Source organism: Pseudoduganella lutea (assembly GCF_004209755.1).
GTDB lineage: Bacteria > Pseudomonadota > Gammaproteobacteria > Burkholderiales > Burkholderiaceae_D > Rugamonas > Rugamonas lutea.
Map to the genome: position 1 here is coordinate 1,954,692 of NZ_CP035913.1, position 55,842 is coordinate 2,010,533.

Genomic DNA, 55,842 nt, shown 5'->3' on the forward strand with positions numbered 1-55,842 from the left:
TCGACGAACCCACGATCACGCAATAGGTCAGCGCGATGAAGCCCCACACGCCCAGCGGGTAGCTGATCGTCTTGAAGAATGGCACGATCAGGTCGGCCTTCGGCGGCAGGTCCATCGAGAAGCCCGACTGTACCCACTGGAAGAACAGCTTGAACACTTCGGCCGGCGTGGGCGCCGACACGGAAAAGGCCAGGTACAGCGCGGCGGCCACGCCCACCAGCGACTGCCAGAAGTATTTTTCGGCCGAGCGCATGCCTTCCGGATCCTGGTTGACCACCTTGCGATAGTCGTCCACCCAGCCCACGGCGCCGAAGCCCAGCGTGACGACGATCACCGGCCAGATCAGCCGGTTCGACCAGTCGCACCACAGCAGGGTGGAAACACCGATCGCGATCAGGATGAGGACACCGCCCATCGTGGGCGTGCCATGCTTTTTCAGGTGCGTTTGCGGGCCGTCGGTACGTACGGCCTGGCCATATTTCATGGCGGTGAGCTTGCGGATGACGGCGGGACCGGCGACGAGGCCGATCACCAGCGCCGTGATCGTGGCGAACACGGCGCGGAATGTGATGAAGGTAAAGACGCGGAATGCGCCGATATCGTCCTGCAGGTACTGTGCGAGCCAAAGCAGCATGATCAGTGGTTTTCCTTGTTAGCTTGTTGCGATCCAATCAAATGCTGCACGACCCGCTCCATCTTCATGAAACGGGAGCCCTTGATCAACACCGTGGTGTCCGGCGTCACTGCCGCGTCGACTGCCGCGAGCAATGCGTCGAACTGTTCGAAATGACGGACGTTTGCAAAACCTGAACCTGCACCTGCATCCTGCATGTGCCGGGCCAGCGTTCCCGTCACGAGCACCTGTTCGATGCCCTTCTGTGCCGCGTAGGCGGCGATCTCTTCGTGGAATTCCTTCCCCTTGGTACCCACTTCGCCCATGTCGCCCAGCACCAGCACGCGCGGCGCCGGGCTGCCGGCCAGCACGTCGATCGCGGCGCGCACGGAATCCGGGTTTGCGTTGTAGGTATCGTCGATGACGACGGCGCCGTTGGCGGCCTGCTTGCGCTGCAGCCGGCCGCTGACCGGTGCGAAGCTTTCCAGCCCCGCCTTGACGTGGTCGAACGAAATACCGGCTGCGGCCGTGCAGGCGATGGCGGCCAGCGCGTTGCGCACGTTGTGCTCGCCGGCTGCCTGCAGGGCGATATAGAACTGGACCAGCTCACCATCGCTGCAGCGGATCGACACGAACATCTGGTTGCCGAAGTCCGCCGGGCGGAACGTGCAGCTCACGTCGGCTTCCTTGGTCAGGCCGAAGGTGATCGTGCGGCGGCTGCCGGCGAGCTCGCGCCAGACTGGCGTGAATTCGTCGTGCGACGGGAACACCGCCGTACCGTCGCCCGGCAGCGCGGCCAGCACGGAACCGTTTTCGCGCGCCACGGCTTCCACCGTGTGCATGAATTCCTGGTGTTCGCGCTGGGCGTTGTTCACCAGTGCGATGGTCGGCGCGGCGATCTTCGCCAGCCGACCGATTTCGCCCGGATGGTTCATGCCCAGTTCGACCACGGCCGAGGAATGGTGCGAGGCGAGCCGGAACAGCGTGAGCGGCACGCCGATCTCGTTATTCAGGTTGCCGCGCGTTGCCAGGCGGTCTTCCTCGCCATGGGCGGCAGCCAGGATGGCGGCGATCATTTCCTTGACGGTCGTCTTGCCGTTGCTGCCCGTGACGCCGATGAGCGGCAGGTCGAACTGGCTGCGCCACCAGTGGGCAATCCGGCCCAGTGCAACCAGGGTATCGGGCACCAGGATGACGGAAAGCGTGGCCGGCGGCGTCCACCCTTCGGGCAGTTTCTCGACGACGACGGCGGCCGCGTTGCGCGCCACCTGCGGCAGGAAATCATGGGCGTCGAAATGCTCGCCGCGCAGCGCCACGAACAGGGCGCCCGGCGCCACGGTGCGGCTGTCCGTCGACACGCCATCGAAAGCGACGGGCGCTCCCGACAGGCGCGCGTCGCCCAGCGCGCCCAGGATCTGGTCCAGCGTTGCGCGCATCAGTTTGGCCTCATCATCGTCAGTCGGGCAGTCAGCGCCAGTTGGGCGTGATCGGCATCGGAGAACGGCAATTTCTTGCCCTTGATTTCCTGGTACGGTTCATGGCCCTTGCCGGCCACCAGGATCACGTCGTTCCTTCCCGCGTGCTTGACGGCGGAGAGGATGGCGGCGGCGCGGTCTTCGATCGCCTGCGCCGGGCGGCTGGCATCCATGCCGGCAAAGATCTGCGCGATGATCGCATGCGGATCTTCACTGCGCGGGTTGTCGCTGGTAACGAGCACGTGATCCGCCGCCTGCGCGATGCGGCCCATCTGCGGGCGCTTGCCCGGATCGCGGTCGCCGCCGCAGCCGAACACGCACCACAGCTGGCCGCCGCGATCGGTGGCCACGGGGCGCAGCGCCTCGAGCGTTTTTTCCAGCGCGTCGGGCGTGTGCGCGTAGTCGATGACGACCATCGGCGCATCGTTGCCGCCCACGAGCTGCATGCGCCCCGGGGCCGGCGTCAATGCCTCGATCGCGTCGACGGCCGCGCGCAGCGGCATGCCTTTCGCCAGCAGCGCACCCAGCACACCCAGCGCATTGCTGACGTTGAACGCGCCGACCAGCTTTGTCTTCACCTGCGCGCTGCCTTGGGGCGACTCGAGGTGGAACTCGGTGCCGGCGCTGCGGCTCCTGACCTGGCTGGCCCGCAGGATCGATACACCCTCCAGCCCGGCCATGTCGAGTTCGTTCTTCAGCGTGTAGCCGATCACCTGGCCACCTTTTACCCGCGCTGCCATGCGCAAGCCGGCCGGATCGTCCAGGTTGATCACGGCCGCCTTCAGGCCCGGCCAGGCGAACAGCTTTTCCTTGGCCGCGGCATAGGCTTCCATCGAACCATGGAAATCCAGGTGGTCGCGCGTGAGGTTCGTGAACAGCGCCACGTCGAAATGCATGCCCGCCACGCGGCCCTGTTCGAGCCCGATCGACGAGACTTCGATGGCCAGCGAGCGCGCGCCGGCGGCGCGGCATTCTTCCAGCGTGCGGGCCAGCAGCACCTGGTCCGGCGTCGTGTAGCCGGTGGCCGTGAACTCGGGTTCGGTGCGGCCGCCATGGAACAGGCCCACGCCCAGCGTGCCGATCACTGCGGCCGTTTCGCCGGCGCGCGACAGGGCGCTGCCAAGCCATACGGCCGACGATGTCTTGCCGTTCGTGCCCGTGATGCCGACCGTGAACATGCCTTCGTCCGGCATCCCATATACGGCGTGGGCGATCGGCCCCGCCACGTTCTTCAGGTCCGGCACCGGCAGGCTCGCCACCTGCCACTCCGGTTTCCACGCGAAGCCTGCCGGGTCGTACACCACGGCCGCGGCGCCCTGCCCGATTGCGCGTTCTATATAGGCGCGGCCATCGCCGGCGTCGCCCGCGCTGTTGTTCGGGTAGGCAAAGAAGGTATCACCGGACTCGATGCGGCGCGAGTCCGATGCCAGCTGCCCATTCGGCGCGGCTTGCTTGATCCAGCCGGCGATCTGGTTGATGTCGTCGTTATTGTTCATGTTCGTCATTACATGGCCTCCCCTTCGTTACCCGTCGGGGCCACGATTTCCGTCACGGTGGAATCGGGAGGCACGTTCATGGCGCGCAGCGCGTTCTCTGCGACTTTTGCAAAAGTGGGAGCGGCCACCTGGCCGCCGAAACGGCCGCCCTGGGTGGGCTCGTCGATCATCACCGCGATCACGAACCGCGGTGCCGACAGGGGCACGATGCCCACGAAGGAACCGATGTACTTGCGCGGGATCGGGTAGCGGCCGTTCTCCACCTTGTAGGCGGTGCCGGTCTTGCCGCCCACGCGGTAGCCCGGAACCTGGGCCTGCTTGGCGGTGCCGTCCTTGCCGGTGACCACCATCTCCAGCATCTCGCGCATCTGGCGCGCGGTCTGCGACTTGATGATCTGCTGGCCCTGCGGCAGGTCATGGCTTTTCTCGAACGTGAGCGGGATCGTATCGCCATCGCGGGCGAACATCAGGTAGGAACGGGCCAGCTGGATCAGCGATACGGAAATGCCGTTACCGTAGCTCATCGTGGCCTGCTCGATCGGCCGCCAGTTTTTATATGGGCGCACGCGGCCCGCGACGGCGCCGGGGAAACCCCATTTCGGCTGCTGGCCGAAACCGACCTTGGTAAACATTTCCCACATGTCCTGCGCCGGCATCGACAGTGCGATCTTCGAGGTGCCGATGTTCGACGACATTTCGACGACCTGCTGCACGTTGATCACGTGGTGCGCCTTGGTGTCGCTGATCGTGCGGTCCTTGATCGTGAGGCGGCCGTTGCCGGTATCGATGTGCGTATACGGCGTGACGATGCCCTTGTCCAGCGCCAGCGCCACGGTGATCGGCTTCAGGGTGGAACCCGGTTCGAACGAGTCGGTCATCACGCGGTTGCGCAGCTGCGCGCCGGTGAGCTTGCGGCGGTCGTTCGGGTCGTAGCTGGGGTAGTTGGCCAGCGCCAGCACTTCGCCCGTGTGCACGTCCAGCACCACGGCGGCGCCGGCCTTGGCGGCGAACTTCTCGACGGCGGCCTTCAGCTGGGTAAAGGCGATGTACTGGATCTTGGAGTCGACCGACAGCACCAGGTCCTTGCCGTCATGCGGCTCGTGCTTGGCGCCGATGTCCTCGACGATGTGGCCAAGGCGGTCCTTGATCACGCGGCGCGAGCCGGTCTGGCCCACCAGCGTTTTCTGGTGCGCCAGCTCCATCGATTCCTGGCCCACGTCTTCCACGTTGGTGAAGCCCACCACGTGCGTCATCACTTCGCCCTGCGGGTAGAAGCGCTTGTATTCCTTGCGCGTGTCGATGCCGTCGATCTTCAGTTGTGCGATCTGGTCCGCCACGTCCTGCTCGACCTGCCGTTTCAGGTACACGAAGTTGCGATCGGAATCGAGTTTCTTGCGCAGCTCGGCCTCGCTCATGTCGAGCAGCCTGGCCAGCGCGCGGATTTTCTCGGGCGGCGCCTGCAGCACGTCATCCGGGATCGCCCAGATGGCTTTCACGGGAATCGACGATGCCAGCACCTGGCCGTTGCGGTCCATGATCTTGCCGCGCGTGGCAGGCAGTTCGATCGTGCGCGCATAACGGATTTCGCCCTGCTTCTGCAGGAACTGCGTGGACAGGCCCTGCAGCCAGACCGCGCGCACGGCCAGCGCCGCGAACGCGGCGAACAGTACGAACAGCACGACGCGCGAACGCCAGGTGGGCAGCCGCACCGCGAGCACGGGGCTTTTCGTGAACGACACGCCCTTCGAGGCGGCAACGCGGGAGCTTGCGGGATTCGGACGGCTCATTCTTCGCCCTCCGTCAGGTATTGGGTACGCGCCGGCGTCAGCTGGGTCATGCCCAGGTCGCCGTGCGCGATTTCTTCGATGCGGGCATGCTTGCCCAGCGTGGACTGGTCCAGTTGCAGCTGCGCCCATTCGATGTCGAGCTGGCGCGCCTTGGCTTGCGCGCGCTCCAGTTCGATGAACAGGTGGCGGGCCTGGTATTGCGCGTTGACGAGCGACAGCGCGCAGCCCACCAGCAGCGCGGCCAGTACGGCGCTGAGCTTGCCGGTCATGCCGGCCTCACGTGCTTGGGCAGCCGCATGGCCACGCGCATCACCGCCGAGCGGGCACGCGGGTTCTCGTCGACCTCCCGGTCGGAGGGCTTGATCTTGGCCAGCAGCTTTACTTCCGGCTGCGGCAGGTCGACGGCGCGGATCGGCAGCCGGCGGTCCGGCTGCGGCACGTTGGCACGTTCGGCGAGGAAGCGCTTGACGATGCGGTCTTCCAGCGAATGGAAGCTGATGACGGCCATGATGCCGCCGGGCGCCAGCGCGTCGTAGGCCTGCTTCAATCCGGCCTGGAGGTCCTCAAGCTCTTGATTGATGTGAATCCGGATAGCCTGAAAGGTCCTTGTGGCCGGATCCTTGCCCTTCTCCCGGGTTTTGACCGCGCCTGCCACGATGCCGGCAAGCTGTCGTGTGCTTGAAATTGATTCGACTGCCCGGCGAGCAACAATCGCCTTTGCAATCTGAAAAGCAAACCGTTCTTCCCCATAATCCCTGATCACCTTTTCAAGAGTCTGTTCCGATTCCGTGGCCAGCCATTCGGCCGCGGAGATGCCGCGTGTGGTGTCCATCCGCATGTCGAGCGGCCCGTCATTGCGGAATGAAAAGCCGCGCGCAGCGTCATCGACCTGCGGCGACGAAATGCCCAGGTCGAGCAGCACGCCGTCGACCTGGCCGATGCCGCGTTCGGCAAAGGCGGTCGCCATCGTGGCGAAACTGTCGTGCACGATCGTGAAGCGCGGGTCGTCGATGGTGTGCGCGGTGGCGATGGCTTGCGGGTCCTTGTCGAACGCGACAAGGCGCCCCTGCGCGCCCAGGCGCGACAGCAGCAGGCGGCTGTGGCCACCGCGGCCGAAGGTACCGTCGACATAGATGCCATCGGCGCGCGCGCCGGCAATGGCGAGGGCGTCGACCGCTTCGTCTAACAGCACCGTACGATGCTGGAAATCTGGCACCGCTGTGTTCTTCATGTGGCGGGCCTTTAGAAAGAGAAATCGGACAATGTGTCCGGCATGCCGGTGTCGATCGTGGCTTGCTCGTTTTCGGCGCGTTTGACCGGGTCCCAGATTTCAAAATGCGTCACCATGCCGGAGAGCACGACTTCGCGGCCCAGCCCGGCGGCGACGCGCAGTTCCGGCGCCACGAGAATGCGCCCTGCGGAATCCATTTCCACATCGCTGGCATTGCCCAGCAAAATGCGCTGCCAGCCGCGGGCCGATATCGGCCACGAAGCGATCTGGTCACGCTTGGCTTCCCATACGGGGCGGGGATACATCAGCAGGCAGCCGTCCGGGTGCTTGGTCAGCGTAAGGCGACCTTCGCACTGGATGGCCAGTGCGTCACGATGCTTGGCGGGAATGGACATCCTGCCTTTCGCATCGAGATTGATCGCGGAAGCGCCCTGGAACACGGCTGTACTTTCTCTTCAGAACCTGGTTTTGATAAATCTGTTGTTGGTTTTGGGTGGCGCCGTTTCCGCCCCGGTATCCCACAAAACGACACTTTTTGACACAGGTGCCCACTTTAGAGGACGGCACGACAGTGGTCAAGCGATTTCCAAGTAGTAAAACTCGATTTTTACTAATGAAATTAAGGACTTAGCGCGTATCGTTCAAGCAGTCTCGCGACAGAAAACGTCGACAAATCAGGTACCTAGGCTATTTAGTGCATGTGCTACCTCATCTGCGACGCAGCATTAAACGCTGCCAAGTGGCAAAGAATAAAATTTGAGGAAAATATAACGTTACCGGAGTGCAACCGGCGCGTGGCGGATCGACAACGGTTATCAAACGGGGTTTGACACGTGGGGGTGTCGCCGTTTCCCGACACTCCATGCGCATTCATGCAGGGTTCGGGGCGTAGTAAGTGCTTCGAAGAATGATGCGTTCTAATATTATTTTTGCAAGTATATTCGATCGGGACAGATGCTATTAAATTTCCAATATATTCTTTCTAGCAACAATTTGTATAGACAACTTACTGGCTTTCCGATGATTCAAGGAACAGCAATTCCATGGGCGAGGTCGCTTTTATCATGATATGAACCTATTCAAGGGGCCACGAGATAATGCGCTCCGCAAGCGAAGTAAGCACTACGCCTCAAACCGCAGGGTGAGGTGAAATTCGTGGCGCTGCGAATGTACCTTTGTACAAGACCCTCGGCTGCGACCCACGGCGTCAGAGCGCGGCGCGATAGCGGTTATGACCTCGAAGCGGCAATGGTGGCGTGCCGCCGCAACGGAACGGTAAAGGAGAGGCCAGGCGGGACTCAGTCCACGTCCCACCCGCGCGACCGCTCCACGGCCCGCCCCCACCGCGCCAGCAGCGCGGCGCGCCGGTCTTCCGGCATGGCCGGCTCGAACCGCCGCTCGCACTGCCACTGCGCGGCGATTTCCTCCTTTGACGCCCAGAAATGCACGGCCAGGCCCGCAAGGTAGGCGGCGCCCAGTGCGGTGGTTTCCGTCACGCGCGGGCGCACGACGGGCACGCCGAGCAGGTCGGCCTGGAATTGCATCAGCAGGTCGTTGCGGGCCGCCCCGCCGTCGGCGCGCACTTCAACGACCGGGTGGGCCGCATCGCGCTGCATTGCCGTGAGCAGCTCGGCACTTTGGTAGGCAATGGCCTCCACCGCCGCGCGGGCGATGTGGGCGGCGGTGCTGCCGCGGGTGAGGCCGACGATCGTACCGCGTGCATACGGGTCCCAGTGCGGGGCGCCGAGGCCGACGAACGCGGGGACCAGCAGCACGCCGCCACTGTCCGGCACGGAGGCGGCCAGCGCTTCCACGTCGCTGGATTTCTCGATGATGCCCAGGCCGTCGCGCAGCCATTGCACGGTCGCGCCGCCCATGAACACGCTGCCTTCGAGCAGGTAGCACGGGCCATCGTGGAGCCGCCAGCCTACCGTCGACAGCAGCCGCTGGTGCGACACCACCGGATGGCTGCCCGCATGCATCAACATGAAGCACCCGGTGCCATACGTGTTCTTGACCATGCCGGGCTGGTGGCACGCCTGGCCGAACGTGGCGGCCTGCTGGTCGCCGGCGATGCCGGCCACGGGAATCGGGCTGCTGAACAGGCTCGCGTGCGTCGCACCGATCTCGCCGCTGGACGACACGATCTCCGGCAGCACCGCTTCGGGAATATCGAACAGCGCCAGCAGGTCCGCATCCCAGCGCATCAGGTGGATGTTGAACAGCATCGTGCGGGACGCGTTGCTCACGTCCGTCACATGGGCGCCGCACAGGTTGAACACGAGCCAGCTGTCGACGGTGCCGAAGCACAGTTCGCCGCGCTCGGCCCGCGCGCGGGCGCCGGGAACGTTCTCGAGCAGCCAGGCCAGCTTGGTGGCGGAAAAATAGGCGTCCAGCTCGAGGCCGGTGCAGTCGCGGATCAGGGTTGCCTTGCCGGCGGCGCGCAGCGCGTCGCACTGGTCGGCCGTGCGGCGGTCCTGCCACACGATGGCCGGCGCCACGGGGCGGCCGGTGGCGCGTTCCCACAGCACGGTGGTTTCGCGCTGGTTGGCGATGCCGATCGCACGCACCTGGGCGGGGCGCACGTTCGCTTCACGCAGCACCTGGCGCGCCACGGCAAGCTGGCTGGTCCAGATGTCGTTGGCGTCGTGCTCGACCCAGCCGGGCCGGGGGAAATGCTGGGGAAACTCCTGTGCGGCACAGCCGCCGATGCGGCCTTCGTGGTCGAACAGGATGGCGCGGGAACTGGTGGTCCCTTGATCGAGAGCCAGGATGTAGTTCTTCATCGCCGAATTAAGTGAAGCAAGCCGATAGGCCGGATTCTGTTACGGCACCGGCAAGCCGGTGCTATGACAGCCATTCCTCTAGGCGACGGATTGCTCCGCCGCTCAAGCTTTCTACCCGCACGCTCCGCGAGCAGCATCATCGCGTGCCTATTTGAAATTGCACCAGGTGGAGGTTACCGCGTTTCACCGTAACTTAATACGCTCGTCTCTGTGGCCCTATTCCTCGCCTTATACCCCGTGAGGGGCTTTCGGCGGACGGCCGTTAACCGTCACCCCGCTCTGTGGAGTCCGGACCTTCCTCCCGCCAACGCATTGCTGCGCCGGCCAGCGGCTGTCTGGCTTGCATCGGGCGCTATTGTAACCGATCCCCCGTCGGGGTTCGAAACCTGCGCCGCAAAACGGAAATCGGTGTCGCCATTTCAAAAGCCCGGCACCAGGCCGCGCTCTAGAATGCCGCATCATCCATATGAGGCCCACATGACCCATCCATCCCGTTCCGGCGGCCAGATCCTGGTCGATGCACTGCAGATCCACGGCGTCGACACCGCGTTCGGCGTGCCCGGCGAAAGCTATCTCGACGTGCTCGACGCCCTGCACGAATCGGGCATCCGCTTCGTCATCAACCGCCAGGAAGGCGGTGCCGCGTTCATGGCCGATGCCTACGGCAAGATGACGGGCAAGCCGGGCATCTGCTTCGTCACCCGTGGACCGGGCGCCACGAACGCGTCGATCGGCGTGCACACGGCTTACCAGGATTCCACGCCGATGATCCTGTTCATCGGCCAGGTCGGCGGCGATTTCATCGACCGCGAGGCCTTCCAGGAGGTGGACTACCGCCGCATGTACGGCCAGATGGCGAAGTGGGTGGCGCAGATCGACCGCGCCGAGCGCATTCCCGAGTATCTTGCCCGCGCATTCCAGGTGGCCACCAGCGGGCGCCAGGGCCCTGTCGTGCTGGCCCTGCCGGAAGACATGCTCGTCAAGCGCGCCACCGTGCCGGACACGCGCCGCTACCAGCCGGTACAGGCCAGCCCGTCGCAAGCGCAGATCGATGCGCTGCGCGCGATGCTGGCCGCGGCCAAGCGCCCCTTGCTGCTGCTGGGCGGCAGCGGCTGGACGGAACAGGCCTGCGCGGACATCGCCCGCTTCGCCGAAGCGAACCGCTTGCCGGTGGCCTGCGCGTTCCGCTACCAGGACCTGCTCGACAACGACCACCCGCACTACATCGGCGACGTGGGCATCGGCATCAATCCGAAACTCGCCGCGCGCGTGAAGGAAGCCGACGTGCTGATCGCCCTCGGCCCGCGCCTCGGTGAGATGACGACCGGCGGCTATACGGTCATCGAGGCACCGCTGCCGCGCCAGCGGCTGGTGCACATCCACGCCAGCATGGAGGAACTGGGCAGCGTCTTCCAGGCCGAGCTGATGATCGCCAGCGGCATGCCGCAGGCGGCGGCGATGCTGGCGGCCATGGCGCCGATCGACGCACCGGCGTGGGCCGGCAGCGTGGCCGAGGCAAAGGAAGAGCTGCACGCATGGCAGAAAAAGCCCGCCATCTTCCAGGATGGCCAGGCGCCGCTGGACCTGTGGCAGGTGGTGCAGGAAATCGATGCGCTGGCGCCGCACGACGTCATCATCACGAACGGTGCCGGCAACTACGCCACGTGGGCACACCGCTTCCACCGCTACGGCGGCATGCGCACGCAACTGGCGCCCACCAGCGGCGCGATGGGCTACAGCGTGCCGGCCGGCGTGGCGGCGAAGATCGTCGACCCGGCCCGCACGGTGATCACGTTCGCCGGCGACGGCGAATTCATGATGAATGGCCAGGAACTGGCCACGGCCGTGCAGTATGGCGCGGGCGTGATCGTCATCGTGTTCAACAACCGCATGTTCGGCACGATCCGCATGCACCAGGAGCGCGAGTACCCGGGGCGGGTCTCGGGCACCGATCTCGAGAATCCGGATTTCGCCGCGCTGGCGCAGGCCTACGGCGGCCATGGCGAAACCGTGGAAACCACCGCGCAGTTCGCGCCGGCCCTGCAGCGCGCCCTCGCCTTCACGCGCGACAAGAACCTGCCGGCCGTGATCGAACTGCGCTACGACGGCAACCTGATCACGCCGGGCGCCACGCTGGAAACGATCCGGGAACAGGCCGCGAAGGCAAAGGCTTCGCAGGCGAACTGAGCACTATCCCTGCGATGGCGGCGCCGGTTCCCACTTCGGCGCCGCGGGTGCTTCGGCCGGCGCCTTCTTGCCGGCCGGGCAGGCGCGGCACGCCTTGGGTTTTTGGGCGAAGTCGCGCACCTTCTGCAACGTCATCGGCACCGACTCGTCGCCGCAATAGCCGCCGTCCAGCGTCAGCGTATCGCCGCCTTTTGAAAACTTGCCGCTGAGCGTGCGCTCCGGCTCGTCCGGCGGCTGCACCGTGAAATACATCTGCCGGCCGCTCGGGTCGATGTTGACGTCGTTCGCCACCACCGGCCACGACAGCCCACCGGCCGTGTATTCATAGATCACCGTATCGACTTCGGCAAAGCGCTGCAGCGTGATGCGCTGGCCGCCGAACTCGCCACCAGGCTGCACGCACAGGTCCGAGTACACCGCCATGCCGTAGCGCGGCAGGCCGCCCTTGTCGGGCGCGGTTTTCTTCGCACCCTGCGGCGCGGCGGCGGCGGCGATGGCGCAGGCGAAAAGCAAGGGGATGGCGACGCTCGATCTTGTTTTCATTGGCAGGCGGCAAAGTGGATCTGGCGTCATTCTAACGCACGATAACGTACGAAAACGCGGACGAAAACGCGCACGAAAACGCGCACGAAAACGAGCACGAAAGCGCGCAAGAAAAGACGCGCGAAAAAAAAACCGGCCACGAAGGCCGGTTTTTGCATGCGCGTAAAGCGAATGGCTTAGAACGAGTGACGCACGCCCACGTTGAACGCGGAGTCGCCCGAACCGACTTCGGTGTTGCCACCGACGGTGAACGCTGCGCCGTTCTTGTTGTCGATCTTGGCGTACGACACATAGCCGGTCGTGCGCTTCGAGATGTCGTGCATGTAGCCGATTGCCCACTGCTTGGCATCGCGGTTCACGGCTTCGCGGTCATCCTTGTAGATGAACGAAGCGATGACCTTGCCTGCGCCAGCCACCGGCACTTGCACGCCCAGCAGGCCGTCGCGGCTGTCGCGCGATGCCGGCACGGCAACGGTCGTGTAGGCGATACCGCCGGTCACGCCGCCCACAGTGCCCTGGTTCGGGTAAGCGATGCTGTTCAGGCCCTTGCTGCGGTTGAACATGAAGTAGGCCTTGGCAACCTGGAAGTCATAGTTCACGGCCAGCAGGCTGTTGTGGCCGATGCCGCGCTCCACTGCGACCGTGGTGGCGGTCGAAGCGGTGTCGTTGTTGCGGTTGTTGTAGGCAACGCGGGCGTTCAGCGGGCCATTGGTGTACGACACGGCTGCGCTCAACTGGCGGCCGGCCGACGATTCGGACTGTTCGCCGAAGCCATAGAACACTTCACCGGAGAAGCCGTTGAAGACCGGGGTCTGGTACACGACAGCATTGCTGTTACGCACGTTGATGCCGCTGGCCGGGAACAGGTTCTTGGCCGAGCCGGACAGGCCGGCGGCGAACGGGTCACCCACTTGCACCAGGGCGTTGTACCACGGGGTGTACTGACGACCGACCGTCAGCGTGCCCGCTTCTTTCGAACGCAGGCCAACGAATGCCTGGCGGTTGAACAGCGTGTTGCTGGTGTTGTCCAGCTGGCCGTCGTCGGTCTTGTAGCCCGTTTCCAGGGTGAAGATCGCGGACAGGCCGCCACCCAGGTCTTCCGTGCCACGGAAGCCGATGCGCGATGCATTGGCGACGCCGGAGGAAACCTTGGTCACGTTGCCGTCTTTACCGCCGCGCTCGGCGACGATACCAGCGTCAACGATACCGTAGATCGTTACATTCGATTGTGCAAAGGCGGCGCTGCTCATTGCGCCCAGAACTGCAACGGAGATTAGAGTTTTTTTCATTACATTTCCTTCAGTTGTGTTGCATCTAAAAAAGTAAGGCAACGGCTAAATTCGGTCTTGCGGTGCCGGAGGCACATCGTGCGCCGGACCGCTTATTGGTGAGGGCAAACCCCGATTTGCCACTGTGCCGCGGTCCCTTGGTAAAGGTGCGGCGTTCACTTATTGTCGCGGCCGATTCAATCGCACCGTCTTGTTATCAGTGCGCCGGGCACTGGAGGCGGCACTATACTGATGGTTTGCTAATCCATCAAGAGTAAAAATACTCACGAGCTGGGCCAGGCTGGCGGCCTGATCCTGCATGCTGTGCGACGCGGCGGTCGCCTCTTCCACCAGTGCCGCGTTCTGTTGCGTGACGGCGTCCATCTGCGCAATGGCTTCGTTCACCTGCACGATGCCGGCGCTTTGCTCCTGGCCGGCCACCGTGATCTCACCCATGATGTCGGTCACGCGGCGCACGCTGACGACCACTTCCCCCATCGTGCTGCCGGCCTGGTTCACCAGCTTGGTACCCACTTCAACCTGGTCGACCGAATCGCCGATCAGTTCCTTGATCTCGCGCGCCGCCGCGGCGGAGCGCTGTGCCAGGTTGCGCACTTCCGACGCGACCACGGCGAAGCCGCGGCCCTGTTCGCCGGCACGGGCAGCTTCCACTGCCGCGTTCAATGCCAGGATATTGGTCTGGAAGGCGATACCGTCGATCACACCGGTGATATCCGAAATCTTCTTCGCCGACTCGTTGATCGCGCCCATCCGCTCGACCACCTGCGACACCACCTGGCCGCCCTGCTCCGCAATCGCCGAAGCATTCACGGCAAGCTCGTTGGCCTGGCGCGCATTATCCGAATTGTGGCGCACGGTCGACGTCAGTTCTTCCATCGATGCCGCCGTTTCTTCCAGCGAGCTGGCCTGGGCTTCGGTACGGCCCGCCAGGTCCATATTGCCCGCCACCACCTGCTGCGACGCGCTGGCGATGGTGTCGGTTGCGTGGCGCACCTGGCCAACGATCTTGGCCAGGCTGTCGCGCATCGACTTCATCGCGAACAGCAGGCTGCGGTCGTCGCCCGCACGGGTGCGCACATCCACGTTCAATTCACCTGCCGCGATCCGGCCGGCCAGCTCCACCGCGTATTGCGGTTCACCGCCCAGCGTCTTCACGAGCCAGCGGGTAATCACCAATGCAGCCAGGGAACCGAGCAGCACGGAGATGACCAGCAGGGCCGCGATCCAGGCGCGGGACGCATTGTATACCTGATCACCAAATTCTGCCGCCGCGCTGCCGCCTTCGCCGTAGTATTTAACCAACTTGTCAACCTGACCGCGCAAGGCAACGATCAATTTGTTGGATTCACCGCGAATCAGCTGCTTCGCCAATGCGGTGTCGCCAGCACGCACGGCCGCGCGCAATTTGGCGTCCTCGGCCATATAACGATCCCACAGCGCCAGGAATTCGCTGTACAGGGCCTGCTCTTCCGGTGTCTTGATCAGCGCGACGTATTCGTCCTGCATCTTCTTCAGGTCGACGAGGTCGTTGGCGATCACCTTGTCATATTTGTCCAGCTCGGATACCTGGTCCGAAATGATGTATTGCAGTTCGCGGGTCCGCACGCGGGCAACCTGCGACTTGATGTCCTGGATCACGCGCATCGCCGGCATCCAGCGCGACGAAAGGCCCCTTGCCGTCTCGTTCACCTTGGCCAGCTGGTGGATCGAAAAAATGCCGACGATAGCCGTCAGAAACAGGACTGCCGCAAAGGCGAGTCCCAGTTTGGTGGAGAGCTTGCGCTCAGTGAGCCATTTCATGTGTTCCCTCGTGAGTAAGACAGGCGAGTTGCCGTGTGGCAAAATTCTAGCGCATCGCAACATCGTTTGCGCGGATCCGTTGTCGATATGTCCAATACATATTTCGTCTGTGTCGTTTTTACGCCAGTCAAAAGTCACAAAGTATGTAACCAGGTCTCTATTGCGGACTGAGCAACTGTGTTGCAACCACGGGTTTTATACATGAAAGTTTCATTTATGAAATAATTTTTCCCTGTGTAACCCCTGGTGCGCTGCATCAAAAGCAGCTTGAACAATGACTTGCCCTACAGCAAAATGCAGCCTCTATTGCCATGTGGCAAGTAACTTCAGGGGCTTCCATGTTTTCTTCCATCGAGCAATCCGGCAGCATCGCTGTCGTGCAGACCAATTTTTCCTGGGGCGACGACCTGCCCCGCATCATCGCCATCGTCGAACGCCATTTCGACGATTTCAACGGTAACGGCTTCTATCCCCACCCCGACGAGGAAGCGCTGCAGCGCGAACTGCTGGGGGTGCCAACGCTGAGCGACTTCGCCGCGCACATGGCCAGCCGCAAGGCGCGCGGCCTTGCGATCACGGGCCTGGGCCTTGCCGGCCTTTCCGAGGCACACCGCAACGCCGTGTTGTATGCGATCGCGCTGACGCAGGGCTTTCCCACGTCGACCGACCAGCGCACGAAGCGCGTGGCCTGGGATGTGCGCGCCCGCCCCGGCAGCCAGTCGAAATTCGTCACGTTTTCCGAACGCACGGGCAATGCGGACATGCACACCGATTCCTCGTTCTACCCGATGCCGGAAGAGCAGTTCCTGCTGTACGTGGTGGCCTCGGCGCGCTGCAACGGCGGCGAATCGCTGCTGATCGACGTGGAAGATATCGTGGCCGAACTGCAGAAAACCGAAGCGGGCCGCGACGCCTATGCGCTGCTGTGCGATACGCAGGTTCCCTTCCGCGTGCCGTCGGTGTATGCCGCCGGCGACGATCAGGTCGAATTATTCTACGCACCGGTATTCCATGCCGATGGCGGAGCGATGCGGTGGCGCTACGATTCGATTGAAAAAGGACTTGCAGCCCGGCCCGATCTGGCCACTCCCGAACTGGTAGCCGCGCTACGCCTGCTCAACGAGATCGTCGAGGAGCGCGCCCCCCGCTTCGTGCGCCAGTTGCCGGACGATACGCTGCTGTGGGCCGACAACCACCGCACGCTGCACGGCCGCGCCATGTACACGGACCCGGGCCGCCACCTGATCCGCATCCGTATCTCGAGCACGCCGAACGCACACCGCGTGGGCCCGTCCGGCATTTCGGCGGACTGACCGGCACGCGCCGATATTGACCAGGCCCCCATTAGAATCGCACCATGCTTGCTTCCATCCTTCCCGTCTTCCTGATCATCCTGCTGGGCGTGGCAATCCGCCGCTTCGGCTGGATGCCGGCCGAGTTCTTCCCGTCGATGGAAAAGTTCTCGTACAACGTGGCGTTTCCCGCGATGCTGTTCGCCGGCACTGCCCGCCTGTCGTTCGAGGGCCGCGAGGTCGGCGAACTGGCGCTCGCCACGCTGCTGCCCACGTTTGTCGTGGTGATCCTGACGCTGGCGGCGCTGCTGCTGCTGCCTGCGCTGCCGGGTGCCAGCCGTTCTTCGGTCATGCAGGGCGCGATGCGCCCGAACACGTATTTCGGCCTGGCCGTGGCTGCGCTGTTCTTCCCGCCTGAAACGGCCTCGCTGGTGATGCTGGCGCTGGCGCTGTGCCTGCCCGTGGTCAACGCCCTGTCCGTGGTCGCCCTGGCCTATTGGAGCGGCAGCAAGCCGAACCTGGGCAGCGTCGGCAGGACGCTGGCGAAAAATCCGATCATCCAGGCCACGCTGGCAGGCGTGCTCGTCAGCATGTTGGGCATCGAGTTGCCGAAAGCGCTGATGAACACGCTGGACATCCTCGGCAAGGCGGCCACCGCACTGGGGCTGCTGTGCGTGGGCGGTGGCCTGGTCTTCACACTGGAGGGGGCGCGCCCCGCAGCGCTGACGGTGGCGTCGGTGCTGAAACTGCTGGTCATGCCGCTGCTGGCGGCCCAGGTATGCCTGCTGCTGGACGTGTCGCCAGAAGCGGCGCTGGCGGCGTGCTTCTATTGCGCGCTACCGACGGCGCCAAACGCCTATATCATGGCAAAACAGCTGGGGGGCGATGCCCGCCTGATGGCGTCCCTGATCACACTGCAGACGCTGCTGGCGGTGATCACCGTGCCGCTGAGCCGGCAATTCATGCCCTGGCTGGGCGCGTAACGGCCCGGCGAAACAAATTTTTTGCATGCGTTTGTCCATGACATGATTCGTGGAAGATCGTAAATAAAATGCATCCCAGCATCCTTCCTGCGCATGTCATGGACAAGCCGGGCGGGATGCAGGACAACGCTTGCCGTCCGGGGCCAGGCCTTAATTTTTCCCCAAGAAAAGGCATTAGAATGCTGCACGCCCAAAAGCAGGAATTTCCCGCGCAGATGAACAACCCGATGCCTTTTTCGCCCATGCCGTGCACGATCAGCGATGTCGAGCGCGATACCGGCGTGGCCAAGGAAACGCTGCGTGTGTGGGAACGGCGCTACGCCTTCCCGCGGCCGGAACGCGACCCGTTCGGCGAACGGCTCTATCCGGTCGAGCAGGTGCACAAGCTGCGCCTCGTCAAGCGCCTGATCGATCTGGGTTTCCGCCCGGGCAAGGTCATCGGCTATTCGGCCCAGGAACTGCAGGCCCTGGCCGAGAAAACGGCCACCGGCAGCCGGCCGCGCTCCCATGCCGCGACGGAGCTGGCGCCTTACCTGGACCTGTGCCGCACGCACGACAGCGACGCGCTGCGACGCAAGTTGTCGCAGGCGCTGCTGGTGATGGGCTTGCGCAACTTCGTCATCGACCTGATGGCCCCGCTGACCGGCGCGATCGGCGATGCGTGGGCATGCGGCGACCTCGGCGTGTGGCAGGAGCACCTGATCACGGAAACGCTGCAGATGGTGCTGCGCAGCGCGATCTTCTCGATGCCGCCGACCAACCCGCTGAGCGGCGCGCCACGCCCGCGCATCCTGCTGACGACCACGCCGCAGGAAAAGCACGGCCTGGGCCTGCTGATGTCCGAAGCGCTGATGGTGGTCGAAGGTGCGGGCTGCTATTCGCTGGGGCCGCAGACGCCGCTGCCCGACATCGTCGAGGCGGCCCGCGCGCTGCAGGTGGACGTGGTCACGCTGTCGTTCTCCACGTCGATGAATACGCGCCACGTGCTCGATGCGTTAAAGGAATTGCGGGCCCGGCTGCCGGATTCGGTCGAGCTCTGGGCTGGCGGCGGCAATGCCGCGCTGCGCCGCCGTGCCCCCTCGTTCGTGCAAGTGCTGACGCTGCCGGACGTGGCCCAGGCGCTGGCCGACTGGCGCAACGGGCAGCGTGTTTCCACGGTTGCCTGAAACGCGCCTGGCAGGGACCAGGCGCATTGGGCGTGCAAAACCCGTGCAATCCCCGTGAAATACGGGAAATACCCTTTCAACAAGGTTTCGGGGGCGCTCTGGTAGAATAGCCGGCGCAAGAAACCATTCTCAGCGTGTTACCGGTCCAATACCGGCTGCCCCCACGACACATGTTCAGCTTCTTCAAGAAAAAAACCGTCACGCCCGACGTGCCGCCGGCCGCACCTGCGGACCAGGCGCCCGCACCGGCCCCCACACCGGCTCCCGCTTCGCCTGCCGCTCCCGCGCCGCTTGCTTTCGACGTCGAAACGGCGCCGCGCCCCGAACCGAAACAATCCTGGATGAACCGGCTGAAGGCCGGGCTGTCGAAAACATCCGCCAACCTGTCGCTGCTGTTCGTTGGCGCGCGCATCGACGACGACCTGTACGAAGAACTGGAAGCGGCGCTGCTGATGGCCGACGCCGGCATCGATGCCACCGACTACCTGCTCGAGGCACTGAAGCGCAAGGTCAAGGAGGACAAGCTGACCGATGCCGCGGCCGTCAAGGTGGCGCTGAAGGCATTGATGATCGACCTGCTGCGCCCGCTCGAGAAACCTTTCATGCTGGGCCGGCACCAGCCGACGGTGATGATGATTTCCGGTGTTAACGGTGCCGGCAAGACCACCACGATCGGCAAGCTCGCCAAGCACATGCAGGCGCATGGCCAGTCCGTGCTGCTGGCCGCCGGCGACACGTTCCGCGCCGCCGCCCGCGAGCAGCTGATGGTCTGGGGCCAGCGCAACAACGTGACCGTGGTGTCGCAGGAATCGGGCGATCCGGCCGCCGTGTCGTATGACGCGGTACAGTCCGGCAAGGCGAAAGGCACCAATGTCGTCATGATCGACACGGCCGGCCGCCTGCCGACCCAGCTGCACCTGATGAACGAACTGCAGAAGATCAAGCGTGTGATCGCCAAGGGCATGGACGATGCACCGCACGAAACGCTGCTCGTCATCGATGGCAACACGGGCCAGAACGCCCTGACCCAGGTCAAGGCATTCGACGATGCGCTGCAGCTCACGGGCCTGATCATCACCAAGCTGGACGGTACAGCCAAGGGTGGCGTGCTGGCCGCGATCGCGCGCGTGCGCCCGGTGCCCGTGTACTTCATCGGCATCGGCGAAAAGATCGAGGACCTGCAACCGTTCGACGCCGAGGAATTCGTCGAAGCCCTGCTCGGCTGAGGGCGCAAGAAAAAAGCGGCCATGATCGAATTCGTCAACGTCACCAAGCAATACACTTCCGAAACCACCGCGCTGCGCGGCGTCACGCTGACGGTCGCCAAGGGCGAGCTCGTCTACCTGGCGGGCCCGTCCGGCGCCGGCAAGTCCACGCTGCTCAAGCTGATCGCGGCGATGGAGCGCCCCACGTCCGGCCAGGTAACCGTGAACGGCACCGACATCGGCCGCCTGAAAAGTGCCGGCGTGCCCTTCCTGCGCCGCAACCTGGGCCTGATCTTCCAGCAGCAGCGGCTGCTGACCGACCGCACCGTGCTGGCCAACGTGATGATGCCGATGCTGGTCACGGGCCTGCCCCGCAGCCAGGCGGAAGAGCGCGCCCGCGCGGCGCTGGACAAGGTGGGCTTGCTGAGCCGTGCGTCGGCCAGTCCGCTTGCGCTGTCCGGCGGCGAGCAGCAGCGCGTGTCGATCGCCCGGGCGATCGTCAACCGGCCGCAGATCATCCTGGCCGACGAACCGACGGCAAACCTGGACCGTGCCAGTGCGAACAAGGTGTTCGATGCGCTGCGCGCGTTCAACAAGGCCGGTGTCACCTGCCTGATCTCCACCCACGACGAGCTGGTGCTGGACAGCGCCAGCCGCGTGATCCAGCTGCAGCACGGCGAACTGCTGGCGGAGGCCGCATGAGCGTGTGGCTGCGTCAACATGGCTATGCGCTGGGCTCGGCGCTGGTGCACCTGCGCCGCGCGCCGGGTTCCTTCTTCTTCAATATCCTGGTCGTGGCGATCGCGCTGGCACTGCCCTTTGCCGGCGTGACGGTGCTCGACAATATCCGGCCGATGTCCGAACAGATGGCCGTCGATCCGGAACTGTCCGTGTTCCTGAAGCAGGACTTGCCGCGCGAGCACACGCAGGGCATGGCCGGCGCGCTGCGCGCGGCTGCGAAGGATGCCCGGATCGTGTTCGTGCCGCGTGAAAAAGCGCTCGAGGAATTGCAGGAAAAGAATGGCGTGGCCGGCGTGATCGATACGCTGGGCGAAAATCCGCTGCCGGACAGTTATATCGTTCGGCTCAACGCATTCCAGAGTGCGGCCGAGAGCGCCCACGTCGACCAGATCGCCGACCGGCTTCGCGCCATTCCCGGCGTGGAATCGGTGCAGGTCGATTCGGCATGGGTCAAGCGGCTGGCTGCGCTGCTGGGCGTGCTGCGCGTGGGCCTGCTGTTGCTGGCGGCCACGCTCGGCACCGTTGTCGTGGCCGTCGTGTTCAACACGATCCGGCTGCAGGTGCTCACGCAGCGCGAGGAAATCCTCGTGACGCGGCTGATCGGCGCCACCGACACGTATATCCAGCGCCCGTTCTATTACACGGGTGCGTTGCTGGGGCTGTGCTCGGGTGTCGTCGCGCTGGGCGCGGTTGCCCTGTCGCTGCAACCGCTGAACAAGGCGATCGCCGAGTTCGCCCGGCTGTACGCGTCGGAATTCCAGCTGGCACCGCTCGAACCGCTGGCCATGGCGCTGTTGCTGGCGCTGTCCGCCGGCCTGGGGCTCGTCGGCGCGGCATTGTCGGTACGCCGGCAATTGAAGCGGCTGGCCTGACGCCCCTTTATCGGGGCTTGTTTCGATAAGGTTCGCCCCTTGCAATGGGGCGGACCGCCCTTATCTGTTTGTTCACACCTTCCTGCCGGCGTACAACTGCGTTGGCTGCGGTCCTACACGCCCGCGCCGGGCATCGTGCGTTCACGCACAGAGTGCGTTGCGCGCGACCGATAATCTTGATCCCAATCCTTTGATCCAGCTCAAATTCTGGCGAGTAATGTTGCTGGCAAGAGCCGTATTCCTGGCCTAACGACTAGTATCGAGCCATAGTATTTTGGCTATCGGAGCCATTGAATTGTCTAGATTGGCACTCGCCTATGGAGAGTGCTAATATATGTTCAAACGCAACGTTGAACACGGCAAAACTTGAGGCCAAAGCTTGACACATAGCCCTTGCCGGTGGTTAAGACCGAATTAAGTTCAACACTGCATGCTGTATGCAAATGCCGTGCTGCAATCCCGCAGCGCAGCCACGCAAGACCTTCAAGCGAGGAATGAAAATGACTATGTCCACACCTTCCGCCCTCGTTCCAGCCGGAACCAGTGCACTGGGACTTGGGTTCAGCGGCAACCTGGGTAACCTGGACGCCTACATTTCCGCTGTGAACCGCCTGCCAATGCTGACGCATGAAGAAGAAGTCTCGCTGGGTCGCCGCCTGAAGGAAAACAATGACCTGAAGGCGGCGGAAAAGCTCGTGCTGTCGCACCTGCGCCTGGTGGTTTCGATCGCCCGCGGCTACCTGGGTTATGGCCTGCCGCACGCCGACCTGATCCAGGAAGGCAACATCGGCCTGATGAAGGCGGTGAAGCGCTTCGACCCGGACCAGAACGTGCGCCTCGTGTCGTACGCGATGCACTGGATCAAGGCCGAGATGCACGAGTACATCCTCAAAAACTGGCGCCTGGTGAAAGTGGCGACGACGAAGGCGCAGCGCAAGCTGTTCTTCAACCTGCGCAGCCACAAGACCGGCCTCGATGCGATGACGCCGGACCAGATCGACGCGCTGGCGAAAACGCTCGACGTGAAGCGCGAGGAAGTGATCGAGATGGAAACGCGCCTGTCGGGCCGCGACATCGCACTGGAAGCGCCGACCGACGATGAAGACGACAAGTTCTCGCCGATCGCTTACCTGTCGTCCGACCTGTCGGAGCCGACCAAGGTGCTGGAAGCGGAACAGGTCACGCGCCTGCAGTCTGAGGGCCTGGAAACGGCACTGGGCAAGCTGGACGCCCGTTCGCGCCGCATCGTGGAAGCCCGCTGGCTGGCCAACGACGACGGCTCCGGCGCCACGCTGCACACGCTGGCCGACGAGTTCGGCGTATCCGCCGAGCGCATCCGCCAGATCGAATCGGCCGCGCTGAAAAAGATGAAAACCGCCTTGGCCGCTTACGTATGACGCGCCCCGCGCCACCAAGAAACCCGGCTTTTACGCCGGGTTTTTTATTGCCCAAAACCGGGGTCAGACCCCGGTTACAGGAAATATTTCCAGACAATGGGGTCTGACCCCGGTTTTTGGAAACAAATTGAAGAACCGACTCTTCCGATTATTTCCTTGAAAATAGGGTCCGTCCCCATTTTTTGAGCAACTTTTTTTCTCGAACACTCCATTTCCGGGCAGATAATGCTCAGCTGTGCGCTGCATATCATAACAATTTGATAACCTCGCTTGTCCAGTCATTTGCACGGAGGACTTATGCAAGCCAGGTTGATCGGCATCATTGCCGGTGCGCTGATGTTCGGCGTGGTGGCCGCCTGTTCGGTCGATCCAAAGCAGGCGGAAGCGGAGACGGCGCAGGCAAAACCGCGCAAGACCAGCGCCAGCTATGCGCTGCGCCAGGGGGAAAGTGTGATGCTGGCGCCCGGCACCACGCTCAAGCTCGACCGCATCAACGACAGCCGTTGCAAGACGGGTGCCGTCTGCGTGTGGGCTGGCTACATCAGCTACACGTTCACGTTGACGAGCCGCCTCGGCACGCGCAATTTCGTGCTTGCGGAAAACATGCCGAACGCGCAGCCCAGCACCACGCTGGATGGCCTGGCGTTTGCACTGGAGAAGCTGGAGCCGCCGGCCCCGCCGGCCGTGGATGAGGCGCCGCCGGATTATCGGGTAAGCTTGCGCGTATCCATCGTTCAACCGGCCCAGCCCGCTAAAACATGACACAGCGCCTCGTTGCCACCATCCTCCTGACCGCCCTTGGCACGGTCGCCATCGCCAAGACGCCGGTCGCCACCGGCACCGGCGGCGCGGTGGCAACGATCAGCGAGCAGGCTTCGCAGTCGGCGATCACGATCCTGGACCGGGGCGGCAACGCGATCGACGCGGCCGTGGCCGCGGCGGCCACGCTGGGCGTGACCGACCCCTTCAGCTGCGGTATCGGCGGCGGGGGCTTCATGGTGGTGTACCTGGCGAAGGAAAAACGCGTGATCACGATCGATCACCGCGAAACGGCACCGGCGGCGTTCACGCCCGCGGTTTTCCTCGACAATGGCAAGGAGATGGATTTCGACACGGTCGTCGCCAGCGGCCAGTCCGTCGGCGTGCCGGGCACCGTTCGCGGGTGGGACGAAGCGCTGCGCCGCTACGGCACGATGTCGTTCCGGCAGGTGCTTTCGCCGGCAATCGACGTGGCCGGCAAGGGCTTCACGGTCAACACCAATTTCTCCCGCCTGGTCGACGAGAACACCGATAAATTCCGCCGTTTTCCGGCCACCGCCGCGCTATACCTGAAGGATGGCAAGGCCTTGCCGCCCGGTGCGCAGCTGAAGAATCCCGGCCTGGCGCAGGCCTACCGCACGCTGGCCAAGGGCGGCGTGAAGGCCTTCTACGAAGGGCCGATGGCGCGCGCGATCGTCGATGCCGTCAACCGCCCCGCCACCGCGCCGGGCGTCACCGTGCGCGGCGGCGCCATGACGCTGGCCGATCTGGCCAACTACGAAGCCCGCATCCGCCCACCGGTGCGCAGCACCTACCGCGGCCTTGAACTGTATGGCATGCCGCTGCCCAGCAGCGGCGGCGTGACCGTGTTCGAGGCCTTGAACATCCTCGAAGGCTGGGACCTGACAGCGCTGCCGCGCCCGCAGGCCGAGCACCTGTACCTGGAAGCGAGCCGCCTCGCGTTTGCCGACCGCAATGCGTATCTCGCCGATCCCGAATACATCGATGCGCCCGTCGCGGGCTTGCTCAGCAAGGAATATGCGGCGCAACGGCGCAAGCTCGTGGACATGAACCAGGCGGCCAGCGGCCCCGTGGCGGCCGGCGATCCCTATCCGTTCCAGCGCGATGCCAGCGTGCCGCTGCGTCCTGCTTCCCCTGCAGCACTGCGGCAGGAAAGTGCGCATACCACGCACCTCACCGTCTCGGACAAGGAGGGCAACATCGTCTCCTACACGTTCACGATCGAATCGTGGGGCGGCAGCGGCATCGTGGTGCCCGGCTACGGCTTCCTGCTCAATAACGAGATGACCGATTTCGATTTCGCCGGCCCCGCGCCGAACGTGCCCGAGGCGGGCAAGCGCCCGCGCAGCAGCATGGCGCCGACGATCGCGCTGAAGGATGGCAAGCCGGCGTTCACGATCGGCAGTCCGGGTGGCGCCACGATCATCACGACCGTGCTGCAGACGATCGTCAACCACGTCGATCTCGGCATGCGCATGGACCAGGCCATCGACGCGCCCCGCCTTTCCGAGCGCAATGGCACGGCCACAGATGTGGAACCGGGCTTCGCCGGCAGCCCGCAGGCGGCGGCACTGGCGCCGTTCCGGCAACGCTGGGCCGCCAAACCGGAAGAAATCGGCGCCGCCAATGCGCTCGTGTTCAATCCGGACGGCACCGTGACCGCTGTCAGCGAAGGCCACCGCCACGGCATCGGCAGCGCGCTGGTGCAGAAACGCGCGCACTGACGGCGCACCGGAGTACAGGCTCAATTTTGCCGGGCATTTTCTTCACGGCGTTTTACCCTTTTTTACCGGGTTTTGCCCGTTGTGAGCGGATTGCCGCCTAGCCAACACTCGGCATTCCAGTTATGATGAGAATCGTTCTCATTCTCATTACTGGAAATCCATGCTGCTCCCGACCTTCTCCCTGCGCCCCACTCCCCTCGCCCTGGCCGCCGCGCTGTTGTGCGGCACCGCCCAGGCCGCCCCGGACACCCCGGTGGCGGAAGAACCCGAGCAGCAGATGCAGACGGTCGTCGTGCAAGGCACCGCGGAGGCGCTAAGCTATACGGCGAGAAGCAGCACGGGTTCGGCACGGCTCGACCTGGCGCTGCGCGAAACGCCGCAATCGGTGTCCGTTGTCACGCGCGCGAAGCTGGACGACTTCCAGCTCGATTCCGTCAACGACATGCTGGAAACCGTGACCGGCGTCACCGTGGAGCGCGTGGAAAACGACCGCACCTACTACACGGCGCGCGGCTTCGACATCACGAATTTCCAGTACGACGGCGTGGGCACGCCGTTCGTATTCGGCCTCGTGATGGGCGACCTGGACACGGTGATGTACGACCGCGTCGACGTCGTGCGCGGCGCCAACGGATTGATGTCCGCTACCGGCAACCCGTCGGCCACCGTCAACTTCCTGCGCAAGCGTCCGACGGTCCCGTTCCAGGCATCGGCGAACGTCACGGTCGGCTCGTGGGACAGGAAGCGCGTGGAAGCCGACATCTCCGGTGCCCTGAACGAGGCGGGCACGGTCTCGGCCCGCATCGTCGGCGCCTACGAGGATGGCGACTCGTACCTCGACCGCTATTCGGCGAAGAAGAAGGTGTTCTACGGCGTGGTGGAGGCAAAGCTGGACAAGGACACCACGCTGACCGTGGGCCACGCCAGCCAGGTCAACGATACGAAGGGCGGCATGTGGGGCGCGCTGCCGCTGATCTATTCGGACGGCACGCCGACCGACCTGCCGACCGGCTATTCGACGGCCGCCGACTGGACGCGCAACCACGTCAACAACCAGCGCACGTTCGCGGAACTCGTCCACCAGTTCGGCAACGGCTGGCGTGCCCAGGTCACCGCCACCCGCAACACGACGAAAACAGACGGCAAGCTGTTCTACACCTATGGCGAGGTCGATGCGGCCACCGGCCTTGGCCTGGTATCGTACCCGTCGCTGTACGCGTCGAACCTGAAGCAGAACCTGCTCGACGCTTCCGCGACGGGCCAGTTCACGCTGGGCGGGCGCCAGCATGACCTGGCGTTTGGCGCCAACTGGTCGCGCTCCACGCTGGACGACGTGTCGCACTACGGCCAGGGCATCGGCACGCCGCTCGTACCGCTGGACCAGTGGACCGGCAGCTACCCGGAACCGGCCTTCGATTTCGCGACCGATGGCAGCGCCTACGTGGACAAGCGCAAGTCCGCCTACGTGGCCGCAAGGTTCAACATCACCGAGCCCTTGAAACTGATCACCGGCTTCACGCACACGAAGGCGGACAGCACCGGCACCGCGTATGGCGCGACCAAGTTCAAGTCGAATGCCAAGACCACGCCCTACGTGGGCCTGACCTACGAGCTGACGCCGGCGCTGACCGCGTACACGAGCTACACGGAGATCTTCAACCCGCAAAGCGAGACCGATGGAAGCGGCGCCACGCTCGACCCGATGGAAGGCCGCACGGCGGAGGCGGGCATCAAGGGCGAGTGGTTCGGCGGCAAGCTCAATGCCGCCGCCTCGGTCTACAGGACGAAGCAGTTGAACACCGCCGAGCAGGCGGGCTTCACCAGCGCCGGCAAGGCCTGGTACCGCGGCATCGATGCCGAATCGAAGGGGGTCGAATTCGACGTCTCGGGCGAGCTGGCGAAGGGGCTGCAGGTCAGCACCGGCTTCTCGGTGATGAACCTGGAAGACCCGGATGGCAATACCGTCAAGACCTACATGCCGCGCCGCCTGCTGCGCGCATCGGCCACGTACCAGGTGCCGTCGCTGCCGCAGCTGCGCCTGGGCGCGAACGTCAACTGGCAGGACGACATCTACCGCAACGAAGCGAACGGCGTGATCCGCCAGCCGTCGTATGCCACGCTGGGCCTGATGGGGCGCTACGACATCGACCGGCACCTGTCGGTGGCCGTCAACGTCAACAACGTGACGGACAAGCGCTACCTCACGAGCCTGTACTGGAGCCAGAGCTATTACGCGGCGCCGCGCAACGCAAGCGTGACGCTGAACTGGAAGTACTGACGCGGCGGCGCTTCTGCCCTTCGTTTCAACCCTCGGTTTCAACCCTCAGTTTCAACCATGATGGGCGCGGGAATCGGCCGGCGCCTCTTCCCGCTCGCGCATGCCGTAGTCGCGAATGACGCCGGCGATGCGCAGCCGGTAATCGGCGAACAGCACTTCGCGTCCCGCCTGCTGCGCGGCGCGGTGCGCCTCGAGGGTGCGCCACTGCGCCAGCGCCGCCTCGTCGCGGAAGAACGACAGCGACAGCAGCTTGCCAGGGTCGGCCAGGCTCTGGAAACGCTCGATGGAGAGGAAGCCGTCGATGTCTTCCAACAGCGGCCGCAGCGCGGCGGCGTGGTCCAGGTATGCCTGCCTGCCGCCAGGGTGCGGCATCACTTCGAAGATCACGGCGATCATTGTTCACTCTCTTCGATGAAGACGGGCATGCGGGCATTCACGGATGGCCGGTAGCGCCAGGCCACGCGGGGCAAGGGCCCGGCTGCATCCAGTGCCCGCAAGGCTTCCATCACGATGGTGCGTGCCAGCCGCTGGCCCGGGCAGGCGTGGCGGCCTTCGCCGAAGCCGGTCGTTCCCGCCAGCACCAGCAGCAGCGCGTGGCCGGCCGGCACGTGCGCACCGGCAATGCGGATGTCGCTGGCCGTGAACCGCCGCGTGTTGTGGATGGCCGGATCGCGTGCCATCACGGCCGGCACCAGCGCGGCGGGTTCGTTCGCGTCGCCACGCAAACGGGCAACGATGCAATTGCCGAGCAGCCCGGCCGTGGCCTCGAAAGTCTGCGTCATCAGGCCTGCCAGGTTGGCCAGCAATGCATGCTCGTCCGGCCACTGGGCGCCGGTCACGCCGGCCAGCAAGGCTGTCCGTGGCGCCTCCCGCTCGCGGCGGCGCAGCGCATCCAACAGTGCCGTCGCCGCTTCGTGCGCCGCCGCGATCCCGGCCGCGGAAACCAGCGGCGACAGGCATGCCACGTAGCGGGACACCAGGTCCGCGATGCGCGGCAAGTCTTCGTCTGCAAAGCCCAGCAGGCTGGCGACCGTGCGCACCGGCGCGCCGCGGACAAACGCATCGAGCGTCGTCGCATCGCGCACATCGGCCGCCATGCGCGCGGCAACGCATGCCGTGCGGTCCGTCAAAGCCGCCTCCGGCAGCGCCGCCAGCGCCCCTTGCAGCGCCGCCTTGGGCGCGGCATGGCGTGCGCCATCGTTCATGCGCACCAGCGCGCCGAACAGGTCGCCCGCGGGGCCGGCCAGCGCGGCCGGCACCGGTTCATGCATCGGCCGCACGCGGCAATCGGGATGCGCCAGCAGTTCCCGCACGGTACCCGGGTGCGCGGCAACCCACAGCCGCAGCCGCTCGTCGTAACGCGGTACCGGGTCCGCGGCCAGCACCGCGTACCAGGGATAAGGGTCCGTGCGGGTAACCGCCGCCACCGCGTCCGCGGGCCACTGATCGTTGTCCATGCTTGTTCCTTTGCTTGACGGGAGGGATGCAGTATCCTGAAAAAACCACGCCGATACTTCGCCCGGGACCGAATCATGGATGCAGCACGCGCCGGCGCACCGGCCACCGCTACCAACATCACCGCCGACGATCGCCTGGCCCGCATTGCCGCGGCCATCGCCGAACCGGCCCGCGCGCGCATGCTGTGCAGCCTGCTCGATGGCCATGCGCGCACTAGCACCGAACTGTCGGTGGTGGCCGGCATCGGCCCGTCCACCGCCAGCGCGCACCTGGCGCGCCTGCACGACGAAGGCCTGCTGCGCCAGCTCGCGCAGGGCCGGCACCGCTACTACAGCCTGGCAGGCGGCGACGTGGCCGCCGCGCTGGAAGCGCTGCTCGTCGTCGCCGGCGTGCAGCGCACACCGTTCGTTGCAACGGCGCCGGACCGGTTGCGTGAAGCGCGCACCTGCTACGACCACATGGCCGGCGCACTGGCCGTGCTGCTCAACGATCACTTCCTGGCGGCGGGCTGGCTCGTCGAGGACGAAGGCGCCTACCTGCTGTCGGCCGCCGGAGAAGAGCGTTTCGCCGCGCTGGGGCTCGACATCGCCGCCCTGCGCGGCCAGCGCCGCCGCTTCGCCTGCCCTTGCCTGGACTGGAGCGAACGCCGGCAGCACCTGGGTGGCGCACTCGGCGCGGCGCTGCTGCGCCTTGCATTGCACAAGGGCTGGGTCGAGCAGGACCTGGACAGCCGCGCCCTGGGCGTTCCGGCACAGGGCCGGCGGCGCATGCTGGCCGCGCTCGGCATGGCCGGAAAATCCACGCCGAAAGTCCGCGCCGTAAGTCCGACTTAAGAACCACATTTGAAGATGGGATTCCACAACCATCCGGGGGATCACATGAAAGAAGCCTTCCGCGCCAACAAGGGATTCATCGCCTTCCTGCTGCTGTTCGGGATCTTCCGCACCGCCGTGGCGGACTGGAATCCGATTCCTTCCGCATCGATGCGCCCCAACCTGCTCGAGGGCGACGTGGTGTTCGTCAACCGCCTCGCCTACGACGTGAAGATTCCCCTCACCGACATTTCGCTGGCGCGCACCGGCGAGCCCCGCCGCGGCGACGTCGTCACGTTCTCGTCGCCCAAGGATGGCACGCGGCTCATCAAGTGCATCGCCGCGCTGCCCGGCGACACCGTGGAGATGCGTGGCGAGCGACTGCTGATCAACGGCCGCCAGGCCGACTACACGGTGCTCGGCAACGGCACCGAGCATATCGCCGCGCTGGGCGATCTCGCGGCATTGCACCTGCGCGAACGCAGCGGCGACGCCGACTACCGGATCCAGGTGCTGCCCCAGGTGCGCGCGATGCGCGACTTCGGCCCCGTGACGGTGCCGCGCGACAGTTACCTGATGCTGGGCGATAACCGCGACAACAGCGGCGATTCGCGCGTGTTCGGCACCGTGCCGCGCGCGTTGCTGATCGGCCGCGCCGAACGCGTGCTTGTTTCCGCCGACATCCTCGGCAACTGGGCGCCGCGCACCGACCGCATCGGCATGAGCCTGCGCCAGTAATGACTCAATGTTAAGATCGGCGCTCCCCACCTGAACCGGGAGCGACATGATCGAATTCGATGGCCTGGCCAAGCGCTACGGCGACTACGAAGCGGTGCGCCCGCTGACGCTCGCCGTGCGGCGTGGCGAAGTATTCGGCTTTCTCGGCCCGAACGGCGCCGGTAAGACCACCACGATCCGCATGATGATGGGCATCCTCGTGCCCAGCGCCGGCCGCGTGCTGGTCGACGGCCTCGACTGCCATGGCGAGGCGGCGGACGTGAAGCGCCACGTCGGCTACCTGCCGGACAACCCGATCTTCTACGATTACCTGCGCGGGCGGGAGATCCTGCAGTTCGTCGGCGAGATGCACGGCCTGCCGCGGCGCGCCGCCGCCGAGCGCGCCGATGCCCTGCTGGCCGAATTCGGCCTCGATGAAGTGTCCGAGGAATTCGCCGTCAACTACTCGATGGGCATGAAGAAGAAGCTGGGCCTGGCCTGCGCGCTGGTGCACGACCCGGCGGTACTGATCCTCGACGAACCGATCAACGGCCTCGATCCCCGCGCCGCGCGCGACGTGCAGGAACTGCTCGTGGGCCGCGCGGCCGCCGGCAAGACGATCTTTGTCTCCACCCACCTGCTCGACATGGCGCAGCGCATGTGCGATCGCGTGGGCATCATCCACCGCGGCGCGCTGGTGGCAACCGGCGCACTGGACGAATTGCGCGATGACAGCGACACGTCGCTCGAGGAAGTGTTCCTGCGCCTGACGGACGAATCCGGCGAGCCGGCGGCCACGGGCGAGGTGGCGCGGGGATGAACGGGCCGCTCCCCGTCGGCAATGCACGCGCGGCCTGGTTGCTGGCGCGGCTGCGGCTGCGCCGCCTGCTGAACATGGCCACGCTGTCGATGCGGCGCAAGCGCAGCGGCGGCAGTGGCGGCGGCCGCGTTGCCACCGCCGGCAAGCGCCGTGGCAGGTGGATCCTGCCGATCGTGATGGCGCTCGCGATGGTGTTTGCCTTTTCGTTCCAGGCCCGCCAGATCCTGATCAACCTGCATTGCGAGCTGGCGCCGGAAAGCGCCTGCGGGGGCCACGCCACCGCGCATGAGCGGGACCGGGCGGCGCTGGCCGACCTGGGCGAGGCGCCATTCAGCCCGGCGCTGCAGCGTGCCCTGGCGATGGAGCTTTGGCTCCTTTGGCTCGTGGCCCTGCTGGTGCCGCTCGGCAGCCGCGAAATGGCGCAGCCGGACTGGGACCTCGAATGGCTCGTCACGCTGCCCGTGCGGCGCAAGGGGTTGCTGTGGGCACGCGTGGCGGAACGCACCGTCACCAATGCCACCGGCTGGCTGGTCCTGTTCCCGGCCACGGTGATGATCGGCTGGACCGCCGGCTTGCGCTGGACTTTGCCGGCCGCCGCGCTGGCCATATCGCTGGCATTGCTGGCGCTGGCCGCCACGGTGCGCACGCTGGCCGACACGGGCTTGCGGCTGTCGCTGCCGCCGTCGCAACTGCGCAACCTGCAGGCGGCGATTTCCGTCGCGTCGATGCCGCTGATCTACGTCGTCATCGCACTGTCGACCGGCGGCGGCATGGTGATGGACTGGGCACGCGCGTGGCCGGCATGGACGCTGTGGACCCCGCCCGGCCTCGCTGGCCAGCTGCTCGATGCGCGGTCGCTGCCGGCCGCGCTCGGCCCTGGCGTGCTGCTCGCGCTGCAGACGGCGCTGCTGCTGTGGGCAGGCATCGCGCTGTTGTCCCGCCAGTTGTCCGCCGGCGTGGTGGCCGCCAGTTCGCGCGAAACGGCTCGCACGCAACGGCCGCCGGCGGCGGCATGGGCAATGCCCGGCACGCCGCTGCAGCGGCGCGAACTGCGGCTGCTGGCCCGCGACCGCACGTTCCTCGTGCAGAGCCTCGTGGTGCCGCTGGTGATCATCGGCAGCCAGCTGTTCTTCACCGGGCGGATGGATGCGATGGCCCGGGTAGGCACCGATGGCGCCGCGCTGGCCTCGATCGCGTTCGGGCTGGGCAGCTACGTGCTGTTGCTGTCGGCCTTCCAGACCATCAACACGGAAGGCCAGGCGCTCTGGATGCTCTACACCTTCCCCGGCACGCTGGAGCGGATGCTGCTGGAGAAGGCGCGGCTGTGGGCGCTGCTGGCGCTGGTCTACCCGGCTGCCGTGTTCGCGGTCGGTATCGCCTGGGCGCCCGCCCTCGATGCCGGCCTGCTGGCGCGGATCGCCCTGGTGGCACTTGGCATCCCCATCTTCGCGCTGATCGCCGTGGCACTGGGCGTGTGGGCTTCGGACCCGCTGGCGCACGAAGCCGGCGCGCGCATCCGCCCGACCTACGTGTACCTTTATTCGATCTTCGCCGGCATGTATGGCTTCGCGCTGTACACCGACACGTGGACGCATCGGCTGGCCGTGGTGGTGCTGCTGGCCGCGCTGGCGCTGGCGCTGTGGCAGAAGGCCCGCGACCACCTGCCCTACCTGCTCGATCCGTCCGCCGCGCCGCCGCCGCGCGTTTCCGCGGCCGACGGCATGGTTGCCGCGCTGCTGTTCTTTGCCGTGCAGGCGATTGCCGTCACCGTCCTCCACCGTGGCGAGGGCGCGCCGGCGCTGACGGACCTGGCGCTGGCGCTGGCCATCGGCGGTGCCGCCACCTGGGCGCTGGTGCGCTTCGTCTACTGGCGCGTGGGAACGGCCGGCGTGCCGCGGTTCCTGCATGGGCCGGTGGTGCCGGCCGTGCTGTCCGGCGCGGCATGGGCGCTGCCGGCGATTGCCGCCGCCGCGCTGTACATGCTGGCGATGCGCCACTTCGGCATCGCGCTGCCGCAGCCGGACGGCGCCATCGCCTTGCCCGTGCTGCTGGCCATCGCCTGCGTGGCGGCGCCCCTGTCCGAAGAGTTCATCTTCCGCGGCCTGCTGTTCGGCGGCCTGCGCCGATCGCTGTCCGCTGCCCCGGCCGTGCTGGCCAGCGCGGCGCTGTTCGCCGTCGTGCACCCGCCGGTATCGATGGTGCCGGTCTTCGTGCTGGGCGTGTGCGCCGCGCTGGCCTACGGGCGCAAGGGTGGCCTGCTGGCGCCGGTGGTCACGCACGCGGTGTACAACGCCGCGATCATCACCTTGCAAAGCTGAGCTTACGCATCGGGTCTGGCTGCGATAAAATGAGAATCATTCTCATTCATAGACCCGCGTCATGCTTCCATCCCTTCCTCGCCGCCGCCTGCTGGCCGCCGGCGGCACCCTGCTGGGTTCGGCCCTGCTCCCCGGTCCGGCACACGCCGGCGATGCCTGGCAGACCGTCGCGCTGCCGCACGCACGCCAGCGCGACCTCGCCTCCTCGATCACGGGCGGGCGTTACCGTATCTTCCTCAGCGTGCCGCAGGATCGGGACACGCCGGCGCCGGCCGCGGGCTACCCGGTGCTGTATGCGCTCGATGGCAACGCCTCGTTCCCCCTGCTGGCCCAGATGGCCCGCATGGCGGGCTGGCGCAGCAAGGTTACCGGGCAGCCGGCGCCCGTCATCGTCGGCATCGGTTATGCCACGGACGACGATTACCATCCCGACCGCGGGCGCGACTACACGCCAGCCAGCGCCGGTGCGCCGGCGACGGAGGGTGGCGCGGACCGTTTCCTGGACTTCATCGAGAAGGAATTGAAACCGCTGGTGCGGTCGCTGGTACCCGTCGATCCCCGGCGCCAGGCGCTGTATGGGCATTCGTACGGCGGCCTGTGCGCGCTGCACGCGCTGTTCACGCGACCGGCGATGTTCCAGACGTATATCGCCGCGAGCCCGTCGATCTGGTACCGCGAGCGCGCCGTGCTGGCGGGGTTGGAGGGGTTCGGCAAGCATGCCGCCGCGCTGGCCGTGAAGCCATCGGTGCTGCTGACGGCAGGCGAGCTGGAACAACCTGCCGGTGCCGGGGCAAATGGTGCCACGCCCGGCTCGCGCGACGCGATCGCCGCCCAGCGGCGCATGATCGATGAAGCGCGGGCGTTATCGGCCAAGCTGGGCGCCATGCAGGGCACCGTATCACGGGCACAATTCCTGCTGTTCGCGCAGGAAAACCATGGTTCCGCCGCATTCCCCGCCATGGCGCGGGGAATGGACTTCTTCCTCGCCTAGCGCTTCAGAGCAGGCGCGCCGGGCACAGTGCGCGCATGAGCCACAAGATGGCCGCGCCCAGCGCGCTGGTGACGATGGTGGTCACCACGATCAGCGTCGGCAACGCGTGCTGGCCATATTCATCGGCCAGCACGATCGTGCCCAACGCCACGACCAGTTGCGCCGGCACGATCACGCGCAGCCAGCGCCGCGCCCCGGGAAACCCCCGTCGCGCCAGCTTGCGCGACGCCAGCACCACGGGCCCGCACAGCACGGCGAGGAAAACGGCGACAAACAAGATCATCTGCAGGATGCGCATTCGGTTCCCTCGTCAAAGGCGGCCAGCATAGCGCAGACCGCCATGCCGTTGTGCCCTCACCACAAAAAGTGTTGTTCTTTTCTTGGGGACTGTCCCCCCTGCAGGGACTGTCCCCCCTGGAGGGACTGTCCCTCTTGGAGGGACTGTCCCCAAAGAAGAAACAACAAAAAAGCGGTGGCCGGGTTGCCGGGCCACCGCGATGGGAGCGCGCCATGGGCTGGCGCGGGTGAAACAGGTTACAGGTGCTGGGCGACTTGCGGCATCAGTTCCTCGAACGTGCGGCCGATGCCGCTTTCGCCGATCGCGTGCATTTTCCATTCGCCGTTGTGGCGGTACAGCTTGGCCATGATCTGGGCGCTGTGCGAGCCCTGCACGGAGAGGTCGAAACGCGCCACTTCCTTGCCGTTGTTCGCATTCACCAGCCGGCAGTAAGCGTTCTGCACCTGCGCGAAGCTCTGGCCGGTGAAGCTGTTGACCGTGAAGACGATGCTCTTCACGTTGGCCGGCACCTGGTCGAGACTCACGCTGATCTGCTCGTCGTCGCCATCGCCGGCGCCCGTGCGGTTGTCGCCCGAGTGCATCACGCTGCCGTCGCGGCTTTTCAGCTGGCGGAACCACACCACGTCGACCGGCTTGTTCGCTTCGTCGAACAGCAGGCAGGAAGCATCGAGGTCGATGTCGGCGCTCTTGCTGCCGAAACCGAGGAAGCCCTTGCTTTTCACGGCATCCCAGCCCAGGCCCATCGACACGTGCGACAGCGCGCCGCCGCCTTCCTTGTCCAGCGAGATTTTCTGGCCCTTCGTCAAATTGACAGACATGTCATCCTCCTCGATGTGTTGCGGTTCACTGCGCCTTCGCTTTGCCCTTTACTACGCTTACTGCGGCTTGGTGCTCGACAGCCACGACAGGAACGCCGCCCGGCTGCGCGAGCACACCACCACCTTGCCGGTGCCCGAGAAGCGCAGCACCATCCCTTCGCCGCTCGTCACGCTGTTGACCAGGTTGCCGAGGAAGCCGCTGCTGCGGCTCGTCGACACCGACATCTCGTAGCGCAGCTGGCTGTCCCAGCACACCACGTGCGAGTTGTCGATCACGATATCCTTGCCGGCTTCCACGTCCAGCGTGGCCACCGAGCCGAAGCCCGACACCACCAGCTGGCCGCTGCCCGAGGTTTCCGTGATGAAGAACCCGCCGGTCTGGCCGAACAGTGCGGTGCCCACGTTCTGGGTGCGCACGTTCAGGTTCACGCTCGACGATGCCGCGACGAACGCGCCGTCGCTGATCATGTACTGGCGCGCGCCCACGTCCAGCACCTGCATCGCGCCCGGCAACGTGGGCGCCAGCAGGCAGTCGCCATCGCCCTTGACGGCCTCGATGTGCTGCTGGAAGAACGACTCGCCGTTGGCGAAGGTGCGCATCAGCGCCGCGCCCAGCCCGCCGTTCATCTTGCCTTTCAGCTCGAGGTTCGACTCCATCATGACCATGGCGTTTGCTTCGCAGTAGATCTTTTCGCCATGGCGCAGGGTCACGTGCAGGAACGGGTCCTCTTCTCCGGTAATGCTGAAGACGGGCATGGCTTACACCGCGACGCCGTAGCTCTTGGCCAGCGCGCCAAGGCCGCCGGCATAGCCCTGGCCCACGGCGCGGAATTTCCAATCGCTGCCGTTGCGATACAGTTCGCCGAACACCATCGCCGTTTCCGTCGAGCTGTCCTCGGACAGGTCATAGCGTGCCACTTCGGCACCGGTGGCCGCGTTCACGCAGCGCACGAAGGCTTTCTGCACCTGGCCGAAGTTCTGGCGGCGGGCATCGGCATCGTGGATCGTCACGCAGACGGCGATCTTGTCGACGTCGGCCGGCACCTTGCCCAGGTCGACGTTCACGGTCTCGTCGTCGCCTGCGCCTTCGCCGGTGCGGTTGTCACCCGAGTGCACGATGGAACCGTCGGCCGATTTCAGGTTGTTGTAGAAGATGAAGTCGGAGTCGCTGCGCACCTTGCCATCCGCCTTCAGGAGGAAGGCCGAGCTGTCGATGTCGAATGCGGCGCCATCGGTGTTGCGCACGTCCCAGCCCAGGCCGATCGTCAGTTGCGACAGACCGGGAGCTTCCTTGGACAGGTTGACGTTGCCGCCTTTTTGCAGACTGATTGCCATGATCGATTCTCCTTTGGTTGTTTGAGACACCTTGCTTCCGGCACGGCGCGACCGGTGTCAATTGGCGCGCCGCGTATTGTCGGACGGGCTGGCTGCCCGTCCATTCTTGTTATTTGACCAGCTTGCAGCCCTTACGCCATGGCGAGGGATTCCTGCCGCTTGCGGTACCGTACCGACGACCATACCGACGCCGCGATGAAGGCCACGCCAATCAGGCCGGTGAAGATTTCCGGCACATGGAACTTCATGCTTGCCAGCATGATCGCTGCCAGGATGCCGATCGCATAGTGTGCGCCATGTTCCAGGTACACGTAAGCATCCAGCGTGCCTTTTTCCACCAGGTACACCGTCATCGAACGCACGAACATCGCGCCGATCGCCAGGCCCACCATGATGATGACCACATCCTTGGTGATCGCGAACGCGCCGATCACGCCGTCGAAACTGAACGACGCATCCAGCACTTCCAGGTACAGGAAGCCGCCGATACCGCCGCGCTTGACCATCTCGCCCACGCCCGATTCGCTTTCTTCACCCGCCTCGAGGTAGTTCGACAGCGCATCGACGCCCACGTAGATCAGCAGGCCCCACAGGCCGGACAGCAGCACCGCCAGTTTCTGGCCTTCCTGCACCAGCGTCATGCAGCCCAGCAGCGTGGCCAGCGCCACCATGATCGAAATCGACGAGACCTTGCCCAGCGAACCCAGTTTTTCCTCGAAGTTGCCCAGCCAGTGCGTTTCCTTTTCCGGGTCCAGGATGAAATTCAGGAACACCATCAACAGGAAGATACCGCCGAACGCCGCCACTTCGGCATGGTGCTCGGTCAGGTGGCGCGAATATTCATCCGGGTTGTTCAGCGCCAGCGTCCATACTTCCGTCAGCCCGATATCCGCAGCCACGGCCACGATTACCAGCGGGAACAGCAGCCGCATGCCGAACACGGCGATGATGATGCCCACGCCGAGGAACAGCTTGCGCCAGAAGTCGTCCCACGTTTTCAGCACGGAGGCGTTGACCACCGCGTTGTCGAACGACAGCGAGACTTCCATCACGCCGAGAATCATGGCAATGCCGAGGGCCGACAGTGCGCCCGTGATGCCGGCCGCCCGGTAACCCCACCAGCCCGCGATAGCCAGGCAGACCGCCGTGACTATGAATGAAATCCTGAAATGCTTCATTAATCTTCCCCTTATTTGCTTAGTATCTACTTAATATTTGATCGACATCATGCAGTGTAGAGCCTGGCAAGCAATTGGAAAACCAGAGTTCATGTGAAGCTCACTTCGCAAAAACCGAACCATCGATGCCACTGTCGCTTGCCGATCGCCAGCTGGCCCCGGTTTCCGGCTCATCCGCGGGGGCTGCGACCGCATGCGTGCCGAACCGGCTGGCACGGGCAATGACGGCATTGGCCCAGTTGCGGTGCGTGGCCACTTCGCACATCGAATCGTCGAGCTTGAACACGGCGGGGGCGTCCCGGTCCAGGATGCGCAGGGCCATCGCTACCTCCTTGGGCTGCACCCGGAAGTGCTGCTCGATCGGTTCGATCTGCGACGGATGGATCGCGGTCTTGCCCACCATGCCGTAGGCGATGTCCTGCTGCACTTCCTGCGCCATCAACGCCGGGCAATCCAGGTGCTCGAACACGGGCGACGTGAGGCGCAGGCCGTGGGGGCGGAACGTGGTCACGAGGCTGGCGATCACGGGGCCCAGCGGCGACTGGTAGATCGTCATGTCGCGCGAGCGGCGCAGTCCCAGCAGCGCCAGCAGGTCGTTGCCGCCGATCCGCAGCGCCAGGATGCGGTGGGCGATGTCGGGCGCGCACAGGCGCACACGGAGTGCGCGCATTTCCGCCGGGTCGAACACCTCGGCCGTTTCCAGCGTGGGCATCAGCAGGTGCTTCGTGCCCCCAGCAGGCGCATGTACTCGTCGAGGTTGTCGCGCGTGGCCTTCGGGATCACGAAGCCGGCCAGCTTGTCCGCGCCGGGCATCGCCAGCACGCGCGCCAGTACTGCCGTATTGCGCACGCGGACGAAGCGGTCGAGCCGCGCATGGGCGCGCATGGCCGCCAGCGTTCTGGCCAGGCTGGCCAGCGCCGTTTCCAGCTCGCGCTCGGCCACCGCATCCTCGGTGCAGAAGATGACCGAGCGCAGGGCCGGCATCCGGTCGCCATCGGCGATCGCGGTCAGGTCCTTGTGCGTGGCCGGCACGTACAGCGACGCGCCGATGGGTTTTTCATGCATCGCCTTCCCTCCTGATCAGTGAAACGCCCTGGTAGGGCAATGTGCGGTCGACAACGACGGGAACGCCTTTTTCCTGCGCCAGCAGGTTCAGGTGCGCGACGTCGGCGGCATCGGGATCGCGCAGGATCAGCAGCCGCGGCACCCGCCGCAGCAGCACCCGCGTCGCTTCGCCGATACCGGGTTTGATGAGGTTGACGTCGGCGATATCGTAGCGCTGCGCGATCTCGCGCAGGCAGGCGCGCGACGTGGCGGCCGCGCGCGCCCGGTCCAGCGGCACCGGGGCCAGCTCGCCGGCCGCGGCGATCTCCAGCGCGGCGGCGACGATATCGTCGGCAAAGCCGCGCGACCGGTCGTGCGCGGCGAACTCCTGGTAATACAGGCAGCCATGGAAATCGTCGTGATCGCCGTTGCTGTTCACGACGGTGCGGCTGACCAGCCCGGACACGGTGGCATTCAGGATGCTCGACGGGATCAGGTAATCGGCGTCCGAACTGGCGCAGGCGGCGGCACCGGCCAGGTCGGACAGCACATAGAGGCCGGTATCGAGCCGCACGCGGTGGCGCACGTTGAATTCCCCGACCGACCGTTCGAGTTCGCGGGCAATCACGCCCTTGCCGGTCCAGCCGTCGACGAACACGATCGATGCCGGCACGTGGCGCGCCAGGATGGTGCGCAGCGCCGCCGCGTCGATGCCCCGGTCGCGCACGATCGATACCGAATAATGGACCACGTCGCGGTGCAGCACCTGCTCGAGCAGGTGCTTGAGGATCACGCCGACCGGCGTGCCGGCGCGGGCCAGCGACACCAGTGTGACCTGGCCGGCGCGCCGCGCCGCGATCAGGTGCGCCAGCCGCAGGCAATCGGCCGCCATCCGGCCGCGGTTGGCCAGGCATGCCGCGTCGAACAGCGCCATGTGTCGGCTCGACGGCAGCGATTCCGCCGACAGCATTTCGCTGTAGTGCCGGCGGCCGGACTGGATCAGCGCTTCCTTCTCCTCGACCGATGTGAAGGAATGGCCGGGCAGGCGGCGGAGCAGGAAGCGCACGTCGCCCTGCCGGTAGCTTCCGGAGAAATCGTTCATAGCACCCCCAGCGTCAATGCCGACAGTTGCGTGCCGCGCGGGATGATCGCGTAGTCGCAGGCGGCCATGAAGCGCGCGTCGGTGCTGCTGTCGCCCATGCCGAAGGTCATGATCTCGCCGTGCTCGTCGCGCAGGCGGGCCTGCAGGTATTCAACCGCGCGCGCCTTGTTCAGCCGCTTCGGCAGCACGGCCAGGTTGTTGCCGTTGCGGTGCAGGCAGAACTCGCGCCCTTGCGCGGCGAGCCATGGCACCACCACCTCGCGCTCGATCGCGTCGAGCCGGTCAAGGTTCTTTTCCGCGTCCTTGACATTCACGTAGAACGGCAGGCCAAGGTCTTCCACCAGGCGCACCCGCGCCGGCATACCGGCCTGTCGCGCGTAGTGGTCGATGGCGGCCAGCACTTCGCGCAATCCCGGCAAGGCCGTGGCCATGTCGTCGCCCATGCGCGCCAGCCAGACCGGGTCGGGCGTGCCGTCCGGCGCCAGGATGATGCCGCCGAAATCGATGATCCGGCAATGCGTGAACGGGTAGTCGACACGCGCCAGGCCATCGCGGTCGCGCGCCGTGGTGGGAATCAGCGTCATGCCCTGCCCGACCATGTCGAGAAAGGCGCGCTGGCGGCCGTTCGTGTACGAGTTCGCCGAACCGTCCTTCAGGAAGGCGATCGGTTGCAGCGCATCGCGCGGATCGCATTTCGCCAGCGAGTGGAACAGCGTGTCGTCCAGGTCGACGAACAGGAATTTATGCAATGTCGCTCTCCGATCGGAAATGCACGAGGCGGCCGCCGACCTGGCCGGCCAGGTCGCGCAATGCCTCCCCAGCCGGCGTTTCGTGGCAGATGAACACGTGCGCATACTGGCCCGGCCGAACGTTGTAGACATAGTTGGCGATGCCCTCGCCATAATTGTCGGCGAATGCGAGCCGGCTGCCGATCGCTCCCCATTCGAGGATCGGCGAGCGGGTGGTCGACTGCACGGCGACCTCGATGCCGCGCGCTTCCAGGGCGCCGGCCAGCAGGAATGGCGCATGCATGAATTCACCCGTTCCCAGCACCAGCACGCGCTCGCCGGCTCCGATGCCTGAGGCCAGCGCATCGACCGTGGCGGCGGGGATGGACAGGGGCCGCAGCAGCCCGGTGCGGCCGAAGGCGCCCCCCACCGCGACACCGTCGGCCGCGCCGACCACCTGTGCCAGCGCGGTCTCGGGGAAGCTGGCACCGGCGGCGAAGGTGTAACTGCCGCGCAGCGCGGCGCCCTGCGTGACGGGCAAGCCGATGGCTTCGGCCAGTGCGTCGCCCGCGCCCGCGCCCATGAAATCGGTCAGCGTGGCCAGGTGGACATGGGCCAGCGCCGGATTGAGCGCGCGGCAGGCAGCCGCCAGGTTGCGGAACGTGGTGCCGGTGCTGGCTTCGTCGTCGACGAGCACGAGCGAGCGCGCCCGCATGAACAGCTCGTGCAGTGCCGGATCGGTAGGCAGGTGCAGGAACTGTCGCGGCGCGTGGCTGTGCGGCTCGGCAAATTCGACCAGCGGCGCGCCATCGATGCGATAGCGTGTGGTGTGCAGGAACAGCGCTGTGCCTTCGGGATGGCGGCGCAGGTGGGCCTCGAACACGCCCTGCCCCAGGCCGATCGCCGTTTCGGCCATGGCGATGAAGACCACGGGCCCCGGCAGCGCGGCAGGCAGGCGGGCGGCGAGCGCGTCGTGCAGCTCGCGCATGGCACCGGGCCGCGATGGCCAGTGCTTGCCCAGTACCTTGCTGACGAACAGGAAGCCGCGTTTCGCATTGGCGCGCGCGCCGAAACCGAGCAGCGCATCCAGCGGATACGGGCCCGGCTCCGTGCGCACGGCCAGCACGCCGGTCGGCATCGCGACCTCGCGGCTGTCCGATGCGTGCCAGTCGCCCATCGTGCGGTCGTTCATTGGGCGCCTTCTATTTCGATGGCGTGCTGCCACTCGCCGACACGGATGCCGGCGCGCACGGGCGGAATATCCAGGTGCTCATAGCCCCGGTCGAAGCCGGCAAGCGCCAGCCAGGGCAACGCCGGCCCCGCCATGCACGCCATGCCGACACCGCCGGACATGCGCGGATTGATTTCCAGCAGCCGCATGCGGCCGCCGCTCTCGCGGAACTGCACGTTGAACACGCCGTTCAGGCCATAGTCGGACGCCAGTTTCGCCACCGCGTCGAGGATCACCGGCTGTGGGTCGACCACCTGGCCGGCCCCCGGCTTGGTCAGCTTGCGGCGTGGCACGGCGCAAACGAGGCGCCCATCGTCGGCAACGCAGTCCACGCTGTATTCCAGGCCTTCGAGGAATTCCATCAGCAGCATCGTGCGGAACTCTCCCAGGCCGGCGAGCCCGGAACGGAAATCGTCCAGGCCGATCTGGTACTGGTCGCCGGCCATCAGGATCTGCGCGCTGTTGCGCCCTTCATCGAGCTCGGCGAAACCCAGGCCGTAGACGGACTTCGATGGCTTCACGCACAGTTTCGGATATCTGGCCCGCAACGCGGCATAACCGGCATCGAATTGTGCCGCCGTGGTGAACGGCACGGTTTCCGGCGGCGCGGCAACGGGCAGGTCGACGGTCGCGTAGAAACGTTCCTTGTCGTGCAGCAGCGCGAGCACGTCGGGGCTGGCCACCGCCAGCACACGCGTGCCGATGGCGGCAAAGCGCTCCCGCGCGCCGCTGACCAGTGCCGCTTCCCGATGGGGAACGAAAATGCCGATGTCCCATCGCTGGCAGAATTCGAGGCACCATTCCAGGTAGTCATCGCCCTTCAGCGGCGGTTCCACTTCGAACTGGTGGGCCGCGTTCGCGGCAACGGTCCTGCTGCCGGCCGAGTACAGCAGGTGATACCGCCCGGCGCGGTCGTGCTGCCGGATCAGCGTCATCGCGTTGTAGATCGATGAAAACGTTCGGTTGTACCAGACTCGCATATGTCCTCACTTCGAATGATCGGCCGCGGGCCGCGTGGCGCGGGGGCGTGGAGACCTCGAGAATAAATCAAAAAAGCAAAAAAAGCGGTGGCCGGTTGACCGGACCACCGCAAAGGGAAGCGCGCCATGGGGCAGGCGCAGGTGAAACACGGTACATACTGCATTCGGGTACTGCGGCATTCGGGTTACTGCATATTCTCGCGCGGCGGCGCCGGGCCGCCGCGACTTGCTTGCTGCTGTTGCCGTCAGATGTCGACGTGTGTCGACTGGTGCTTACAGGTGCTGGGCGACTTGCGGCAGCAATTCGTCGAAGGTGCGGCCGGTGCCGTTTTCACCGATCGCATGCATCTTCCATTCGCCGTTGTGGCGGTACAGCTTGGCCATGATCTGGGCACTGTGCGAGCCCTGCACGGACAGGTCGAAGCGCGCCACTTCCTTGCCGTCCTTCGCGTTCAGCAGGCGGCAGTAGGCGTTCTGCACCTGGGCGAAGCTCTGGCCGGTGAAGCTGTTCACCGTGAAGACGATGCTCTTCACGTTGGCCGGTACCTGCTGCAGGTTGACGGTGACCTGCTCGTCGTCGCCATCGCCGGCGCCGGTGCGGTTGTCACCGGAGTGCACCACGCTGCCGTCGCGGCTTTTCAGCTGGCGGAACCACACCGTGTCGACCGGCTTGTTGGCCTCGTCGAACAGCAGGCACGAGGCATCCAGGTCGATGTCGGCGCTCTTGCTGCCAAAGCCGAGGAAGCCCTTGCTCTTGACGGAATCCCAGCCCAGGCCCATCGTCACTTGCGACAACGCGCCGCCGGCTTCCTTGTCCAGAGAGATCTTCTGGCCCTTACTCAAATTCACTGACATGATTTGCTCCTTTTTTCACTGCTTGTTTGCTGCATGGTCACTGCTTCATTTTGCGGGCGGCCGGCGGCCGCCCGCTGGCAATCCTTAGACCGCCACGCCGTAGCTCGTTGCCAGGGCGCCGAGGCCACCGGCGAAGCCCTGGCCGACAGCGCGGAATTTCCAGTCGCTGCCGTTGCGATACAGTTCGCCGAACACCATTGCCGTTTCCGTCGAGCTGTCTTCGGACAGGTCATAGCGTGCCACTTCGGCGCCGCTGGCGGCGTTCACGCAGCGCACGAACGCTTTCTGTACCTGGCCGAAATTCTGGCGGCGGGCATCGGCATCGTGGATCGTCACGCAGACGGCGATGCGGTCCACTTCGGCCGGCACCTTGGCCAGGTCGACGCTCACGGTCTCGTCGTCACCCGAGCCTTCGCCGGTGCGGTTGTCGCCCGAGTGCACCACGGCGCCGTCGGCGGTCTTCAGGTTGTTGTAGAAGATGAAGTCCTGGTCGTTGCGCACCTTGCCGTCGGCCTTCAGCACGAATGCCGAGCTGTCGATGTCGAATGCGGCACCATCGGTGGTGCGTACGTCCCAGCCCAGGCCGATCGTCAGTTGCGACAGACCCGGAGCTTCCTTGGACAGGTTGACGTTGCCGCCTTTTTGCAGACTGATTGCCATGATCGTTACTCCTTCGTTTAGTAGGACACCTTTTGCATATCCGGCGCGACTGGTGTCATGTAGCGCGCCGCGATTCGTCGTGGGCGGGCTCCCGCCCCTTTCGTCACGGGCCATTCGGTGGTTTGCCCACGGCCCGCTTGTTCTTCCTCAACCGCCTTGTTGCTTTGTCTTGTTGCTCAATCAATGCATGCAGTGTAGAGAGTTTCCGCCAATTGAAAAATAGAAGATAATGTGAACTTCACTTCGTAAAAGCCGAAATCATGAAAACCAGCGGAATCAACTTTCGCCACTTGTACTTCTTCCGCGTGGTGGCCGCGGAGGGCAGCGTCACGCGGGCGGCCGAGCGGCTGGGCCTGGCCATCCAGACCGTCAGCGCGCAGCTGTCGGCGCTCGAACAATCGGTGGGCAAGCAGTTGCTGACGCAGCAGGGCCGCCGCCTGGTTCCGACCGAGGCAGGCCGCGTGGCGCTCACGTATGCCGAGCAGATCTTCGAGCTGGGCGACCGCATGCAGGAAGCGCTGAACGAGGCCGACGCGGGGCGCACGCGGCTGACCGTGGGCATCTCGGACTCGTTGCCGAAGCTGATCGCCTACCGCCTGCTGCGCGCGGCGTTCGACATGAAGGTGCCGGTCAAGCTGATCTGCGTGGAGCGCGAATTCGAATCGCTGCTGGCCGACCTGGCGCTGCACAAGCTCGACGTGGTGCTGACGGACCGCTCGGTGCGCGCCTCGGCCAGCCTGCGCGTGTACAACCACCTGCTGGGCGAGAGCGAGATGATGCTGTTCGGCCGGCCCGACCTGGTGGACAGGCATGGCGGTGATTTCCCCCGCAACCTGCACCACGCGCCGATGCTGCTGCCGACGCGGAACAACGCGCTGCGCGGCCGCATCGACGAATGGCTGCTGAAGCACGACGTCCGCCCCGACGTGGTGGGTGAATTCGAGGACAACGCGATGCTGACCACCTTTGCGCGCGACGGCCTGGGCCTGTTCTTCGCCCCCGCCGGCCTGGCGGCAGACATCGAGGCGCAGTTTGGCGCCGTGCCCGCCGGCGCCGCCACCGAACTGCGCGAACAGTTCTATGCGATCTCGAGCGAACGGCGCATCAAGCACCCGGCAGTGGAAGCGATCATGGCCGCGAACACGGGGCTGTTCACGGTGTAGCCTCGCTGCCGGGCGGCTATACGCTGCTGGCGACCTGCAAGGCAACCGGAGCGATGCCGGAAGCGTGAGGCACCGTGGGCCATTGCAGGAGTGAAATTTGCGCTGGGGTATGTGCCCGTCGGATAATATGTATGTTTTAACTACCCGCCCCGGAGAATTCCGCACCACGCGCGACCATGCTGCGCCGTGACGGAAGCAGTCCTGGGTGTGCCTTATGCACAACCTTTTGCTGGTCCTGTTTGCCCTCCTTCTCGTTGCACTGAACGGTTTTTTCGTTGCCGCCGAGTTCGGTATCGTGACACTGCGTCGCACCCGCGTGCGCGCCATCGCGAAGACACAGGGCTTGCGGGGCCGCATCCTTGAAAAAGTACATGGCGAGCTCGATGCCTACCTTTCGGCCTGCCAGCTGGGCATCACGCTGGCTTCGCTGGGGCTGGGCTGGATCGGCGAACCGGCGTTCGCCGGCCTGCTCGAGCCGCTGCTGACCGCGGTCGGCGTCACGTCTCCCGAAATCCTGCACGGCATCTCGTTCGTGTTCGCCTTTGTCACGATTTCGTTCCTGCACATCGTGGTCGGCGAACTGGCGCCGAAATCGCTCGCCATCCGCGTGCCTGAAGCGGTGGCCGTCTGGTGCGCGGTGCCGCTGTATGGCTTCTACTGGATGATGTACCCGGCGATCTGGGTGCTGAACAAGAGCGCCAACATGGTGCTCCACCTGGCCGGCCTGCGCGGACCGGGTGGTCACGATTCGCACTATTCGACCGAAGAACTGAAGCTGATCCTTCGCACCAGCAAGCCGGGCGAGCAGTTCGACAAGGACGAGCGCAACATCCTGGCCAACACGCTCGATTTCTCGCAGTTGCGCGTCTCGGACCTGATGCGGCCCATCAACGAGGTGATCGCGCTGCATGCGTCGCGCACGCTCGAAGCGAACCTGGAAACCGTGGTGCGCAACCGCTTTTCGCGCTATCCCTATTTCGACAGCGATGAATCGGTGCTCGGCATCGTGCACCTGAAAGACCTGTTCTTCGCCCAGCAGAGCGGCAAGCCGATCAAGTCGTTCACGCCATTCCTGCGCCCCGTGGAGACGATTTCCGCGCGCACGCCGGCGATCGAACTGTTCCGCCGCTTCCGCGAAGGCGCCCCGCACTTCGCGCTGATCGGCGAAAAAGGCAAGCGCCCGGTGGGCTTCCTGACGCTGGACAACCTGCTGGGCGCGATGGTGGGCGAGATCCACGATGAATTCCGCCTGAACGAGAACGACTGGCTGAAAGGCGATGACGGCTCGCTGATCGGCAAGGCCAGCCTGCCGATCTTCTCGCTGGAACGCGTGCTGGGCATCGACATCGAGAACGAGGAGCTGGGCCTGGACGAGGTGGAATCGGTGGGCGGCCTGATCATGCTGAAGCTGGGCGATATCCCGAAGCAGGGCCAGCGCGTGAGCTTCAACGCGTTCGACATCGTGGTGCGCAAGATGAACGGCCCGCGCATCCTGCTGGTGAAAGTCATCCCGCGCATGCCGCGCACCGCCGAGGATGAACAGGACTGAACTGAAAGGAATCCGCATGCCGCATTGCCGAATTACCCTGCTGGGCGCCACGCTGCTGGCCGCCTCCGTGCTGGCCCACGCCGCCCCGCAGTACGTGGAAGTGGGCACACAGTTGCCCCGCTTCCACCTGCTCAAGGAAGGCAGCCACCGCTACCTGCGCTACCTGCGCTCGGCCGACGGCAACCTGGCGCTCGACATCTGGCAGCGCGACATCCATTTCGACGGCAAGCAGATGCAGTTGCGCCAGCGCTGGGATGCGGTGGGCAAGGCGCCTTCCGTCAAGCGGCTCGAATCCACGTTCGAGACGGGCACCTTCCGCCCGCTGACGCATGTGCGCATCACGGAAAAGAATGGCCGCAAGACCGTGGAAGGCTTTGCCTTCGCGCCGGACAAAATCAGCGGCATGGCGGACCTGCGGGACAACTCGCAGAAGAACCTGACGGTCGACACGAAGGAGCCGGCCTTCAACTTCGAGGCCGACATGGAATTCATCCAGGCGCTGCCGCTGGCCGACGGCTACGAGGCGCAGGTCGTGTTCTACCACGCCGGCGGGGCCACGGCGCCGGCCCGCTACACGTTCCGCGTGACCGGCAGCGAAGCCATCGCCGGCCCCGCGGGCCCCGTCGACTGCTGGATCGTCACCACCGACTACAACCAGCCGGGCAGCGTGTCGAAATTCTGGTACGCCAAGGGCACGCAGCTGATGGTCAGGCAGGAAAGCGCCCTGCCCGACGGCCGCACGCTGGTCAAGACCCTGCTGGACTGAACATGCTGGAGAAATCGGAAGCACCTGGTGTCCGACACTATTTTCCGGGTGATCTTTCCGGAAAATAGTGTCGGACACCGGTTTTCGCATGATGTTGCTGAGGCCTGAGAGGAAAACCGGTGTCGCACACTTTTTCCGGATGAAGCGCCCGGAAAAAATGTTCGACACCAAGCAAACGTTATCGATAACGCCGAATGCTGCTTATCTGAACGGCATCAGTCTCTGGCACCGGTTTCGTTCACGGCGCCGCTTCGCCCTGCTCGCGCCCCGGCCGGTGGGGCGTGACGGGATTGACGTTGGTCCAGTTGCGCAGCAAGCCGAGAGCGACGGCAAGCAGCGTGGGGCCGATGAACAGGCCGACGAAGCCGAACGCGATCACGCCGCCCAGCACGCCCAGCAGCACGAGCAGGAACGGCAGGCTGGAACCGCGGCTGATCAGCACGGGCTTGACGACATTGTCGACGCCACTGATCAGGAACACGCCCCACACCACCATGAAGATCGCCCAGCCGGTGCTGCCCTGGTAGAACAGCCAGATTGCCGCGCCGCCCCAGATCAGTGGCGGGCCCACGGGAATCAGCGAAAACAGGAACGTGGCCACGGCCAGCAGCGCCACGGCCGGCACGCCGGCGATCATGAAGCCGGCGGCGGCGACGAAGGCCTGCGCCAGCGCGGTGCCGAGCAGGCCGTACATCACGCCGCGCACGGTGCGGCTGACGGTGTCGGCCACTTCCAGCGCATGCTCGCCCATGATCTTGTCCATGCCGATCGACAGCGCCTTCAGCAGCGTATGGCCATCGCGGTACAGGAAGAAGCTCACGAATGCCGCCAGGCTCACCTGCGCCACGCCGCTGCCCAGCACGAGGCCACCGCCCAGCAGGAAATGGCGCGCAGGTTCCATGAAGCGCTTGGCCGTGTCGATCAGTTGCTCGCGGCTGCTGATCAGGTTCTGCACGTATTGGAAGACGGTGTCGCCGACGACGGGGATGCCGCGCAGCCAGTCCGGCGCCGCCATCGTGCCGGAAGCCAGCGCATCGCGCAGCGCGCGGTAGACGTTGCCGGCATTGTCCGCCACGTTCCACGTGACGAGGGCCAGCGGCAGGATGATCACGAGGACCAGCGATACCGTCATCACGGTGGCCGCCAGCGTGCGGTGGCCTTTCAGCCTGTCCAGCAGGCGCACATACAGCTGCCAGCTGGAAATCGTGATCGCGCAGGCGAACAGCACGGCGGGCAGGAATGGCCGCAGCACCCACAGGCAGCCGACGACGAGGAATACGATCGCCGCGAGGCGGGTATAGGGTTGAAAGCGCTTTTCCATGCGGCGGCATCCTCCAGGTTTGCCTGGCAGATGGGGGCGGCCTGCAAAGGATGCAAGGTTATCGGAAAGGCAGCGGCCCGCCGTGGCGGGCCGCAACATGGGGAATTACAGGAGGAAGATCAGGACAGCAGCTGCTTCAGATCGTGCACCACCGGCTTGGTGCCCTGCGCATGGCGCAGGAACAGGCGCACCTTGCCCTGCTTGTCGAACACGTAGCTGCCCGCCGTGTGGTCGATCGAGTAGTTGGCCGGGTCCTGGCCCGGCACCTTCTTGTAGAACACCTTGAATTCCTTGGCGGTCTGCGCGATTTCGGCCGGCGTGCCGTACAGGCCAGTGAAGCGCGGGTCGAAGGCCGGCACGTACTGCTTCAGCAGTTCCGGTGTGTCGCGCTCCGGGTCGAGCGTCACGAACAGCACCTGCACGTCGCTTGCCTGCGGGCCCAGCTCCTTCATCACCGCGGCCATTTCCGCCATCGTCGTCGGGCACACGTCCGGGCATTGCGTGAAGCCGAAGAACATCACCACCACCTTGCCCTTGTAGGTCTCCAGCGTGACCGGCTTGCCATTGTGGTCCTTCAGCGAAAAGCCCTTGGCATAATCGAGACCGGTGATGTCGGTGTTGACGAAGCTGGCCTTCTTTTCGGCACAGCCCACGAGGATACTCAGGAAGAACAGCGCGGCAAGCAGTTTTTTCATGTCAGATCCGGATGTAGTGATCGAGCAGCAGCGCGCCGAACAGCAACGCCAGGTACAGGATCGAGAAGGCAAAGGCCTTGCGGGCCAGCAGGTCGCTGTAGTTGCGCCAGATGCGCCAGCCATACCACAGGAAGACGGCGTCGAGCACGATGGCGCTGACCAGGTAGATCAGGCCGCTCATGCCCACGGCGAACGGCAGCAGCGTGGTGGCCGCCAGCGCGATCGAATACAGGAACACGTGGAATTGCGTGAACGCCATGCCATGCGTGACGGGCAGCATCGGCAGGCCGGACTTCGCGTAATCGTCGCGGCGATACAGCGCCAGCGCCCAGAAATGCGGCGGCGTCCACAGGAAGATGATCAGCACCAGCAGCCAGGCCTGCATCGGCACCTCGTTGGCGATGGCAGCCCAGCCCAGCGCCGGCGGCATCGCGCCCGACAGGCCGCCGATGACGATGTTCTGCGGCGTGGCCGGCTTCAGGATCATCGTGTAGATGACGGCATAGCCGACGAAGGTGACGAAGGTGAGCCACATCGTCAGCGGGTTCACCAGCGCATACAGGATCCACATGCCGGCGCCGCCGATGATGCTCGAAAAGATCATCGTCTGTGTCGGCGTGATTTCGCCACGCGCCATGGGCCGGCGCGCAGTGCGCGCCATGCGCGCGTCGATCTCGCGCTCGGCCAGGCAGTTGACGGCGAACGCGGCTCCGGCCAGCAGCCAGATGCCGATCGTGCCGGCCACCACCACGCGCCAGTCCGGCAACTCGTCGGTGGCGAGGAACATCCCGATCACGGCGCAGAACACGGCCAGTTGGGTGACGCGCGGCTTCGTCAGCGCCCAGTATTGGGCGATGCGGCTGGTCTGGCGGTGGGCGGCGGCTTGGGCGGTCATGGAGTGGGGGTCGAAAAACTGGCCCGATAGTTTACCATGGTCAGCAACAGCACGAGGGCCGCCGCGCCGGCGTTATGCAGCACGGCGATCGTCAGCGGGAAATTCAGGTAGATCGTGGCCACGCCGGTGAGCAGCTGCAGCACCATGACGATGGCGATGCCCTTCACCGGTTTGCGCAGCAACGGCACCCGCCACGCCTTCCAGCACGTGTAGCCCAGCACGAGCACGACGACGAGCGCGAAGTTGCGGTGCACCCAGTGGATCGCCGTGAGCGCCGAGAATGGCAGGTAATGGCCGGCCTTGGTCTTGCCCAGTTCGCGCCACAGGTGGAAGCCATGTTCGAAATCCATGTCCGGGACCACCTTGCCGCCGCACAGCGGGAATTCCATGCAGGCCAGCGTGGCGTAATTGGTGCTGACCCAGCCACCGAGGAACAGCTGCACCAGCACGACAAGGCCCGACAGTGCCGCGAGCCGCCGGATGGTGCGTAGTGTGGGGGCCGGCACGCCAGCCCGGCCGAAAGGTGTCATCGCGTTGTCCTGCCGGCCGCCGAACCATGCGAGCAGCGCCAGCAGCCCCATGCCCAGCAGCAGGTGGATGGTGACGATCACCGGCTGCAGCTTCAGCGTGACGGTCCACGCGCCGAAGGCGCCCTGGATGCAGACGAAGACGAACAGCAGCGTGGGATAGCCGGGATGGTAGCCGGCCTTGCGCTCGCGGCGCCAGCGGTACCACGCCACGGCCATCATGGCCATGATCAGCACGCCGATGGCCATGGCGAAGTAGCGGTGGATCATCTCGACCCAGGCCTTGAACATCGTCACCGGGCCGCTCGGCATCAGCGCCTCGGCGGCGCGGATCTCCTCGTGCGCGAGGAACGGGTTGGCCAGGCCGTAGCAGCCGGGCCAGTCGGGGCAGCCCAGGCCCGAGTCGGTCAAGCGGGTGAATGCGCCGAACACGATCAGGTCGAACGTGATGAAGACACTGATCCACACCAGCTTGCGGTACTTGTTGACATCCTTCGAAATGAAGACGATCGACAGCGGCAGCAGCGCGACGATCAGGGCGGTGATGGCCATCTGGGCCAGCGTGGTGTGAAGCATCGTGTTTCCTTTGTCCGGCCGCGCCGTTACCCGATCGCCGACGCCTTGAGCAGCTTGCCGATATCCTTCTTCATCTTCGTCGGATCGGGATTCTTCGGGAAGCGCATCATCAGGTTGCCACGCGGGTCGATGATGTAGATGTGATCCTGCGCGTTGCCGCCCGCTTCCACCGGCAGCCATTTGTAGACGGCGTCGCCGGGTGCGCGCAGCATCCGCGTGCCATCGTTCACGCGCAGCAGCACCGTTTCCAGCGGCTGCTCGTCGGTAATGAGCCACACGCGCTCGATACGGTCGCGCTCCTTGCCCTGCATCGTGCGCAGCTGGCGCATCGTGAACAGCTGGTCCTGGCAAGGCTTGCCGCACTCGGAGCCGCCGACCTTCAGCATGATCCACTTGCCGGCCAGGGATTCGAGCGTGACGGGGTCGCCGCCCAGCGTGCGCGTGGCCATCGCCGGCATCGGCACGGTGCGCGGGTCGATCAGTGCGCCGTAATTGGTACGGCCGGTCGGCTTGACCACGTAGTACATGAAGTAGGAAGCGATGAGCGGCGATGCGCACACGGCCAGCACGGCGAACAGCTTCCAGCGCCCGCCTTTTTTACTGATTGGTTTTTGTTCCACTGCTTTTTCCACTTCTTAATCCGCTGATGATAAAGAACATCAAGGCCGTCAGCGCCAGCGCATACCACTGGAACGCGTAGCCACGGTGTTTGTCGACGCCAAGGTCGGGGGCCGGCCAGTCGCGCAGCAGCACGCCTTCGCTGCCGTCTGCCGAGGTTTGCTCGAGCACGAAAGGGTGCAGTTGCAGGCCGCTGGCGGCGGCGACCTGGGCTACGGCGGCATTCTGCACGATCGCGCCGGCCACGAGCGGCGGCGCTTCGCCAAGCTCCATCACATGCCCGGCATTCGGCTTGGCCACGCCTTCGATCGTGACGGTGCCGGCCGGCGTGGGATACGGTGCGATGCGCAGGCGGTCGGCCGCATCGCGCGGCAGCCAGCCGCGTGCCACCAGCACGTGCATCGCCGTGCCCTCGATGCGAAATGGCATCAGCACGTAGAAGCCGGCGCGGCCCGCATGCGGGCGGTTGTCCAGGTACACCGGCCAGCCGGTGATGAACGTGCCGGTGGCCGACACGCGGCGAAACTGGGCTTCGGCGGGCGCGATGGGCGCAGCGCCGGCCACCAGGGGCGCGGCGGCGCTGCCGCCGGCCAGTTCCGCCGCGACCGCCATCTTTTCGTCGGCGCGGCCATCCTGCCAGCGCCCCAGCGCAATACCCAGTATCACCAGCAGCAGCGTGGCAATGAACGGCACGGCCTTAAAACGGAATCCGATACGCATTACAATGAAGCTCTTCCTTTCGGTGCCGCCACCATGAAAATTTTCGTCGCCATCGCCTTCATCCTCATTATCGGCAGCCTCGCCTCGGCGCTGTTCTACCTGATGCGCGGCAAGGGTGGCAATCCCCGCACCGTGCGCGCCCTGGCGCTGCGCGTGGGCTTCTCGATCGCGCTGTTCATCATCATCCTCGTGCTGAACCGGATGGGGTATATCCAGCCGACCGGCATTCGCTGAGCCCGGACGGGCAAAACCGCACAAGGTCACACAGGAGAAGGTCAAACAAAAAGCCGCAACGGCTGCCCGCTGCGGCTTTCATCCCACCAGGCGAAGCGATTATAGCCTTGCCTTACAACCAGTACACTACGACATAAAGTCCCAGCCACACGACGTCGACGAAGTGCCAGTACCAGGCGGCGCCTTCGAACGCGAAGTGGTTTTCCGGCGTGAAGTGCCCTTTCATCACGCGGAACAGCACGACGGCCAGCATGATCGCGCCCATCGTCACGTGGAAACCGTGGAAGCCGGTCAGCATGAAGAACGTGGAACCGTAGATGCCGGACGTGAGCTTCAGGTTCAGGTCCTGGTAGGCATGTATGTATTCATACACCTGGAAGCCCATGAACACGGCGCCCAGCAGGATCGTGGCGGCCAGCCAGATTGCGCACTTGCTGCGCTTGCCGGCCTGGATCGCATGGTGCGAGATCGTCAGCGTGACACCCGACAGCAGCAGCAGCGCCGTGTTGATCGTCGGGATCGGGAACGGGCCCATGACGTTGAAGTTGTCGACCACGCCGGCCGGGCCGGTATTGCCCCACTGCGCCGAGAAGTCGGGCCACAGCACCTTGTGGTCCAGGTCGGCCAGCCATGGCATCGAGATCACGCGGGCGTAGAACAGCGCGCCGAAGAAGGCGCCGAAGAACATCACCTCGGAGAAAATGAACCAGGCCATCGACCAGCGGTAGGAGTGGTCGATGCGCTTGCTGTACAGCCCTCCTTCGGATTCGTGGATCGCGTCGCCGAACCAGCCATACAGCACGGCCAGCATCGCGGCGATGCCAACGAGGCACACCAGCTTGCCCCACGCGCTGTCATTGACCCAGGCCGACGCGCCGACCATCGTCACCAGCATCGAGATCCCGGCCAGCATCGGCCAGCGGGACGGCCCGGGCACGAAGTAATACGGTGCTTGCTTCGAAATCATCATCATCTCCTCGCGAACTTGTCGAATTTACGAACTTCTATTTATTGGGATACCACCAGCCCGACGACGGCGACCAGGATGCCGATGAAGACGGCCGCGGCGATCAGCCCGGCCACGATCACATGGATCGGGTTCAGCTTGCCCCATCCTGGTCGAAATCACTCTTGCGACGCAGCCCTACGAACGACCACAGCACCGCCTTCAAGGAATACAGGAAGGACGGCTTGCGGTCGTTCACAACTGCCCCGCCCCGCCATGTGCCGCTGGCTGCGGTGCCTGGGCCAGACCGCCGATCTCGATGAAGGTGTACGACAGCGTGATCGTCTTCACTTCCTTCGGCAGCTTTGGATCCAGGTAGAACATCACCGGCATCTGCTTTGCCTCGTGCGCCTGCAGCGTTTGCTGCTTGAAGCAGAAGCACTCCACTTTCTTGAAATGCGGGGTGGCGCTTTGCGGTGCGTAGCTCGGCACCGCCTGCGCGTTCACCACGCGGCCCTGCGAGTTCACCACCTCGTACACCACCGTCACCATCTCGCCCGGATGCACGGTGACGCTGTTCGTCGTGGGGCGGAACCGCAGCGTGCCCTGCACGTTGCTGTCCAGCTCCACGGTGATGCTGCGCGAACGGTCGACCTGGGTATTCTCCGGCGGCGCCACGGTGCCATCCTTCTGGGTCAGCACGTTAATGCCGAGCACCTCGCAGATATGCTTGTAGACCGGGATCAGCGCGTAGCCGAACCCGAACATCGCCACCGCGATCACGACCAGCTTGCCGAGCAGCTTGCGGTTCTCGTCTTTCATCATGATGCGCTGCCCGGCTC

The 55,842-nt window shown here is 65.1% G+C and carries 53 protein-coding genes, 1 other RNA gene and 2 pseudogenes (2 of these 56 running past the window's edge); 20 read left to right on the forward strand and 36 right to left on the reverse strand.

The window, feature by feature from the left end:
• From mraY to rnpB, 9 genes are all read right to left on the reverse strand, one after another.
• Nucleotides 1-634, reverse strand: partial view of a phospho-N-acetylmuramoyl-pentapeptide-transferase gene (gene mraY, locus EWM63_RS08130; protein ID WP_130186074.1) — the 5' portion only. 536 nt of this gene lie to the left of the window's left edge; the window shows 634 of its 1,170 coding nt (coding positions 1-634); its start codon is at nt 632-634; the stop codon falls past the left edge of the window.
• A gap of 2 nt (nt 635-636) precedes the next feature.
• On the reverse strand, nt 637-2,049 hold the full coding sequence (locus EWM63_RS08135; protein WP_130186075.1) for a UDP-N-acetylmuramoyl-tripeptide--D-alanyl-D-alanine ligase: 1,413 nt from the start codon (nt 2,047-2,049) through the stop codon (nt 637-639).
• Nucleotides 2,049-3,593: a UDP-N-acetylmuramoyl-L-alanyl-D-glutamate--2,6-diaminopimelate ligase gene (locus EWM63_RS08140; RefSeq protein ID WP_130186076.1), complete on the reverse strand. Its 1,545-nt coding sequence runs from the start codon at nt 3,591-3,593 to the stop codon at nt 2,049-2,051. Before EWM63_RS08140 ends, EWM63_RS08135 begins: the two co-directional genes overlap by 1 nt.
• Nucleotides 3,593-5,371, reverse strand: a complete 1,779-nt coding sequence (locus tag EWM63_RS08145) for a peptidoglycan D,D-transpeptidase FtsI family protein (protein WP_130186077.1) — start codon at nt 5,369-5,371, stop codon at nt 3,593-3,595. The genes EWM63_RS08140 and EWM63_RS08145 overlap by 1 nt, the downstream gene beginning before the upstream one ends.
• Complete coding sequence (ftsL, locus tag EWM63_RS08150) at nt 5,368-5,640, reverse strand: cell division protein FtsL (protein ID WP_130186078.1); 273 nt, start codon at nt 5,638-5,640, stop codon at nt 5,368-5,370. The genes EWM63_RS08145 and ftsL overlap by 4 nt, the downstream gene beginning before the upstream one ends.
• Complete coding sequence (gene rsmH / locus EWM63_RS08155; RefSeq protein WP_130186079.1) at nt 5,637-6,602, reverse strand: 16S rRNA (cytosine(1402)-N(4))-methyltransferase RsmH; 966 nt, start codon at nt 6,600-6,602, stop codon at nt 5,637-5,639. The genes ftsL and rsmH overlap by 4 nt, the downstream gene beginning before the upstream one ends.
• Nucleotides 6,603-6,613: 11 nt before the next feature.
• Nucleotides 6,614-7,042 carry a division/cell wall cluster transcriptional repressor MraZ gene (gene mraZ, locus EWM63_RS08160; protein ID WP_130186080.1) on the reverse strand — a complete coding sequence of 143 codons (429 nt, stop codon included), beginning with the start codon at nt 7,040-7,042 and terminating at the stop codon, nt 6,614-6,616.
• Between the two features lie 858 nt (nt 7,043-7,900).
• Complete coding sequence (gene glpK, locus EWM63_RS08165) at nt 7,901-9,388, reverse strand: glycerol kinase GlpK (protein WP_130186081.1); 1,488 nt, start codon at nt 9,386-9,388, stop codon at nt 7,901-7,903.
• A gap of 9 nt (nt 9,389-9,397) precedes the next feature.
• Nucleotides 9,398-9,735, reverse strand: an RNA gene (rnpB, locus tag EWM63_RS08170) — RNase P RNA component class A.
• A gap of 130 nt (nt 9,736-9,865) precedes the next feature.
• On the opposite strand from rnpB, the gene EWM63_RS08175 reads away from it, so the two are divergent.
• Nucleotides 9,866-11,575, forward strand: coding sequence for a thiamine pyrophosphate-binding protein (locus EWM63_RS08175; protein WP_130186082.1), 1,710 nt, complete (start codon nt 9,866-9,868; stop codon nt 11,573-11,575).
• A gap of 3 nt (nt 11,576-11,578) precedes the next feature.
• Here EWM63_RS08175 and EWM63_RS08180 read toward each other — a convergent pair whose 3' ends face one another.
• From EWM63_RS08180 to EWM63_RS32925, 3 genes are all read right to left on the reverse strand, one after another.
• A complete protein-coding gene (locus EWM63_RS08180) occupies nt 11,579-12,118 on the reverse strand; it encodes a hypothetical protein (RefSeq protein ID WP_130186083.1) in 540 nt (179 codons plus the stop codon).
• 176 nt (nt 12,119-12,294) lie between these two features.
• On the reverse strand, nt 12,295-13,407 hold the full coding sequence (locus EWM63_RS08185) for a porin (protein ID WP_130186084.1): 1,113 nt from the start codon (nt 13,405-13,407) through the stop codon (nt 12,295-12,297).
• Between the two features lie 159 nt (nt 13,408-13,566).
• Nucleotides 13,567-15,345 carry a methyl-accepting chemotaxis protein gene (locus EWM63_RS32925; protein WP_307720842.1) on the reverse strand — a complete coding sequence of 593 codons (1,779 nt, stop codon included), beginning with the start codon at nt 15,343-15,345 and terminating at the stop codon, nt 13,567-13,569.
• A 200-nt stretch (nt 15,346-15,545) separates the two neighbouring features.
• On the opposite strand from EWM63_RS32925, the gene EWM63_RS08195 reads away from it, so the two are divergent.
• The 10 genes from EWM63_RS08195 to EWM63_RS08240 all read left to right on the forward strand — a co-directional run bounded on the left by EWM63_RS08195 (nt 15,546) and on the right by EWM63_RS08240 (nt 27,645).
• Nucleotides 15,546-16,520, forward strand: a complete 975-nt coding sequence (locus EWM63_RS08195; protein ID WP_165390782.1) for a TauD/TfdA family dioxygenase — start codon at nt 15,546-15,548, stop codon at nt 16,518-16,520.
• 44 nt (nt 16,521-16,564) lie between these two features.
• Complete coding sequence (locus tag EWM63_RS08200; RefSeq protein ID WP_130186086.1) at nt 16,565-17,482, forward strand: AEC family transporter; 918 nt, start codon at nt 16,565-16,567, stop codon at nt 17,480-17,482.
• 179 nt (nt 17,483-17,661) lie between these two features.
• On the forward strand, nt 17,662-18,648 hold the full coding sequence (locus EWM63_RS08205) for a MerR family transcriptional regulator (RefSeq protein ID WP_229487804.1): 987 nt from the start codon (nt 17,662-17,664) through the stop codon (nt 18,646-18,648).
• Nucleotides 18,649-18,818: 170 nt separating this feature from the next.
• Nucleotides 18,819-19,874 carry a signal recognition particle-docking protein FtsY gene (ftsY, locus tag EWM63_RS08210; protein ID WP_130186087.1) on the forward strand — a complete coding sequence of 352 codons (1,056 nt, stop codon included), beginning with the start codon at nt 18,819-18,821 and terminating at the stop codon, nt 19,872-19,874.
• Between the two features lie 21 nt (nt 19,875-19,895).
• Nucleotides 19,896-20,555, forward strand: coding sequence for a cell division ATP-binding protein FtsE (locus EWM63_RS08215; protein WP_130186088.1), 660 nt, complete (start codon nt 19,896-19,898; stop codon nt 20,553-20,555).
• Entirely contained in the window at nt 20,552-21,466 is a 915-nt protein-coding gene (gene ftsX / locus EWM63_RS08220; RefSeq protein ID WP_130186089.1) for a permease-like cell division protein FtsX, read from the forward strand. The genes EWM63_RS08215 and ftsX overlap by 4 nt, the downstream gene beginning before the upstream one ends.
• 506 nt (nt 21,467-21,972) lie before the next feature.
• The gene (gene rpoH / locus EWM63_RS08225; RefSeq protein ID WP_371861238.1) at nt 21,973-22,863 is read left to right on the forward strand and encodes an RNA polymerase sigma factor RpoH; all 891 of its coding nucleotides are present in this window, start codon (nt 21,973-21,975) and stop codon (nt 22,861-22,863) included.
• A 297-nt stretch (nt 22,864-23,160) separates the two neighbouring features.
• Nucleotides 23,161-23,625: a hypothetical protein gene (locus EWM63_RS08230; RefSeq protein WP_130186091.1), complete on the forward strand. Its 465-nt coding sequence runs from the start codon at nt 23,161-23,163 to the stop codon at nt 23,623-23,625.
• Nucleotides 23,622-25,367, forward strand: coding sequence for a gamma-glutamyltransferase (ggt, locus tag EWM63_RS08235; RefSeq protein ID WP_130186092.1), 1,746 nt, complete (start codon nt 23,622-23,624; stop codon nt 25,365-25,367). Before EWM63_RS08230 ends, ggt begins: the two co-directional genes overlap by 4 nt.
• Before the next feature lie 160 nt (nt 25,368-25,527).
• Complete coding sequence (locus tag EWM63_RS08240; RefSeq protein WP_130186093.1) at nt 25,528-27,645, forward strand: TonB-dependent siderophore receptor; 2,118 nt, start codon at nt 25,528-25,530, stop codon at nt 27,643-27,645.
• Nucleotides 27,646-27,696: 51 nt separating this feature from the next.
• Here the strand turns inward: EWM63_RS08240 and EWM63_RS08245 are convergent, their stop codons facing one another.
• Together EWM63_RS08245 and EWM63_RS08250 are read right to left on the reverse strand one after the other, a co-directional pair.
• Complete coding sequence (locus EWM63_RS08245) at nt 27,697-28,041, reverse strand: antibiotic biosynthesis monooxygenase family protein (RefSeq protein ID WP_130186094.1); 345 nt, start codon at nt 28,039-28,041, stop codon at nt 27,697-27,699.
• On the reverse strand, nt 28,038-29,102 hold the full coding sequence (locus EWM63_RS08250; RefSeq protein ID WP_130186095.1) for a cytochrome P450 family protein: 1,065 nt from the start codon (nt 29,100-29,102) through the stop codon (nt 28,038-28,040). Before EWM63_RS08250 ends, EWM63_RS08245 begins: the two co-directional genes overlap by 4 nt.
• Nucleotides 29,103-29,177: 75 nt before the next feature.
• On the opposite strand from EWM63_RS08250, the gene EWM63_RS08255 reads away from it, so the two are divergent.
• From EWM63_RS08255 to EWM63_RS08275, 5 genes are all read left to right on the forward strand, one after another.
• Nucleotides 29,178-29,936 carry a helix-turn-helix domain-containing protein gene (locus EWM63_RS08255; RefSeq protein ID WP_130186096.1) on the forward strand — a complete coding sequence of 253 codons (759 nt, stop codon included), beginning with the start codon at nt 29,178-29,180 and terminating at the stop codon, nt 29,934-29,936.
• A 45-nt stretch (nt 29,937-29,981) separates the two neighbouring features.
• Complete coding sequence (lepB, locus tag EWM63_RS08260; protein ID WP_130186097.1) at nt 29,982-30,653, forward strand: signal peptidase I; 672 nt, start codon at nt 29,982-29,984, stop codon at nt 30,651-30,653.
• 46 nt (nt 30,654-30,699) lie between these two features.
• Complete coding sequence (locus tag EWM63_RS08265; protein WP_130186098.1) at nt 30,700-31,452, forward strand: ABC transporter ATP-binding protein; 753 nt, start codon at nt 30,700-30,702, stop codon at nt 31,450-31,452.
• Nucleotides 31,449-33,770 carry a CPBP family intramembrane glutamic endopeptidase gene (locus EWM63_RS08270; RefSeq protein WP_130186099.1) on the forward strand — a complete coding sequence of 774 codons (2,322 nt, stop codon included), beginning with the start codon at nt 31,449-31,451 and terminating at the stop codon, nt 33,768-33,770. Before EWM63_RS08265 ends, EWM63_RS08270 begins: the two co-directional genes overlap by 4 nt.
• 61 nt (nt 33,771-33,831) lie before the next feature.
• On the forward strand, nt 33,832-34,761 hold the full coding sequence (locus tag EWM63_RS08275; RefSeq protein ID WP_130186100.1) for an alpha/beta hydrolase: 930 nt from the start codon (nt 33,832-33,834) through the stop codon (nt 34,759-34,761).
• Between the two features lie 4 nt (nt 34,762-34,765).
• Here EWM63_RS08275 and EWM63_RS08280 read toward each other — a convergent pair whose 3' ends face one another.
• The 12 genes and pseudogenes from EWM63_RS08280 to EWM63_RS08335 form a co-directional block, all read right to left on the reverse strand.
• Entirely contained in the window at nt 34,766-35,059 is a 294-nt protein-coding gene (locus tag EWM63_RS08280; RefSeq protein WP_130186101.1) for a hypothetical protein, read from the reverse strand.
• Nucleotides 35,060-35,295: 236 nt separating this feature from the next.
• Entirely contained in the window at nt 35,296-35,877 is a 582-nt protein-coding gene (locus EWM63_RS08285) for a TerD family protein (protein WP_130186102.1), read from the reverse strand.
• Between the two features lie 57 nt (nt 35,878-35,934).
• On the reverse strand, nt 35,935-36,633 hold the full coding sequence (locus EWM63_RS08290; protein ID WP_130186103.1) for a TIGR00266 family protein: 699 nt from the start codon (nt 36,631-36,633) through the stop codon (nt 35,935-35,937).
• A gap of 3 nt (nt 36,634-36,636) precedes the next feature.
• Complete coding sequence (locus EWM63_RS08295) at nt 36,637-37,212, reverse strand: TerD family protein (RefSeq protein WP_130186104.1); 576 nt, start codon at nt 37,210-37,212, stop codon at nt 36,637-36,639.
• Between the two features lie 131 nt (nt 37,213-37,343).
• Nucleotides 37,344-38,390, reverse strand: a complete 1,047-nt coding sequence (locus tag EWM63_RS08300) for a DUF475 domain-containing protein (protein ID WP_130186105.1) — start codon at nt 38,388-38,390, stop codon at nt 37,344-37,346.
• Nucleotides 38,391-38,490: 100 nt separating this feature from the next.
• A pseudogene (locus tag EWM63_RS08305) lies at nt 38,491-39,455 on the reverse strand (HpcH/HpaI aldolase/citrate lyase family protein).
• Nucleotides 39,448-40,536 carry a cysteine protease StiP family protein gene (locus EWM63_RS08310; protein ID WP_130186106.1) on the reverse strand — a complete coding sequence of 363 codons (1,089 nt, stop codon included), beginning with the start codon at nt 40,534-40,536 and terminating at the stop codon, nt 39,448-39,450. The pseudogene EWM63_RS08305 and the gene EWM63_RS08310 overlap by 8 nt, the downstream one beginning before the upstream one ends.
• Nucleotides 40,533-41,285, reverse strand: a complete 753-nt coding sequence (locus EWM63_RS08315; RefSeq protein ID WP_130186107.1) for an HAD family hydrolase — start codon at nt 41,283-41,285, stop codon at nt 40,533-40,535. The genes EWM63_RS08310 and EWM63_RS08315 overlap by 4 nt, the downstream gene beginning before the upstream one ends.
• Nucleotides 41,278-42,456, reverse strand: coding sequence for a phosphoribosyltransferase domain-containing protein (locus tag EWM63_RS08320; protein WP_229487805.1), 1,179 nt, complete (start codon nt 42,454-42,456; stop codon nt 41,278-41,280). The genes EWM63_RS08315 and EWM63_RS08320 overlap by 8 nt, the downstream gene beginning before the upstream one ends.
• Entirely contained in the window at nt 42,453-43,475 is a 1,023-nt protein-coding gene (locus tag EWM63_RS08325) for an ATP-grasp domain-containing protein (protein ID WP_130186108.1), read from the reverse strand. Before EWM63_RS08325 ends, EWM63_RS08320 begins: the two co-directional genes overlap by 4 nt.
• 273 nt (nt 43,476-43,748) lie before the next feature.
• Entirely contained in the window at nt 43,749-44,330 is a 582-nt protein-coding gene (locus EWM63_RS08330; protein ID WP_130186109.1) for a TerD family protein, read from the reverse strand.
• An 84-nt stretch (nt 44,331-44,414) separates the two neighbouring features.
• The gene (locus EWM63_RS08335; protein ID WP_130186110.1) at nt 44,415-44,990 is read right to left on the reverse strand and encodes a TerD family protein; all 576 of its coding nucleotides are present in this window, start codon (nt 44,988-44,990) and stop codon (nt 44,415-44,417) included.
• 260 nt (nt 44,991-45,250) lie between these two features.
• Between EWM63_RS08335 and EWM63_RS08340 the strand changes: the two genes are divergently transcribed.
• The 3 genes from EWM63_RS08340 (at nt 45,251) to EWM63_RS08350 (ending at nt 48,468) form a co-directional block, all read left to right on the forward strand.
• Nucleotides 45,251-46,153, forward strand: a complete 903-nt coding sequence (locus EWM63_RS08340) for a LysR family transcriptional regulator (RefSeq protein ID WP_130186111.1) — start codon at nt 45,251-45,253, stop codon at nt 46,151-46,153.
• 214 nt (nt 46,154-46,367) lie between these two features.
• On the forward strand, nt 46,368-47,702 hold the full coding sequence (locus tag EWM63_RS08345; protein ID WP_130186112.1) for a hemolysin family protein: 1,335 nt from the start codon (nt 46,368-46,370) through the stop codon (nt 47,700-47,702).
• A 16-nt stretch (nt 47,703-47,718) separates the two neighbouring features.
• A complete protein-coding gene (locus tag EWM63_RS08350) occupies nt 47,719-48,468 on the forward strand; it encodes a DUF3108 domain-containing protein (RefSeq protein WP_130186113.1) in 750 nt (249 codons plus the stop codon).
• A 238-nt stretch (nt 48,469-48,706) separates the two neighbouring features.
• On the opposite strand, the gene EWM63_RS08355 is transcribed toward EWM63_RS08350, so the two are convergent.
• The 6 genes from EWM63_RS08355 to EWM63_RS08380 all read right to left on the reverse strand — a co-directional run bounded on the left by EWM63_RS08355 (nt 48,707) and on the right by EWM63_RS08380 (nt 53,820).
• Entirely contained in the window at nt 48,707-49,789 is a 1,083-nt protein-coding gene (locus tag EWM63_RS08355; RefSeq protein ID WP_130186114.1) for an AI-2E family transporter, read from the reverse strand.
• A gap of 119 nt (nt 49,790-49,908) precedes the next feature.
• A complete protein-coding gene (locus EWM63_RS08360) occupies nt 49,909-50,484 on the reverse strand; it encodes an SCO family protein (RefSeq protein WP_130186115.1) in 576 nt (191 codons plus the stop codon).
• A 1-nt stretch (nt 50,485) separates the two neighbouring features.
• Entirely contained in the window at nt 50,486-51,379 is an 894-nt protein-coding gene (cyoE, locus tag EWM63_RS08365) for a heme o synthase (protein WP_130186116.1), read from the reverse strand.
• A complete protein-coding gene (locus EWM63_RS08370; RefSeq protein ID WP_229487806.1) occupies nt 51,376-52,482 on the reverse strand; it encodes a COX15/CtaA family protein in 1,107 nt (368 codons plus the stop codon). The genes cyoE and EWM63_RS08370 overlap by 4 nt, the downstream gene beginning before the upstream one ends.
• A gap of 26 nt (nt 52,483-52,508) precedes the next feature.
• Nucleotides 52,509-53,102, reverse strand: coding sequence for an SCO family protein (locus tag EWM63_RS08375; RefSeq protein WP_130186117.1), 594 nt, complete (start codon nt 53,100-53,102; stop codon nt 52,509-52,511).
• On the reverse strand, nt 53,080-53,820 hold the full coding sequence (locus EWM63_RS08380) for an SURF1 family protein (protein ID WP_130186118.1): 741 nt from the start codon (nt 53,818-53,820) through the stop codon (nt 53,080-53,082). Before EWM63_RS08380 ends, EWM63_RS08375 begins: the two co-directional genes overlap by 23 nt.
• A 33-nt stretch (nt 53,821-53,853) precedes the next feature.
• Here EWM63_RS08380 and EWM63_RS08385 point away from each other — a divergent pair, with 33 nt between their 5' ends.
• On the forward strand, nt 53,854-54,054 hold the full coding sequence (locus tag EWM63_RS08385; RefSeq protein WP_130186119.1) for a twin transmembrane helix small protein: 201 nt from the start codon (nt 53,854-53,856) through the stop codon (nt 54,052-54,054).
• Between the two features lie 112 nt (nt 54,055-54,166).
• Here the strand turns inward: EWM63_RS08385 and EWM63_RS08390 are convergent, their stop codons facing one another.
• The 4 genes and pseudogenes from EWM63_RS08390 to EWM63_RS32315 form a co-directional block, all read right to left on the reverse strand.
• Nucleotides 54,167-55,027, reverse strand: a complete 861-nt coding sequence (locus EWM63_RS08390) for a cytochrome c oxidase subunit 3 (RefSeq protein ID WP_371861201.1) — start codon at nt 55,025-55,027, stop codon at nt 54,167-54,169.
• 35 nt (nt 55,028-55,062) lie between these two features.
• Nucleotides 55,063-55,259 (reverse strand): annotated as a pseudogene (locus tag EWM63_RS08395) (DUF2970 domain-containing protein).
• A complete protein-coding gene (locus EWM63_RS08400; protein WP_130186121.1) occupies nt 55,256-55,825 on the reverse strand; it encodes a cytochrome c oxidase assembly protein in 570 nt (189 codons plus the stop codon). The pseudogene EWM63_RS08395 and the gene EWM63_RS08400 overlap by 4 nt, the downstream one beginning before the upstream one ends.
• A 15-nt stretch (nt 55,826-55,840) precedes the next feature.
• Nucleotides 55,841-55,842 carry a 2-nt sliver of a cytochrome oxidase small assembly protein gene (locus tag EWM63_RS32315; RefSeq protein WP_229487807.1) on the reverse strand. Its footprint extends 97 nt past the window's final position, so just 2 of its 99 coding nucleotides fall inside the window; its start codon lies off the right edge, out of view; its stop codon straddles the right edge of the window (only 2 of its three bases are visible, at nt 55,841-55,842).

Excerpts from the sequence above, each read along its gene's own strand:
- EWM63_RS08340 (WP_130186111.1), top strand. The coding sequence starts at position 45,251 with ATGAAAACCAGCGGAATCAACTTTCGCCACTTGTACTTCTTCCGCGTG.
- lepB (WP_130186097.1), top strand. The coding sequence starts at position 29,982 with ATGAAAGAAGCCTTCCGCGCCAACAAGGGATTCATCGCCTTCCTGCTG.
- EWM63_RS08185 (WP_130186084.1), bottom strand. The coding sequence starts at position 13,407 with ATGAAAAAAACTCTAATCTCCGTTGCAGTTCTGGGCGCAATGAGCAGC.
- EWM63_RS08390 (WP_371861201.1), bottom strand. The coding sequence starts at position 55,027 with ATGATGATGATTTCGAAGCAAGCACCGTATTACTTCGTGCCCGGGCCG.
- EWM63_RS08325 (WP_130186108.1), bottom strand. The coding sequence starts at position 43,475 with ATGCGAGTCTGGTACAACCGAACGTTTTCATCGATCTACAACGCGATG.
- EWM63_RS08310 (WP_130186106.1), bottom strand. The coding sequence starts at position 40,536 with ATGAACGATTTCTCCGGAAGCTACCGGCAGGGCGACGTGCGCTTCCTG.
- EWM63_RS08265 (WP_130186098.1), top strand. The coding sequence starts at position 30,700 with ATGATCGAATTCGATGGCCTGGCCAAGCGCTACGGCGACTACGAAGCG.
- ftsL (WP_130186078.1), bottom strand. The coding sequence starts at position 5,640 with ATGACCGGCAAGCTCAGCGCCGTACTGGCCGCGCTGCTGGTGGGCTGC.
- EWM63_RS08330 (WP_130186109.1), bottom strand. The coding sequence starts at position 44,330 with ATGTCAGTGAATTTGAGTAAGGGCCAGAAGATCTCTCTGGACAAGGAA.
- EWM63_RS08300 (WP_130186105.1), bottom strand. The coding sequence starts at position 38,390 with ATGAAGCATTTCAGGATTTCATTCATAGTCACGGCGGTCTGCCTGGCT.
- EWM63_RS08280 (WP_130186101.1), bottom strand. The coding sequence starts at position 35,059 with ATGCGCATCCTGCAGATGATCTTGTTTGTCGCCGTTTTCCTCGCCGTG.
- EWM63_RS08145 (WP_130186077.1), bottom strand. The coding sequence starts at position 5,371 with ATGAGCCGTCCGAATCCCGCAAGCTCCCGCGTTGCCGCCTCGAAGGGC.
- EWM63_RS08135 (WP_130186075.1), bottom strand. The coding sequence starts at position 2,049 with ATGCGCGCAACGCTGGACCAGATCCTGGGCGCGCTGGGCGACGCGCGC.
- EWM63_RS08380 (WP_130186118.1), bottom strand. The coding sequence starts at position 53,820 with ATGCGTATCGGATTCCGTTTTAAGGCCGTGCCGTTCATTGCCACGCTG.
- rpoH (WP_371861238.1), top strand. The coding sequence starts at position 21,973 with ATGTCCACACCTTCCGCCCTCGTTCCAGCCGGAACCAGTGCACTGGGA.
- ggt (WP_130186092.1), top strand. The coding sequence starts at position 23,622 with ATGACACAGCGCCTCGTTGCCACCATCCTCCTGACCGCCCTTGGCACG.
- EWM63_RS08175 (WP_130186082.1), top strand. The coding sequence starts at position 9,866 with ATGACCCATCCATCCCGTTCCGGCGGCCAGATCCTGGTCGATGCACTG.
- ftsX (WP_130186089.1), top strand. The coding sequence starts at position 20,552 with ATGAGCGTGTGGCTGCGTCAACATGGCTATGCGCTGGGCTCGGCGCTG.
- EWM63_RS08320 (WP_229487805.1), bottom strand. The coding sequence starts at position 42,456 with ATGAACGACCGCACGATGGGCGACTGGCACGCATCGGACAGCCGCGAG.
- EWM63_RS08285 (WP_130186102.1), bottom strand. The coding sequence starts at position 35,877 with ATGTCTGTCAATTTGACGAAGGGCCAGAAAATCTCGCTGGACAAGGAA.
- EWM63_RS08335 (WP_130186110.1), bottom strand. The coding sequence starts at position 44,990 with ATGGCAATCAGTCTGCAAAAAGGCGGCAACGTCAACCTGTCCAAGGAA.
- EWM63_RS08240 (WP_130186093.1), top strand. The coding sequence starts at position 25,528 with ATGCTGCTCCCGACCTTCTCCCTGCGCCCCACTCCCCTCGCCCTGGCC.
- EWM63_RS08255 (WP_130186096.1), top strand. The coding sequence starts at position 29,178 with ATGGATGCAGCACGCGCCGGCGCACCGGCCACCGCTACCAACATCACC.
- ftsY (WP_130186087.1), top strand. The coding sequence starts at position 18,819 with ATGTTCAGCTTCTTCAAGAAAAAAACCGTCACGCCCGACGTGCCGCCG.
- glpK (WP_130186081.1), bottom strand. The coding sequence starts at position 9,388 with ATGAAGAACTACATCCTGGCTCTCGATCAAGGGACCACCAGTTCCCGC.
- EWM63_RS08360 (WP_130186115.1), bottom strand. The coding sequence starts at position 50,484 with ATGAAAAAACTGCTTGCCGCGCTGTTCTTCCTGAGTATCCTCGTGGGC.
- EWM63_RS08345 (WP_130186112.1), top strand. The coding sequence starts at position 46,368 with ATGCACAACCTTTTGCTGGTCCTGTTTGCCCTCCTTCTCGTTGCACTG.
- EWM63_RS08370 (WP_229487806.1), bottom strand. The coding sequence starts at position 52,482 with ATGCTTCACACCACGCTGGCCCAGATGGCCATCACCGCCCTGATCGTC.
- EWM63_RS08205 (WP_229487804.1), top strand. The coding sequence starts at position 17,662 with ATGCTGCACGCCCAAAAGCAGGAATTTCCCGCGCAGATGAACAACCCG.
- EWM63_RS08200 (WP_130186086.1), top strand. The coding sequence starts at position 16,565 with ATGCTTGCTTCCATCCTTCCCGTCTTCCTGATCATCCTGCTGGGCGTG.
- EWM63_RS08215 (WP_130186088.1), top strand. The coding sequence starts at position 19,896 with ATGATCGAATTCGTCAACGTCACCAAGCAATACACTTCCGAAACCACC.
- EWM63_RS08140 (WP_130186076.1), bottom strand. The coding sequence starts at position 3,593 with ATGACGAACATGAACAATAACGACGACATCAACCAGATCGCCGGCTGG.
- EWM63_RS08385 (WP_130186119.1), top strand. The coding sequence starts at position 53,854 with ATGAAAATTTTCGTCGCCATCGCCTTCATCCTCATTATCGGCAGCCTC.
- EWM63_RS08355 (WP_130186114.1), bottom strand. The coding sequence starts at position 49,789 with ATGGAAAAGCGCTTTCAACCCTATACCCGCCTCGCGGCGATCGTATTC.
- EWM63_RS08270 (WP_130186099.1), top strand. The coding sequence starts at position 31,449 with ATGAACGGGCCGCTCCCCGTCGGCAATGCACGCGCGGCCTGGTTGCTG.
- EWM63_RS08400 (WP_130186121.1), bottom strand. The coding sequence starts at position 55,825 with ATGATGAAAGACGAGAACCGCAAGCTGCTCGGCAAGCTGGTCGTGATC.
- EWM63_RS08230 (WP_130186091.1), top strand. The coding sequence starts at position 23,161 with ATGCAAGCCAGGTTGATCGGCATCATTGCCGGTGCGCTGATGTTCGGC.
- EWM63_RS08295 (WP_130186104.1), bottom strand. The coding sequence starts at position 37,212 with ATGGCAATCAGTCTGCAAAAAGGCGGCAACGTCAACCTGTCCAAGGAA.
- rsmH (WP_130186079.1), bottom strand. The coding sequence starts at position 6,602 with ATGAAGAACACAGCGGTGCCAGATTTCCAGCATCGTACGGTGCTGTTA.
- EWM63_RS08180 (WP_130186083.1), bottom strand. The coding sequence starts at position 12,118 with ATGAAAACAAGATCGAGCGTCGCCATCCCCTTGCTTTTCGCCTGCGCC.
- EWM63_RS08350 (WP_130186113.1), top strand. The coding sequence starts at position 47,719 with ATGCCGCATTGCCGAATTACCCTGCTGGGCGCCACGCTGCTGGCCGCC.
- EWM63_RS08275 (WP_130186100.1), top strand. The coding sequence starts at position 33,832 with ATGCTTCCATCCCTTCCTCGCCGCCGCCTGCTGGCCGCCGGCGGCACC.
- EWM63_RS08195 (WP_165390782.1), top strand. The coding sequence starts at position 15,546 with ATGTTTTCTTCCATCGAGCAATCCGGCAGCATCGCTGTCGTGCAGACC.
- EWM63_RS08290 (WP_130186103.1), bottom strand. The coding sequence starts at position 36,633 with ATGCCCGTCTTCAGCATTACCGGAGAAGAGGACCCGTTCCTGCACGTG.
- cyoE (WP_130186116.1), bottom strand. The coding sequence starts at position 51,379 with ATGACCGCCCAAGCCGCCGCCCACCGCCAGACCAGCCGCATCGCCCAA.
- EWM63_RS08250 (WP_130186095.1), bottom strand. The coding sequence starts at position 29,102 with ATGGACAACGATCAGTGGCCCGCGGACGCGGTGGCGGCGGTTACCCGC.
- EWM63_RS08245 (WP_130186094.1), bottom strand. The coding sequence starts at position 28,041 with ATGATCGCCGTGATCTTCGAAGTGATGCCGCACCCTGGCGGCAGGCAG.